This is a genomic window from Sphingobium phenoxybenzoativorans (assembly GCF_001757355.1).
In the GTDB taxonomy this organism is placed as follows: domain Bacteria; phylum Pseudomonadota; class Alphaproteobacteria; order Sphingomonadales; family Sphingomonadaceae; genus Sphingobium; species Sphingobium phenoxybenzoativorans.
The window spans coordinates 57,524-115,101 of record NZ_MINO01000011.1; the positions used below are offsets into that span (position 1 = coordinate 57,524).

General features: G+C 63.2%; 49 protein-coding genes and 1 pseudogene (1 of these 50 cut by a window edge). 18 read left to right on the plus strand and 32 right to left on the minus strand.

Annotated features, from left to right (window positions below; all coding sequences use genetic code 11):
• The 4 genes from BHQ40_RS08250 to BHQ40_RS08265 all read right to left on the minus strand — a co-directional run.
• On the minus strand, nt 1-586 hold the beginning of the coding sequence (locus BHQ40_RS08250; protein WP_070154756.1) for an MFS transporter. Its footprint begins 719 nt before the window's first position; 586 of the gene's 1,305 nt are visible here — the first part of the coding sequence; it begins with the start codon at nt 584-586; the stop codon falls past the left edge of the window.
• 36 nt (nt 587-622) lie between these two features.
• Nucleotides 623-1,363: an SDR family NAD(P)-dependent oxidoreductase gene (locus BHQ40_RS08255; protein WP_253183293.1), complete on the minus strand. Its 741-nt coding sequence runs from the start codon at nt 1,361-1,363 to the stop codon at nt 623-625.
• Nucleotides 1,364-1,399: 36 nt separating this feature from the next.
• Nucleotides 1,400-2,731 carry a histidinol dehydrogenase gene (gene hisD, locus BHQ40_RS08260; protein WP_070154761.1) on the minus strand — a complete coding sequence of 444 codons (1,332 nt, stop codon included), beginning with the start codon at nt 2,729-2,731 and terminating at the stop codon, nt 1,400-1,402.
• Between the two features lie 79 nt (nt 2,732-2,810).
• Nucleotides 2,811-3,416: a VOC family protein gene (locus tag BHQ40_RS08265; RefSeq protein ID WP_070154763.1), complete on the minus strand. Its 606-nt coding sequence runs from the start codon at nt 3,414-3,416 to the stop codon at nt 2,811-2,813.
• 272 nt (nt 3,417-3,688) lie between these two features.
• On the opposite strand from BHQ40_RS08265, the gene BHQ40_RS08270 reads away from it, so the two are divergent.
• Nucleotides 3,689-4,141, plus strand: a complete 453-nt coding sequence (locus BHQ40_RS08270) for an MgtC/SapB family protein (protein ID WP_070154765.1) — start codon at nt 3,689-3,691, stop codon at nt 4,139-4,141.
• 74 nt (nt 4,142-4,215) lie between these two features.
• Here BHQ40_RS08270 and BHQ40_RS08275 read toward each other — a convergent pair whose 3' ends face one another.
• Complete coding sequence (locus BHQ40_RS08275) at nt 4,216-4,449, minus strand: hypothetical protein (RefSeq protein WP_139139235.1); 234 nt, start codon at nt 4,447-4,449, stop codon at nt 4,216-4,218.
• Nucleotides 4,450-4,751: 302 nt separating this feature from the next.
• Between BHQ40_RS08275 and BHQ40_RS08280 the strand changes: the two genes are divergently transcribed.
• The 4 genes from BHQ40_RS08280 to BHQ40_RS08295 are packed head-to-tail and all read left to right on the plus strand — an operon-like array spanning nt 4,752 to nt 9,384.
• Nucleotides 4,752-5,861, plus strand: a complete 1,110-nt coding sequence (locus BHQ40_RS08280; protein WP_070154769.1) for an NAD(P)-dependent alcohol dehydrogenase — start codon at nt 4,752-4,754, stop codon at nt 5,859-5,861.
• A gap of 1 nt (nt 5,862) precedes the next feature.
• Nucleotides 5,863-7,404: a class I adenylate-forming enzyme family protein gene (locus BHQ40_RS08285; protein WP_070154771.1), complete on the plus strand. Its 1,542-nt coding sequence runs from the start codon at nt 5,863-5,865 to the stop codon at nt 7,402-7,404.
• On the plus strand, nt 7,401-8,846 hold the full coding sequence (locus tag BHQ40_RS08290) for an aldehyde dehydrogenase family protein (RefSeq protein WP_070154774.1): 1,446 nt from the start codon (nt 7,401-7,403) through the stop codon (nt 8,844-8,846). The genes BHQ40_RS08285 and BHQ40_RS08290 overlap by 4 nt, the downstream gene beginning before the upstream one ends.
• A gap of 7 nt (nt 8,847-8,853) precedes the next feature.
• The gene (locus BHQ40_RS08295; protein ID WP_070154776.1) at nt 8,854-9,384 is read left to right on the plus strand and encodes a TlpA family protein disulfide reductase; all 531 of its coding nucleotides are present in this window, start codon (nt 8,854-8,856) and stop codon (nt 9,382-9,384) included.
• Between the two features lie 14 nt (nt 9,385-9,398).
• Here the strand turns inward: BHQ40_RS08295 and BHQ40_RS08300 are convergent, their stop codons facing one another.
• The 4 genes from BHQ40_RS08300 to BHQ40_RS08315 all read right to left on the minus strand — a co-directional run bounded on the left by BHQ40_RS08300 (nt 9,399) and on the right by BHQ40_RS08315 (nt 15,657).
• Entirely contained in the window at nt 9,399-9,956 is a 558-nt protein-coding gene (locus tag BHQ40_RS08300; protein WP_083276781.1) for a TetR/AcrR family transcriptional regulator, read from the minus strand.
• A 304-nt stretch (nt 9,957-10,260) separates the two neighbouring features.
• Nucleotides 10,261-11,937: a linalool dehydratase/isomerase domain-containing protein gene (locus BHQ40_RS08305; RefSeq protein WP_070154779.1), complete on the minus strand. Its 1,677-nt coding sequence runs from the start codon at nt 11,935-11,937 to the stop codon at nt 10,261-10,263.
• 10 nt (nt 11,938-11,947) lie between these two features.
• Nucleotides 11,948-12,628, minus strand: a complete 681-nt coding sequence (locus BHQ40_RS08310) for an SCO family protein (RefSeq protein WP_070154781.1) — start codon at nt 12,626-12,628, stop codon at nt 11,948-11,950.
• Between the two features lie 158 nt (nt 12,629-12,786).
• A complete protein-coding gene (locus tag BHQ40_RS08315) occupies nt 12,787-15,657 on the minus strand; it encodes a TonB-dependent receptor domain-containing protein (RefSeq protein ID WP_171905804.1) in 2,871 nt (956 codons plus the stop codon).
• A gap of 357 nt (nt 15,658-16,014) precedes the next feature.
• On the opposite strand from BHQ40_RS08315, the gene BHQ40_RS08320 reads away from it, so the two are divergent.
• The 3 genes from BHQ40_RS08320 to BHQ40_RS08330 all read left to right on the plus strand — a co-directional run bounded on the left by BHQ40_RS08320 (nt 16,015) and on the right by BHQ40_RS08330 (nt 19,108).
• Nucleotides 16,015-16,914: a dioxygenase family protein gene (locus BHQ40_RS08320; protein WP_070154785.1), complete on the plus strand. Its 900-nt coding sequence runs from the start codon at nt 16,015-16,017 to the stop codon at nt 16,912-16,914.
• A 71-nt stretch (nt 16,915-16,985) separates the two neighbouring features.
• Nucleotides 16,986-17,747 (plus strand): response regulator, encoded by a 762-nt coding sequence (locus BHQ40_RS08325; RefSeq protein WP_070154787.1) that lies wholly within the window; start codon nt 16,986-16,988, stop codon nt 17,745-17,747.
• On the plus strand, nt 17,744-19,108 hold the full coding sequence (locus tag BHQ40_RS08330; RefSeq protein ID WP_070154789.1) for a sensor histidine kinase: 1,365 nt from the start codon (nt 17,744-17,746) through the stop codon (nt 19,106-19,108). Before BHQ40_RS08325 ends, BHQ40_RS08330 begins: the two co-directional genes overlap by 4 nt.
• 18 nt (nt 19,109-19,126) lie before the next feature.
• Here the strand turns inward: BHQ40_RS08330 and BHQ40_RS08335 are convergent, their stop codons facing one another.
• The 3 genes from BHQ40_RS08335 to BHQ40_RS08345 form a co-directional block, all read right to left on the minus strand.
• Nucleotides 19,127-21,457: a TonB-dependent receptor gene (locus BHQ40_RS08335; RefSeq protein ID WP_070154791.1), complete on the minus strand. Its 2,331-nt coding sequence runs from the start codon at nt 21,455-21,457 to the stop codon at nt 19,127-19,129.
• A 146-nt stretch (nt 21,458-21,603) separates the two neighbouring features.
• A complete protein-coding gene (locus tag BHQ40_RS08340; RefSeq protein WP_070154793.1) occupies nt 21,604-23,004 on the minus strand; it encodes a hypothetical protein in 1,401 nt (466 codons plus the stop codon).
• 131 nt (nt 23,005-23,135) lie between these two features.
• Nucleotides 23,136-24,104, minus strand: coding sequence for a PQQ-dependent catabolism-associated beta-propeller protein (locus BHQ40_RS08345; RefSeq protein ID WP_070154795.1), 969 nt, complete (start codon nt 24,102-24,104; stop codon nt 23,136-23,138).
• 120 nt (nt 24,105-24,224) lie between these two features.
• Here BHQ40_RS08345 and pedF point away from each other — a divergent pair, with 120 nt between their 5' ends.
• The 4 genes from pedF (at nt 24,225) to BHQ40_RS08365 (ending at nt 28,255) form a co-directional block, all read left to right on the plus strand.
• The gene (gene pedF, locus BHQ40_RS08350; RefSeq protein ID WP_070154797.1) at nt 24,225-24,653 is read left to right on the plus strand and encodes a cytochrome c-550 PedF; all 429 of its coding nucleotides are present in this window, start codon (nt 24,225-24,227) and stop codon (nt 24,651-24,653) included.
• Nucleotides 24,654-24,658: 5 nt separating this feature from the next.
• Nucleotides 24,659-25,528: a substrate-binding periplasmic protein gene (locus BHQ40_RS08355; RefSeq protein WP_070154798.1), complete on the plus strand. Its 870-nt coding sequence runs from the start codon at nt 24,659-24,661 to the stop codon at nt 25,526-25,528.
• A gap of 100 nt (nt 25,529-25,628) precedes the next feature.
• Nucleotides 25,629-27,380, plus strand: coding sequence for a methanol/ethanol family PQQ-dependent dehydrogenase (locus BHQ40_RS08360; protein WP_070154800.1), 1,752 nt, complete (start codon nt 25,629-25,631; stop codon nt 27,378-27,380).
• A 170-nt stretch (nt 27,381-27,550) separates the two neighbouring features.
• Nucleotides 27,551-28,255 carry a response regulator gene (locus tag BHQ40_RS08365; RefSeq protein ID WP_425516696.1) on the plus strand — a complete coding sequence of 235 codons (705 nt, stop codon included), beginning with the start codon at nt 27,551-27,553 and terminating at the stop codon, nt 28,253-28,255.
• A 9-nt stretch (nt 28,256-28,264) separates the two neighbouring features.
• On the opposite strand, the gene BHQ40_RS08370 is transcribed toward BHQ40_RS08365, so the two are convergent.
• The 3 genes and pseudogenes from BHQ40_RS08370 to BHQ40_RS08380 all read right to left on the minus strand — a co-directional run.
• Entirely contained in the window at nt 28,265-29,797 is a 1,533-nt protein-coding gene (locus tag BHQ40_RS08370) for a DHA2 family efflux MFS transporter permease subunit (protein WP_070154803.1), read from the minus strand.
• Nucleotides 29,798-29,799: 2 nt separating this feature from the next.
• Nucleotides 29,800-30,954, minus strand: a complete 1,155-nt coding sequence (locus tag BHQ40_RS08375) for an EmrA/EmrK family multidrug efflux transporter periplasmic adaptor subunit (protein WP_070154804.1) — start codon at nt 30,952-30,954, stop codon at nt 29,800-29,802.
• Nucleotides 30,947-32,344: pseudogene (locus BHQ40_RS08380) on the minus strand (efflux transporter outer membrane subunit); the annotation flags it as partial. The pseudogene BHQ40_RS08380 and the gene BHQ40_RS08375, both read right to left, overlap by 8 nt.
• A gap of 146 nt (nt 32,345-32,490) precedes the next feature.
• On the opposite strand from BHQ40_RS08380, the gene BHQ40_RS08385 reads away from it, so the two are divergent.
• A complete protein-coding gene (locus BHQ40_RS08385; RefSeq protein WP_070154852.1) occupies nt 32,491-33,156 on the plus strand; it encodes a TetR/AcrR family transcriptional regulator in 666 nt (221 codons plus the stop codon).
• Nucleotides 33,157-33,199: 43 nt separating this feature from the next.
• Here the strand turns inward: BHQ40_RS08385 and BHQ40_RS08390 are convergent, their stop codons facing one another.
• From BHQ40_RS08390 to BHQ40_RS08430, 9 genes are all read right to left on the minus strand, one after another.
• On the minus strand, nt 33,200-35,494 hold the full coding sequence (locus BHQ40_RS08390) for a TonB-dependent receptor (protein ID WP_171905805.1): 2,295 nt from the start codon (nt 35,492-35,494) through the stop codon (nt 33,200-33,202).
• Nucleotides 35,495-35,611: 117 nt separating this feature from the next.
• Complete coding sequence (locus tag BHQ40_RS08395; protein ID WP_171905806.1) at nt 35,612-36,373, minus strand: enoyl-CoA hydratase/isomerase family protein; 762 nt, start codon at nt 36,371-36,373, stop codon at nt 35,612-35,614.
• Entirely contained in the window at nt 36,370-38,058 is a 1,689-nt protein-coding gene (locus BHQ40_RS08400; RefSeq protein ID WP_070154809.1) for an AMP-binding protein, read from the minus strand. The genes BHQ40_RS08395 and BHQ40_RS08400 overlap by 4 nt, the downstream gene beginning before the upstream one ends.
• Before the next feature lie 11 nt (nt 38,059-38,069).
• A complete protein-coding gene (locus BHQ40_RS08405; protein ID WP_070154811.1) occupies nt 38,070-39,716 on the minus strand; it encodes a flavin-containing monooxygenase in 1,647 nt (548 codons plus the stop codon).
• A 4-nt stretch (nt 39,717-39,720) separates the two neighbouring features.
• Nucleotides 39,721-40,614 (minus strand): SMP-30/gluconolactonase/LRE family protein, encoded by an 894-nt coding sequence (locus BHQ40_RS08410; protein WP_070154813.1) that lies wholly within the window; start codon nt 40,612-40,614, stop codon nt 39,721-39,723.
• A gap of 13 nt (nt 40,615-40,627) precedes the next feature.
• On the minus strand, nt 40,628-41,785 hold the full coding sequence (locus tag BHQ40_RS08415) for an FAS1-like dehydratase domain-containing protein (protein WP_070154815.1): 1,158 nt from the start codon (nt 41,783-41,785) through the stop codon (nt 40,628-40,630).
• Nucleotides 41,782-42,753, minus strand: coding sequence for a CoA transferase (locus BHQ40_RS08420; RefSeq protein ID WP_083276785.1), 972 nt, complete (start codon nt 42,751-42,753; stop codon nt 41,782-41,784). Before BHQ40_RS08420 ends, BHQ40_RS08415 begins: the two co-directional genes overlap by 4 nt.
• The gene (locus BHQ40_RS08425; protein WP_070154819.1) at nt 42,750-43,892 is read right to left on the minus strand and encodes a CoA transferase; all 1,143 of its coding nucleotides are present in this window, start codon (nt 43,890-43,892) and stop codon (nt 42,750-42,752) included. The genes BHQ40_RS08420 and BHQ40_RS08425 overlap by 4 nt, the downstream gene beginning before the upstream one ends.
• A gap of 187 nt (nt 43,893-44,079) precedes the next feature.
• On the minus strand, nt 44,080-44,850 hold the full coding sequence (locus BHQ40_RS08430; RefSeq protein WP_083276786.1) for an IclR family transcriptional regulator: 771 nt from the start codon (nt 44,848-44,850) through the stop codon (nt 44,080-44,082).
• A 189-nt stretch (nt 44,851-45,039) separates the two neighbouring features.
• Between BHQ40_RS08430 and BHQ40_RS08435 the strand changes: the two genes are divergently transcribed.
• On the plus strand, nt 45,040-45,762 hold the full coding sequence (locus tag BHQ40_RS08435) for a DUF2889 domain-containing protein (RefSeq protein ID WP_070154821.1): 723 nt from the start codon (nt 45,040-45,042) through the stop codon (nt 45,760-45,762).
• 12 nt (nt 45,763-45,774) lie between these two features.
• Here BHQ40_RS08435 and BHQ40_RS08440 read toward each other — a convergent pair whose 3' ends face one another.
• Nucleotides 45,775-46,452 (minus strand): TetR/AcrR family transcriptional regulator, encoded by a 678-nt coding sequence (locus BHQ40_RS08440; protein WP_070154823.1) that lies wholly within the window; start codon nt 46,450-46,452, stop codon nt 45,775-45,777.
• Between the two features lie 89 nt (nt 46,453-46,541).
• Here BHQ40_RS08440 and BHQ40_RS08445 point away from each other — a divergent pair, with 89 nt between their 5' ends.
• Nucleotides 46,542-47,699: an acyl-CoA dehydrogenase family protein gene (locus tag BHQ40_RS08445; RefSeq protein WP_070154825.1), complete on the plus strand. Its 1,158-nt coding sequence runs from the start codon at nt 46,542-46,544 to the stop codon at nt 47,697-47,699.
• A gap of 44 nt (nt 47,700-47,743) precedes the next feature.
• Here BHQ40_RS08445 and BHQ40_RS08450 read toward each other — a convergent pair whose 3' ends face one another.
• The 3 genes from BHQ40_RS08450 to BHQ40_RS08460 are packed head-to-tail and all read right to left on the minus strand — an operon-like array spanning nt 47,744 to nt 50,317.
• A complete protein-coding gene (locus tag BHQ40_RS08450; protein WP_070154827.1) occupies nt 47,744-48,205 on the minus strand; it encodes a VOC family protein in 462 nt (153 codons plus the stop codon).
• 49 nt (nt 48,206-48,254) lie between these two features.
• Nucleotides 48,255-49,361, minus strand: coding sequence for an aldo/keto reductase (locus BHQ40_RS08455; RefSeq protein ID WP_070154829.1), 1,107 nt, complete (start codon nt 49,359-49,361; stop codon nt 48,255-48,257).
• Entirely contained in the window at nt 49,358-50,317 is a 960-nt protein-coding gene (locus BHQ40_RS08460) for an alpha/beta fold hydrolase (protein WP_070154831.1), read from the minus strand. The genes BHQ40_RS08455 and BHQ40_RS08460 overlap by 4 nt, the downstream gene beginning before the upstream one ends.
• A gap of 256 nt (nt 50,318-50,573) precedes the next feature.
• Here BHQ40_RS08460 and BHQ40_RS08465 point away from each other — a divergent pair, with 256 nt between their 5' ends.
• The 3 genes from BHQ40_RS08465 (at nt 50,574) to BHQ40_RS08475 (ending at nt 53,999) form a co-directional block, all read left to right on the plus strand.
• Entirely contained in the window at nt 50,574-51,263 is a 690-nt protein-coding gene (locus tag BHQ40_RS08465) for a DUF2889 domain-containing protein (protein WP_171905807.1), read from the plus strand.
• A 126-nt stretch (nt 51,264-51,389) separates the two neighbouring features.
• Nucleotides 51,390-53,252 (plus strand): NAD(P)-binding domain-containing protein, encoded by a 1,863-nt coding sequence (locus BHQ40_RS08470; RefSeq protein WP_070154835.1) that lies wholly within the window; start codon nt 51,390-51,392, stop codon nt 53,250-53,252.
• Nucleotides 53,253-53,345: 93 nt separating this feature from the next.
• Nucleotides 53,346-53,999: a TetR/AcrR family transcriptional regulator gene (locus BHQ40_RS08475; protein WP_070154837.1), complete on the plus strand. Its 654-nt coding sequence runs from the start codon at nt 53,346-53,348 to the stop codon at nt 53,997-53,999.
• Between the two features lie 40 nt (nt 54,000-54,039).
• On the opposite strand, the gene BHQ40_RS08480 is transcribed toward BHQ40_RS08475, so the two are convergent.
• The 4 genes from BHQ40_RS08480 to BHQ40_RS08495 form a co-directional block, all read right to left on the minus strand.
• Entirely contained in the window at nt 54,040-55,287 is a 1,248-nt protein-coding gene (locus tag BHQ40_RS08480) for an acetyl-CoA hydrolase/transferase family protein (RefSeq protein WP_070154858.1), read from the minus strand.
• 17 nt (nt 55,288-55,304) lie between these two features.
• The gene (locus tag BHQ40_RS08485; protein WP_070154839.1) at nt 55,305-56,105 is read right to left on the minus strand and encodes a crotonase/enoyl-CoA hydratase family protein; all 801 of its coding nucleotides are present in this window, start codon (nt 56,103-56,105) and stop codon (nt 55,305-55,307) included.
• Between the two features lie 27 nt (nt 56,106-56,132).
• Nucleotides 56,133-57,275, minus strand: a complete 1,143-nt coding sequence (locus BHQ40_RS08490; protein ID WP_070154841.1) for an acyl-CoA dehydrogenase family protein — start codon at nt 57,273-57,275, stop codon at nt 56,133-56,135.
• On the minus strand, nt 57,272-57,578 hold a 307-nt coding region (locus BHQ40_RS08495; RefSeq protein WP_139139236.1), incomplete at its 5' end, for an acyl-CoA dehydrogenase family protein. The genes BHQ40_RS08495 and BHQ40_RS08490, both read right to left, overlap by 4 nt.

Genomic DNA, 57,578 nt, shown 5'->3' on the forward strand with positions numbered 1-57,578 from the left:
GCCAGCGTATCGACAGCAGCAGCATGACGGCGCCCAGCACCGTCGCCCAGACGAACAGCGCCCGCCATCCAAATTGCGGCAATATCCATGCAGCGATCATGCCCCCTGCAATCGCGCCGGCCGGAAAACCCAGATTAAGCAGGGTGACGCACAGGTCGCGCCGCCGCGCGTTGGAATATTCCGCCGCAAGCGGATTGATGATGGCAATCATCGCGCCGATGCCAATGCCGGTGGTCAACCGCGACAGCCCCAGATCGAGCGGTCCCGACGCCATGGAGGACCAGGCGGTACCGGCCGTCACCACCGCCAGGCTGGGGATCAGCACCCGGCGGCGGCCCCACAGATCCGCCAGCGGCGCAATGAACAGTGACCCGATCGCCATGCCCAGCAACCCTGCGGACAGCACCATGCCCAGTTCTGTCTTGCCGACCCGCCATTCGCGCTCGATCTCCGGAATGGCGAAGGTGATGGCGAATACGTCAAAGCCGTCGAGCGCGCACAGTGCGATGACCATTGCGACTGCGGTAATCTGAAACCGGCTCATGGGCGACGCCAACAGGCGCTCACGATAGCTTTGGTGGTACATGCAATCCTCTCAGCGCCTTATTATCATGTGGCAGGCTCAATCCGCCGTCCATCCTCCATCCACCACCATGCTGGTGCCGGTCATCATCGCCGACGCATCGGAAGCCAGGAAAAGAACAGCGCCCATCAGGTCCTCGACCGCGCCAAGCCGGCCAAGCTTGATCTTCGCCAGCACGCTGTCGAGGAAAGCCTTGTCCTGAAAAAAGGGCCGCGTCATCGGCGTTTCAATAAAGGTGGGGGCAATGGTGTTTGACCGGATGCGATAGCGGGCGAGGTCAAGCGCAAAGCTCTTGCTCATGCCCTCAAGCGCCCATTTGCTGGCGCAGTAAAGCGACCGGTTGGGTCCGCCGACATGCCCCATCTGCGATCCCATATGGATGATCGACCCGGCAATGCCCTGCGCGATCATCGACGCCACACAGGCCTGGGTAACGAAGAAGGCCGACTTCAGATTGAGGTCCATCACCGCGTCAAAATCGTCCGGGCTGACATCCCACATCGGTTTGGGCCGATTGGTCCCGGCATTGTTGACCAGAATATGGAAAGCGGGCTGCGCGGGGAAGAAGGCGTTGACCGCATCGAGGTCCGCAATGTCCAGCATTTGCGCCGATGCCTCGCCCCCCGCCGCTCTGATCATGTCTGCCCCGGACTCGATCTCGCTGGCGCTGCGCGCGATCAGCGTCACCGCTGCCCCCGCCTCCGCCAGCGCGGCTGCGGCGGCAAGGCCGATGCCCCTGCCCGCGCCCGTGACTATGGCCCGCCTGCCATCCAGTCTCATGCTGGGGGTGCGGGGAAGCGGGCTGCCCATATCCGGTCAGACTGCGGTCAATTCGCTCGGCGCGGCCTGACCCGCATAAGGGACATCGCGTCCGCCATAGCGCCGCACGCGCACATTGGCCTGTTCGCCATGTCCGGCGAAGCCCTCCAGTGCGCACAGGCGCGAACAATATTCGCCAACCAGCGCCGACGCCTGATCGGTCAGAACCTTCTGGTAGGTGCAGGTCTTGAGGAATTTGCCGACCCACAGGCCGCCAGTATAGCGCGCCGCCTTCTTCGTCGGCAGCGTGTGGTTGGTGCCGATCACCTTGTCGCCGAAGCTGACATTGGTGCGCGGGCCAAGGAACAATGCGCCGTAATTCGTCATGTTGTTCAGGAAATAATCCGGGTCGCTGGTCATCACCTGCACATGCTCGCTGGCAATGTCGTCGGCGATTGCGGCCATTTCCTCATAGCTGTCCGCCACGATCACTTCGCCGAATGTTTCCCACGCCCGCCGGGCATGATCGGCGGTCGGCAATATCTGCAGCAGCCGTTCGATCTCGGCCATGGTCTCCCGCGCCAGCTTTTCCGAATTGGTCAGCAATATGCCGGGGCTGTCCGGGCCATGTTCGACCTGACCCAATATGTCCGTCGCCGCCAGTTCGGGGTCGCACGCCGCTTCGTCGGCGATGATCAGCGTCTCTGTGGGGCCGGCGAACAGGTCGATGCCCACGCGCCCGTAAAGCTGGCGTTTCGCTTCCGCGACGAAGGCGTTGCCGGGACCGACAAGGATATCGACGGGATCGATGCTCTGTGTGCCCAGCGCCATCGCGCCCACCGCCTGGATGCCGCCAAGCGCATAGATGGTATCGGCGCCGGCCATCGCCTGCGCGGCGACGATCGCGCGAGCGGGCCGCCCCTTGAAGGGCGGCGCGCAGGTGACGATGCGCGGCACTCCGGCGACCTTGGCGGTGATCACGGACATATGGGCGGACGCCAGCAACGGATATTTGCCGCCGGGCACATAGCAACCGGCCGCATTGACCGGAATATTGCGATGGCCAAGGATCACGCCGGGCAGCGTTTCCACCTCCACATCCTTTATGCTGTCACGCTGGATCTGGGCGAAATTGCGCACCTGCGATTGCGCAAATTCTATGTCCTTGCGCTCCTGCGGCGTCAGGCTGTCGACGCAGGCGTCGATCTCGCCTTGCGTCAGGCGATAATCGTCGCGGTCCCAATCGTCGAACTTGATGGAAAGATCGCGAACGGCCGCATTGCCCCGCGCCTCAATATCGGCCAGCGTTCGTTCGACGGTTTCGCGCACCTGGCGGTCCGCCTCCGCCTTCACTTCGGCAACCGCCCCACGCTTCAGATATCGTGCCATTCGTCTTTCCTGTCTGATTGCAGAAGTGCCGGGCCGCGCTCGCTGCGGCCCGGGCGTCAATATGATTTGGATTGGCGCGTCAGCGCAGCGGGATGCTGTCCACGCCGCGCTGGCCGCTCGCCGGGCGCTGCTTGAGCTGATCCTCATCCTCGCCCGCCTTCAACCGGCGGCGCAGCTCGACCGGATCGAAATCCACGCCGATGGGATTGGTGGCGAAGGCATCCGTGAAGAAGAACTTCCCCGCCTCCTCGACCGTTTCATAATTGTCGACCTGAAATTCCAGGTGATTGCCGTCCGGGTCGGCATAATAGAGCGAGGTGGTGGGTCCGTGGTTCACCGACCAGGCCGGTGCGATGCCCCTCTCGGCCAGCCGCGCATGATTATCCAGCAATTGCTCCAGCGTGGCATATGTGAAGGCGACATGGTGCACGCCGGCAAGCTTCCCCACCTGCTCCCCCAGTCCCGGCACGTTGATAAAGGCGATACGGTGATGCTCGTCGTCATAGGCGAGGAAGGCGATGCCCTCATCCGCAAACGCCATCGTGCCGTTCAGGACGAGCCGATACCAATCGATCATCTCCCTGAAACGGGATGTCTTGAACACGACATGGGCGAGCTTGATCGGCGAGACAGTCACACCGGACTGTTGATCGCTTCCGGTGAACTGAGCCTCTGTGGCAACCATCGCTATCTCCTGTGAACGCCTTGCAAAGCAGGTTCGTTTTCACAGTATGGACGCCTTGAGAGCGTATCTCACGATGTTGCTTTTTCCGGTACGATGCTGGTTTGTTATCATGTGGGATGCGCCCGTCGGCGGGAAATGCGCCATCGCTGATGCGGGGTTTTTCCATATATTTCGCATTCGCCGATCCGGCGTCTGGAACCGGCGGACGGCGCGTGCGCTGACACGGGCGGCGGCTTCCCCGTTTCTGGAAGGAGCGCCAGAGGAACCTTTCCGTGACCGATCCTTTCGCGTTCCTGCCCCACATTCTCGCTCTGGCGGCCGCTTACGCGCTGGCGGTGCCGATCGGCTGGAATCGGGAGAAGGAAGAACGCAGCGCCGGATTGCGGACCTTCCCACTTGTGGCGTTGGCGAGTTCCGGTTTCGTGCAGGCGGTGGAACAATTGACTGCCGACGACCCGGCGGCGATGGCGCGGGTGCTGGAGGGCGTGATTGCGGGCATCGGCTTCCTTGGCGGCGGTGCGATTCTGCAGGGCAGGGAATCGGTGCGGGGCACCGCAACGGCCGCCAGCCTCTGGGTTACCGGCGCCATTGGGGTTGCGACGGGATTGGGCAGCTATGGCGTAGCGGTCATGTTGGCGGCTTTCACCATGGCCACGCTCTGGCTCATGGCGCCACTCAAACCGAGCGCGAACGAGCAGAGCGAGGGACCTGGCCAGCAGTCCTGAACTGTCCTGTGCGGCGGGGATGAGCGCCGCCAGCCATAGGCCCGGCAGCTATGGCCGCGCGATGCGTGACGCCCCTAATGCGCCGCCGCCTTTCCATGCGCGTGGAAATAGGGCGGCATGCGAAGCAGCAGCACGGCGGAGAGGATCAGCAGTGCGACAAAGCCGATGAAGGCATTCGCATAGGAGCCGGTCCAGTCATAGGACAGTCCCGCCAGATAGGTGCCGATGCCGCCGCCCCAGGCCCATGCGACCCACATCGCGCCCACGACCCGGCTGAAAAGGGCGGTGCTGAAATATCGGCTGACCATGAAGGATACAAAGTCCGCCTCCGCGCCCAAGACCGGCCATCGCGTTGGCGCGCCTCCTAGGCGGGCGGCGGCATTCGCACATATCCTTGGCGCGCATATCCCTGGCGCGCACGCTTCCGCAGCCAGCGCTACCCGTATCTCCCCTTTAATAGCGCCGTCCGTTCAGGCGATTATCGCACCTGCCCTGCGCGGGCGGAAGCGCGCTCGACCCGTCGCTTTGCCGCCCGCCCGCAGCATTTTGCGCTTGACGGCAGATAAAAAACGTACGACCGTTCTTTTAATAGAAAATAGGAGGGGCGTTGATGCGCAATATGACCGCCGCCGTCGTGCGGGAACAGTCTGGGCCATTTGTCGTGGAGACGGTCCAACTGGAAGATCCGCGTGAGGACGAGGTGCTGATTCGCATCGCCGGTGTTGGAATGTGCCACACGGATCTCGTTGTCAGGGATCAATATTTCCCAACGCCCCTGCCCGCCATCCTCGGCCATGAAGGCTCCGGCATCGTCGAGAAGGTCGGCAGCAAGGTCAGCAAGGTGGAAGTGGGCGATCATGTCGTACTCACCTTCGCCAGTTGCGGGACATGCGCAAACTGCCAGCAGGGCCTGTTCGGCTATTGCCCGGACCTATATGGCCGCAACTTCACCGGCGCGCGGCCGGATGGCTCCAGCCCGTGCTGCGACGCGCATGGAAACACGCTGAGCGCCTATTTCTTCGCGCAATCCTCCTTCGCCCAATATGCGATCGCGACCCAGCGCAATGTCGTGAAAATATCGCGCGACGTCCCGCTCGAAATCATGGGACCATTGGGATGCGGCATTCAGACCGGGGCTGGCGCAGTGATGAATGCGCTGAAGCCCAAGGCCGGGTCCAGCATCGCCGTCTTTGGCGCGGGATCGGTCGGGCTGGCCGCCGTCATGGCCGCCCGCGTCGTGGGCTGCGCGACTATCATCGCCGTGGACCTCAACGACGACCGGCTTGCCCTCGCCCAGCAATTGGGGGCCACCCATGTCATCAACCCCGGCCGGGAAGATCCGGTCGCCGCCATCCAGGCCGCGGCGGGCGGCGAAGGCGTCCAATTCTCGCTGGAAGCGACGGGGCTGCCAAAGGTTGCGCGGCAGGCCGTCGACTGCCTGCGGCTGACGGGCATTTGCGGCATCATAGGCGTCGCGCCGCTGGGCACGGAATTTTCGCTCGATATGAACGGCATATTGTTCGGCCGCACGGTCCGCGGAATTATCGAAGGCGACAGCGTTCCCGACATTTTCATCCCGCAACTTGTCGAGCTTTGGCGGCAGGGGCGTTTCCCCTTCGACAAGCTGATCAAATTCTTCCCCATGAGCGACATCGAAAAGGCAGTTCACGCCTCGGAGAGCGGTGAGGTCCTCAAGGCCGTGCTGCGTCCGGGAGAATAGGATGATCGGCTCCCTAACCCAGCAGGCCGCCCGAAAATTCGGCGACAGAGTGGCGATCATCGCCGGCAAGGAAAGCCTGACCTTTGCCGAGATCGAACAGCGCGTTTCCTCCTTTGCGGGCGGCCTCCAGATGCTGGGCGTCGGCGTGGACGACCGGGTTGTGCTGCACCTGCCCAACGGATGGCGCTGGATCGTTGCTTATTACGCGATCGTGCGCCTCGGCGCGGTGGTGGTGCCTGCGAATATCCTGCTGAGCATCGATGAAGTAGCCTACATCGCCACCGACTCCCAAGCCGTGATGGTCATATCGACCGGCGAACGCTGCGCTGCGGTTTCCAGCCGCCTGGCGAACGGTGCGCCGATGGGCTTCGTCGCTTCGGACCGGGGTGGCGAGGGCATGGCGAATTATGAGGACCTGCTGTCGGCCGCCCCGGCGCCTGCCGTGACGCGCGACCCCGGCGATCTCTGTTCGATCGGCTATACGTCGGGAACCACCGGCCGTCCCAAGGGAGCGATGCTGTCGCACCGCGCCATTCATACCAGCGCGACGATGACCGCGACCATGCACGCGCGTCAGGAGGGCGAGGTTGTGGTGAGCGCCCTTCCCCTGCCGCATGTCTACGGCAATATCGTCCTTCACTGCACCTTCCTGTGCGGCATGACGCTGGTGGTGATGGAGCGTTTCGCCCCGGCAACAACCATCGTGCTGCTCGGCCGTTACAAGGCCACGCTGTTTGAGGGCGTGCCGACAATGTATCATTATCTTCTGAACGAACCGGCATTGCATTCGGCGGACCTGTCGACGCTGCGCCGCTGCACGGTTGGCGGGCAGACGATGCCCACAAGCACGATTGAAGCGGTCGAAGCCGCCTTCGGATGCCCGCTGCTGGAGCTTTGGGGCATGACGGAGGTTGCCGGACCGGCCATTTCCCATTCCCTGCACTCGCCCAGTCGGCACGGGTCCATCGGCCTTCCCTTCCCCGGCATGGAGGTCCGCGTGGCCGACATGGAGGATGGCGAACGCGATGCGCCCGATGGGGAGGCTGGCGAACTTCTGGTCCGCGGCCCCCTCGTCATGGACGGCTATTATAACAATCCGGACGCCACGAAGGGCGCTCTGTCGGAGGATGGCTGGCTCAAGACCGGCGACGTCGTGCGGCGCGACCGGGACGGATATCTCTATGTCCTGGACCGCAAGAAGGACATGATCATCACCGCCGGATATAATATCTATCCGGCCGAACTCGAACAGGTGATCGCCGCGCATCCCGCCGTCGCCATGGTCGCCGTCGCGGGCATACCGGATCAGGCCAAGGGCGAACTCGCCAAGGCTTTTGTGGTTCTGAAGAAAGGCGCATCCCTCGACGCGCATGAGCTTTTCACCCATTGCCGGGGGGCGCTCGCCAGTTACAAGGTTCCGCGTCATGTGGAGTTTGTTGAGAGCCTTCCCACAACGAGCACTGGAAAGGTGATGCGCCGCGCGCTTCGCGAAGCCTCCTCGCCCTCCCCTCAACCTTCCAAACTGGAGGAAATGCCGCAATGACCGTCGATTTCTTTTCGCACTATACGATGACGATCGACGGCAAGGCCGCTGACGCCGACAAATCCATCGACGCGATCAATCCCGCGACCGAGGAAGTGATCGCCAGCGTGCCGGACGCCAGCCGCGATCAACTGGACAGCGCCGTCGCTGCAGCGAAGCGCGCCTATCCGGCGTGGAGCGCCCGCCCCGTCGAGGAGCGGCAGGCGCTGGTTTCCGCCATTGGCGACCGCATGGCCGAATATGCGGAGGACTTCAAACGCCTGCTCATCCGCGAACAGGGGAAGGCGCGCGCCGGTGCCGAATGGGAAATCGGCGGCTCCATCATCTGGTGCCACGAAATCGCTAAGCAGCGGCTGGACCCGGAAATCGTGGAGCAGAGCGATGGCCGTCAGGTGGAGGTGCGCAAGACTCCCCTGGGTGTCGTGGGCGGCATCACGCCGTGGAATTTTCCGGTCCTTCTGGCGATCTGGAAAATCGCGCCCGCCCTGCTCGCCGGCAATACGATGGTCCTGAAGCCGTCGCCCTATACTCCGCTCTGTACGCTCAAGCTGGGCGAAATCCTGCGCGACGTCCTCCCGGCGGGCGTGTTGAACGTCGTTTCCGGGGGCAACGACCTTGGCGCGTGGATGACGTCGCATCCCGACATCCGCAAAATCTCCTTCACCGGCTCGACCGTCACCGGGCGGAAGATCATGGAAAGCGCGTCCGGCAATCTGAAGCGGATCACCCTTGAGCTGGGCGGAAACGATGCCGCCATCGTCCTGCCCGACGTGGATGTCGAGGCCGTCGCCAAGGAGCTGTTCTGGGCGTCCTTCCAGAACAGCGCGCAATTCTGCGTCGCGGCCAAGCGCCTCTATGTGCATCGCGATATCTATGATCAGCTCAGCAAGGCGCTCGTCGATTACGCCACCACCGTTGTCGTGGGCGACGGGTCGCAGCAGGGAACGGACCTTGGCCCTATCCAGAACAAGATGCAGTTCGAAAAGCTCAAGGACCTGCTCGCCGATGCGCGTTCCAGCGGCCTGCGCTTCCTGCTCGGCGGCGACGTCCCCGATGGAAAGGGCTATTTCGTGCCGATCACCTTGATCGACAATCCGCCGGAGGACTCGCGGGTCGTGGTCGAGGAAGCATTCGGCCCCGTCCTTCCCCTGTTGAAGTTCGACGATGTGGATGATGTCATTCGCCGCGCCAATGACAGCGAATATGGCCTGGCCGGGTCGGTATGGTCAAAGGATGTCGCCGCCGCGCGCAAGATCGCCGAGCGGATGGAAACCGGCACCGTGTGGATCAACGAGATTCACAGCTTTTCCCCGCACATCGCTTTTGGCGGCCACAAGCAATCCGGGATCGGCATCGAAAATGCGCTGGACGGCCTGAGCGAATATACCAATTCCCAGACCATCGTGGTGCGGGACGAACTTAATCGCACGGTTCCTGCCTGATCCCGCGATGACATATGATTGCACCCGGCGCGCCGCCGTCATCGGGGGGCTGGCATATATGCTATATGCCGCACCGTTGGCGGCGGCGTCCGATTATGACTGGCAGCCTGCACAGTTACCGCCCGGCACCGATGCGTCCTTCACTGATAAAAACGGGCGCAAATTGTCGCTCTCCACGCTGCGCGGTAAGCCAATTCTGCTCAACATATGGGCGACCTGGTGCGCGCCGTGCGTTATCGAACTGCCCGCGCTGGACCGCCTCCAGCGCGATCTGAAGAAGCGCCTGAACGTCGTCGCCCTGTCCGTCGACCGGTCAGGCATGCCCATTGTCCGCACCGCCCTCAGGAAGCTGTCGATCAGGCATCTCGACGCTTATGTCGATGTCAGCGGCGAGGTTGTTTCCCGCTTCAAGGTGCCGAGCCTTCCCGCCACGATAGCGATCTCCGCCGAGAGCAAGCCCCTTTTTATCAGGCGGGGCCGTGTCGACTGGGACGATCCGGCCGAACGGGAAAAACTCCGCGCCATCTTCCAGTGGTGATCCTCCGATAGGCGTCAGACGCCCTTCCCGTCGCGAACGCCGTTCAGGATCAGGTCGGTATGCGCAGCCACAATATCGTCCATGCTCAATATGCCGGTATAGCGATACCAGTTGCTGACGCTCGTCAGCACCGCGAGGATGGAGAATGTCACGAGCTTGGTATGAAATACGGAAAAGTCGCCTGCTTCCTTCCCCCGGTCCAATATGCCGGTCAGGATGGCCTCGTATTTTTGCCGGTATTTGATGATCTTCGCCCGGTTCGCTTTGGTCAGGCTCCGCAGCTCCGACGTGACGACATATAATATCTCGCGCTTGTCGAGATGATAGTTCACGTGGAACGCGATAAAATCCTTGAGCTGCTTCAACGGCGCGTCCGCAGGGTCGATCGCATCTTCCGCCGCGGCGATGACGAGCACCATATGCTCCTCGATGATGCTGTAGAGCAGGTCCTGCTTGCTCTTGAAATAATTATACAGCGATCCCGGCTTCCGGTTAATCCCGGCGGCAAGGTCGCGCATGTTCATCGCCTCATACCCGACCGAATAGATCAGGTGCGTGGCGACGCGCCGCATGGCTGCGTTCGTTTCCTGGCCGTTGGATCCGACTTTCCGGGGAATCGCTTAAATCCTTCCACTTCGCATGCGCTGGACATGGCGCTGACATGACGCCGCCGTCCCCGCGCACAGGGGCCGCCCGCCACCGGCGCGTATAACCAACCCGCCCTTTGCCGGAAACGAAAAAAGAATGGTTGGCCGTTTTTAAAAAGTCCGATCCTGTCTCATATCCTTTCAAGCCCGTGAAAAGAAAGGGAGCCGCATCTTTCGATACGGCTCCCCAGTGGCGCAGCATGGGCCTGCATGATGAAGAATGGTCCGCTCAACGCGCGGCGATCCGGTCTCCGCGCAGCTTTTCGATGCGGATGGCCCTGCCCTCATTCAAAGGAAGCGCCAGGTTCAACTCGCCCGATTTCGTCCAGCTTGCCGCAAGCTCCTCTGTGATCGGCTTGATGCGGCGGCCCGCGATCGATGCGGCCGGCTGCCCGTCCAGCAATATGGTGTAGGAGCCTTTCGGCAGGCTGCGCACGTTGAAGGTAACGCTCCCGCGATAGTCGGTTCCCGGAGCTAGCCCGATCGCCAGCACGCCGCGCGACTGATCATAATAAGCCTGGTTCACAAGCACCTTGGGATAATCGACGCCGACAATCTGCGGCCCTTTCACTGCATAGGTCCCCGCCAGATTATTGGTCAGATTCCACAGACCATTGCCCGGATTGAGCCTGGCGAAAGCAAGCAGCGCATTGCCGTTCAGCGGACCGACCAGATAATCGCCAAGCTGATCGTCGGTCAGCGGCGCTGGCGGCGTCTTTGATCCGCTTCCCGGCACCTCGTCACCGGTCAGCCGCTCCGGCGCGCCGGGCACCTTCGGGTCGTTCAGAGGATAGAGATAGCGGCCGTCGCGCCACACCGGTTTGAAATGCGTGTCCGCAAACCCCAGCATCTTCTGGGTCGTGGCCTGATCCCCCACCTCTGCGGAGTAGGCCGCAAGGAAGCCGAAATCGCTAGAAACCGATGTCTGATTCCAGCGGTTCTTGAAGGTTTCGGGGTTCTGATCCAGCAGCGCGGGCAACGCCGCATCACGCTGCATCGGGTAGACCTGATTGACCAGTTCCCTGTTCCAGCCGTGCAGCGTGACGCCGGTCCAGCCGTCATTCCAGCCGGAGGGGAAGGCGACAAGCTGCTCCTCCTTCAACCGGTAGGGACCTGTGAAGCGCTTGGTTTTCTTGGTGTCCAGATAGCCCAGGGACATCGCCTTGTCCCAGAATGCGGTTTTCACGTCCGCCAGCTTCGTCCCGTGAAGCTGGTCATAATTCATCAGCCCCAATACCGGATGCTGGTTGCATTCCGCGAACACCAGATTGGGTTCGCACTCGATGCCCGCAAACGCATTTTCGAAAAACTGCGCGTGGATGATCTTCGCCAGGCTCTCATGATTATAGGTGTGGACGAAGGGATTTTCTCCCGTGATCGCAAAGGTGATCGCGTCCGGCTTATCGTATTTCCCGTCCTGATACAGAAGCTCGTACAGGCCGATCATTTGCAGCAGATGTCCGCTATACATGATGTTCTTGGCGCGCACCGGGTCCCGCCAGTCCTTGGTCTGGTCGAGATATTTCTTGAACTGCGGCGCCTCGATAATCTTGCCCCACAGCGCCCAGACTTCGGGAAGCGTCATCTTGCGGATCAGCTCATCTGACGTCGCCTGATACAGTTCGCGATAGGCCGGGGTCTGCTGGCTCTGCGCCACGGCGAGCGCATAATACATCCAGGCGATCTGGAACTGGCTGTTGTCGAAGGCGCTGCGGTTGCCGACCTTCATGTCGCTCCAGTCATGATCCGGTTGGCGCGCCAGCTCGACGATGTTGCGCACCTGCCCCAATTGCTTGCCGTCAAGCGCCGGATAAGCGGGATCGGCGGCGGCCAGAGCCGCGGGCGCAGCCGCGGTCAGCGTGAGGCAGCTTGTCAGAAGAAGGCCGAGACGGGACAGAAGCTTCATGATTTCTCCCCTAGGGGTTTGCAGCGGATGACATGGAAAGCATTGCGCGGATCGCCGCCTGGAATTCCGGGTCGGCGAGAGAAGGACCTGGCACGCGCGCCAATATTGCTCCGTCGGCAGCGACAAGATCGACCATCGCCGTGTGGCTGTACGACCCGTTGGGCAATTTCTGAAAACGCACGCCGAGCAGGTCGCCAAGCGTCCGGCTTGCGGCGGGCGACGCGGACGCGATCGTCCAGCGCGGCGACATTATGCCATGCGCCTTGCGATATGCGTCCAGAACGGCGGGCGTATCGCGATCGTCGAAGGACACCATCACCACCTGAAGGTCCTGCAGCTCGTCGGCCGGTATCTGGCTTTCCGCCTGCAGGATATTCTCGGTCATCAGCGGACAGACGTCCGGGCAACTGGCGAAGAACATCGTCATGATCGTCGGCCGGCCCTTCAGCGCCGACAGGTCGATGACCATTCCGTCCGATCGCGTCACCTTGACGCCCAGGGTGAAGGGGGTGGGGCTCGCCGCCTGCGCCTTTGGCGCATAATCGGGCGCTGCGGCGGGACCGGCGTCGTGATGATGATGTTCGGTCTGGGCCATGGCGGGCGCTGCGAAAAGGAGAGCCGGGGCCAGCGCGCAACCCATGGCGCGGCCATATCTCGCCAGACCGGAAATCGTCGGAGGATTGGGACGCAAGATGCTATTCCTCACCTGGTCAGGCCGGTTGTCCGGCAGCGCCGCGTTTAATAAAACGGTCAATTGTTCATTTAATGCTAACATCCTGAGACCCTTGATGCAAGCATCGCCTTTGCGCAGTTGAGGAGGGGCAGACCCACATCCGCCCCTCCCCATGATCAGAGCTTCGCCCTGATGCCGGCGGTGAAGTACCGGCCAACCACGTCATAACCGACGGCATAGGATGGCGTCAGGCCGGGCGCCCCGGCCGGCCCGCCAAAGACCGGCGGCTGCTTGTCGAACAGATTCTGCACCGTGAAGAACAGGGTCGTGTCCTCGGAAATCAGCTTCGGCTTATATTCCAGGGTCACGTCCGTATAGGCATAGGCCGATGCGTCGGGGATCTGGAACACGATCGGCGCGGAGAAAGCCTGCTGCTTGGATTTCCAGCGCTGGTTGATCGTCATGCCCCAGCTATCCGCATTATAGGCGAGCATCAGGTTGAGCCGCAGTTTCGACACGCCGTTGACGCCCGCGCCATTGGTGATGATGCCGCCCGCCATCTGCTGCGTCAGCAATTTGGGCTGGTAGGAGCCAAGGAAGCGCAGGTCGAACCGGCCCCCCGCCGATGAGAACAGCTTGTCCGCGCTGAAGCTGTAATTCGCTTCGATATCCAGCCCCTTGGTGGAGAGCGTCGCGACGTTGAGCGACTGGCTGAGGACCGCCGTGGCGGTATTTGCCGGCGACCGGTCGCTGAAGGGGAAGGGACGGATATAGAGCGAGCAATAAGGCGACGTGCCGTTCGAGTCCTCGCACAGCCGCTGGATCGCCGCGGACGTTCCGGCGACGGTGGTGATCGCCTTGCTCAGCTTGATGTCATAATAGTCGAGCGAGATGCTGAAGCCGGAGAACCAGTCAGGCTTGTAGACCGCGCCGACGGTCAGCGTCTTGCCGATTTCCGGCACCAGTGCCGGATTGCCCTGCGACCGCGCCGCCACTGTCTTTGTGACGCCGGTGTGCAGGTCGGCAAAGCCGAACAGGGATTCGCTTCCGGGCCGGTAAAGATCGTAGAGGTTCGGCGCCCGGATGTCCCGCGACCGCGTTGCGCGGAAACGCAGCTCATTGCTGACTTCCCAGGAAAGCCCGATCTTCCAGGTCTTTACGCTGCCGCTGGTGCTGTAATCGGTGTAGCGGGCGGCCCCGTTAAATTCCAGTTTGCGGATGAAGGGCACGTCCGCGAGCAGCGGCACCAGCACCTCGACCGCTGCTTCCTTCACCGTCTGCTGGGCGCTGAACGGTCCGTTGGTATAGCCGAAATAGGCGGGGGTCGTTGGCAGGCAATTAACTCTCAGGCCCGTGCAACTGGCGCGGTTCAAGGGGTTGGTCGTGCTGATCTGCTTGGTGTTGATGTCGCGATATTCGCCGCTCACCGACATGCGCACAGGCCCGGCCCAGGTCGAAAAGACCTCACCGGAAATGCCCGCATTGAATATGGTCTGTTCGTTGATCAGCGTCTGGCTGGTGTCGTCGGTGATATAGTCGGCGACCGTTGGCGTCACCGCTGAAGGACCGAACAGATTGACCGGGACGCAGCCGGGATAGAGCGAGGCGAACGGCGTCAGCGATACCTGGCAGACCACACGCCCGGTTGCTGGATTGACCACGGCGTCCAGCGCGGCGGCGAATTTCGATGCGTTGATATTGTTCGTGTTGATGACATGCTGGCTGGTCCGTCCGTACCGGACGGAGGCGTTCCAGTTGAACCGCTCGAAAATCTTGCCTTCCAGTCCCGCCGTCGCCAGCCAGTTGCGCGTCCGGTTGCGGTTGCCAGCGCCCGGCACTGCGGAATCGCCGCTCTCATATTTCGAAAGGACGAAGGACGGCGCGCCGGATGCGGTCAGCGCCGTCTGCACCGATTCCGGCAGGAAGGCGTTGCCGCTCAGGATCACCGCGCCGCTCAGCCCATTGGCGCCGGGCAGTCCGTTGGTGCCGAACGGCAGGAAGCCGTTATGGCTTTTCGACTGGCTGAAACTGACATCGGCATAGGCGGTAAGCGCGTCGCTGAATTCATAGTCGAACCGGCCATAGGCCTGGTCCGTCACCAGAGGCGCGTAGAGCTGGATCTCGTTGAAGAACAGGCCGTCGCCGCCGCTTTGCAATCCGTTGCTGCCGGTCGGCAGTCCGCTGGCGAAGGGGGTGAGCACGCCATTGCTGGAGAAGGTGCGGCCAACCAGCGACGGCGGGCCGACGGTGATCAGGCCGCCATTGGTGTAGATGGACGCCCGGCCATTGCGGGTCAGCATGAAGGGATTGGCGGGCGTGCCCGAACCGGTCGCCGTCCACACATCCTTGCCGGCCTTGCGATCGAGCAGCGACCCGATGCCCTTTGAATCGAAATGCTCGTAGGAAAATTCGATATGCGCGCGGTCATCGCCGAACAGATAGGTGCCCGCGGCGACGCCGAACTTCCATTGCTCATTGTCGTTGCGCGAGGATATGCCCGCCTGGGCGTTGAACTTGATGCCGGTGAATGTCTTGTCGACGACGAAGTTCACGACGCCGGTCACTGCGTCGGAGCCATAGACGGCCGATGTGCCGCCCGTCACGACATCGACCCGCTGGATCAGCATCTGCGGCAGGACGTTGATGTCCACCTCGCCCGCCGCCGTCGTCGCCGGAACGCGCAGGCCGTTAAACAGGATCAGGTTCCGTTGCGCGCCGAAGTTGCGCAGGTTCAGCGTATTGGCGCCGCTATTGCCGCCTGCGGAGCCGGGACCCGCCTGCCCCGAACGGCCGGGCTGGAATTGCGGCAGCTTGTTGAGCGCGTCAGGAATATTCGACGGCGTTTGGGCCAGAAGCGCCTGGGTGGTCACCACCGTCAGCGGCGTGGGGGAGGCGTTGCCATTGGTTGCGACCCTGGACCCTGTAACCACGATATCGGCGATGTCCGCCTCGTCGGTGGTGGCTGCGGCTTCTCCTGCCGGGACTGACGTCTGGGCGTGAACGGCTCCATGAAAACCCATGACCATCAGGGCGCCAGCCGTGGTCATCAATAGCCGTTGCTTCAATAGCATCGCATCTCTCCCCTAGTTCGACTCATTGGTCGTTTTGCATTTTTTGCGGCTTTGGCCGTCGAACGGATTGCTAGCCGCGCTTTTAAAAACGGTCAACCGTTCTTTTATATGCGCAACAGATTATGCGCCATCAAAATTACGGGTACGCCACGGCCATCCATATTTTAACTATATGAAATATAATGTTTTTCTTGCGGCGGAGGCTGGACCGGTACGACCCCCCGCTTTTGTGACACTCTGACATATAAGCGCTACATGCCCGCATCTTGCGGAAATTCCGGGGATACAGAGCCGTCCTAATTGTCCGGCCCGACCTTATGGGAGAGCCGATTCATGGCCATGGAAAATCACGATGCGCATGACCTGGGCCTGCCGCACGACCTGGGCGTCATGGGGCGCAAGGAAGTGGGGCGCAGGCAGACATTATGGCTGCTCTTGTCCGGCGCGTCGGTCGCGCTGGTCGCGGCATGCGGCGGCGATGACAGCACGGGCAGCAGCAGCGACAGCGGCACAGGAACCACCACGGCGACGCCCACGCCCTCTCCGACGCCGACGCCCACTCCCGCATCCACATCGGGAAGCTGCGCCGTAACCCCGGCGGAAACCAACGGTCCCTATCCGGCGGACGGCTCCAACAGCGCCAATGGCTCCGTGGTCAACGCCCTGATCCAGAGCGGCATTGTGCGCGCCGACATCCGCCCCAGCTTCGGCTCCTACAGCGGCACCGCCGACGGCTTCACGACCCTGCTGACCATCACCCTCGTCAACACCAATGGCAGTTGCGCGCCGCTCGCGGGCTATGCGGTCTATGTCTGGCATTGCACGCGGTCGGGCCAATATTCGCTCTATGACCTGCCGCAGCAAAATTATCTGCGCGGCGTCGGGATGACCGACTCCAATGGCCAGGTGACATTCACCACCATATTCCCCGGCTGCTATTCCGGGCGCTATCCGCATATCCATTTTGAGGTCTATCCCAGTCTCGACAAGGCGACGACTTACGCCAATCGCGTGCTGGTGTCGCAATTCGCCATGCCCGCCGATGCGTGCAACACCGTCTATGCGACGTCCGCCTACGCCACCAGCAAGACGAATTTCGCAAGCATAACCACGGCGAACGACAATGTGTTCGGCGACAACAGCACGGCGCAGATCACGGCGATGACGCCGGTGATGACGGGCGACATCACGAACGGCTATACCGGTTCCGTGACGGTTGGCCTGGCGGTCTGACGCCTTTTCGCGCGAAGGGGGATCGGACTTTGCCGGACAATGCCACCGGGGGTATATCTGCGCAGACGCCCATGCCCGGGGTCGCAAATGCGGAGGATGCGCCAGTGGAGATAGGAACCCGCATCCTGGTCGTCGATGACGATCGGGCCATTCGGGAACTGATCTCCGAATTTCTGGAGCGGCACGGTTTCACCGTGGACACCGCGAGCGACGGCGCGGCCATGGACCGGTTGCTGGCGTCGAAAAGCTTCGACCTTGCCGTGCTGGACGTGATGATGCCGGGGGAGGACGGCCTGTCCATCCTGCGCCGGCTGCAGGGGAACCGCACCATGCCCATCATCATGCTGTCCGCCGTGGGCAGCGATATCGACCGGATCATCGGGCTGGAGATGGGGGCGGAGGACTATCTGTCCAAACCCTGCAATCCACGCGAATTGCTGGCGCGCATCCGCACGGTGCTGCGGCGGGTAAGGCAGGCCGCGCCCTCCGCCGGTCCGGCGCAGCAGGGCGGGCAACGGCTCGGCTTTGCGGGCTGGTCTGTGGACATGGACAGCCGCCTGTTGCTCGACCCGGACAATGCCGTGGTCAGCCTGACGGACGGCGAGTTCCGGCTGCTGCGCGCCTTTATCGAACATCCCCGGCGCGTGCTGAACCGCGACCAGTTGCTCGACTGGTCGGCGGGCCGGGACACGGAAAGCTATGACCGGGCCATCGATGTTCAGGTCAGCCGCCTGCGGCGCAAGCTCGAACGGGGCAAGGGCGTCGATCTTATCCGCACCGTCCGACATGAGGGCTATATGTTCACGCCGTCCGTCGAGGCGCTGCGCGGGTGAGGCGCGGGTTTAATCCGCCTATTCTGGCGGGCATTGTCGGCCTTATAGCGATCGCGCTCATCGCCGCGCTGTGCGCGATGCTCGCGGTCACCTTCCGGGGTCCGCCGCCCCATGCGCGGCCCCTGACCATGGATGAGGTCGCTGCCGCCATCCGCACAGGACAGAGCGAGAATAGCGATTGGAGCCTGGACCGGGGCCAGGGCGTCAAGCAACCGTCCGGCATGCGGCCCGCACCTCTTTTGGCAAAGGCCCTCGCCCTGCGGCTGGGCGTGCCGGAACAGAATGTGCGGCTCTATGTCGCGGGTCCGGCCATGCCCGCAATGGGACCGCGGCCCGGCGAAGGCATGGCCGCATTCCCTTTCCCCGGATCGCCGAAAAACGGCAGCCGACCCGCTTTCCCGATGGCGGGCATGGGGGGGCGCGGCCCGATGCTGCATGACAGCTTTACGGTGTCATGGCGCAATGGCGATCACTGGTCGTGGATGACTGGCGAACGGCACGGATCCTTGCGCTGGTACGCCATCACCATCTCCCTGATGATCCTGATCTTCGCGCTGCTGCTTGGGCCTGCCTATCTCGTCGCGCGCAGGATCACCAATCCGATACACCGGCTCGCCGGGCGGGTGACGGCTGTCAGCATGGAGCGGAAGGAGCCCTTGCCGGTCGAAGGCCCCCCTGAAGTGCGCAAGCTGGGGCAGGCGTTCAACCGCATGCAGGCCCAGTTGGTGGGCCATGTCGCGGAACGCACCGCCATGCTGATCGCCATCGCCCATGATCTGCGCACGCCGATGATGCGCCTCTCCTTCCGTCTGGAGGGCCTGCCGGAAAAGGACCGGGCGAAGGCGCATGCCGATCTGGAGGAAATGCGCGCGATGGTGACGACATTGCTGGATTTCGTCCGCAGCGGTGATGAGTCCCTTGTCATGCTCCGCATCGATCTTGCCGCGCTTGTGGAGGCTTTGGCGGACGACATGACCGCCATGCAGTCCAGCGTCACGATGGCCGATCCCACCAGGACAATCATCCTTGGCGACGCCGCAGCCCTGCGCCGCTGCATCGCCAATGTCGTCGACAACGCCGTCCGCTATGCCGGTAATGCGCAGATATCGCTCAGCCAGGCGGACGGTCATGCTTTGCTGCGGGTGGAGGATGACGGTCCGGGCGTGTCGCCCGATCATCTCTCGCGCCTCTCCGAACCCTTCTACCGGGGCGAGGCGTCGCGCAATCGCGCGACGGGCGGCGTTGGCCTGGGGCTGTCGATCGCCCGGTCCATCATGGAAAAACATGGCGGAACCATGCTGTTCGAAAACCGCGATGGCGGCGGGCTGCGCGTCACGATGCAATTTCCCCTCGCCCCATAGCGCGAGGGGAAAGGCAGGTCAGAACCGCGCCTTCACCCCCGCATACCAGCGCCGCGGCGCGCCGGGGCCATAGGCGCGCGGGTCGCTTGCGCCGGGGACTTCCTCCAGCTCGATCTCATCGACTTCGGAGAAGGTGGCGAAGGTCGCATATTTGCGGTTGAAGGCGTTGCGCAGCTCCCCGAACAGAGTGACGCCCGGCACGATGTCGATACCCGCGCGGAAATTGGCGACCAGATATCCGGGCGCCTTAGCGTTCAGGTTCGCCTCGTCGCCGATCAGATACTGGCCCGACCGCGCGATCAGGTCGCCGCCGACCGACCAGCCCCTGTTTCCGGCAAACCGGCCGGCATAATCCAGCGTCAGCGTGGCGCTATGCCGGGGAATGCCGGAAAGGCGGTTGCCGGGTTCGACCTCTATCGTGCCATCATCGTCGGCTTCCGGGTTGGCGGGGCTGGAGAGGACCAGCGGCGTGCGGTAGGTCGCATCGGTATAGGCGTAGCTGATCCCGGCCGTCAGGCCGCCACGCTGCGCCTTCACCGACGCCTCGACGCCCTGCCGCCTTGTCTTGCCGATATTCTGGAACCAGGCGCGGCCGCGTATCTGCGACGCGATATACTGGATGTCGTCATGATTGACGGTGCGATAGGCCGACAGCAGCCAGTTCAGCGTCCATCCGCCCATCTGTCCATGGCCCGACGCGCCCAGTTCCCAGCTCTTGGCGACCACCTGCTTCAACGGCGGATCGGCGACGAAGAAGTTGGTCAGGCTGCACGGCGCATTTTCGTCCGCGCAGGACAGTTCGGCGGGCGTCGGCGCGCGGTTGCTCTCCGCATAACCGGCGCGCAGGGACAGGCCCTCCGTCACCTCATAGTCCAGCTCGACGCCGGGATTCACCCGGTCGAAACTGTGCCGCCCGTTGAGCGCGGTGCCGATCTGATCCTGCAGCACGATCCGCGCATGATTGTATCGCAGGCCGATCTCCGCCGAGAGGCCGGGGAGGATCGGCAACCGGTCCTGCACGAACGCCCCCCAATAATAGGTGTGGGCAACAAGGCCCACCGGCGCGATCGCGCCATCCTCCTGCACGATGATGCTGCCCAGCCCATCGACGCTGCGATCCTCGGTCAGCGCGCCAAGCTCGGTCGATGTGTCGAAACGGGTGCGGCTGGTGTCGTAGCTCACGCCAATGGCGAAATGATTGTCGCCCGAAAGCAGCGGCCGGTCGTCGATAAGCTGCACCAGCGCGCCCATCGCCTTGGTCCGCGTGCGCCCGCGATTGAGCACGCCATAGCCTTCCCCGCCCAACGTATCGGCGATGGCGTCGCCGTTCGCATCGGTCAGGACACCCTCGCTTTCCCCTTCGCCTTCGTCGTCGCCGCCGACCGTTTCCAGGCACAGCAGGCCCGCCGCATCGTCATCCTCGCAAGCCTCGATATCGGCGGCGTCGCCATTGACGGTGCGCAGCGTCAGCTTCTGCGCATAGAGGCTGCCCTCGATGCGCGTTGTGCCGGACAGCGCGACCCAGGGATGCAGGCTGACCCGGCCATAACGGCTGCGGCTGTTGTCCGGATGCGTGAACACGGCGCGCCGGTCCGCCGCGAGCAATTCCATCGGCGATACGCCATTGCCGGTCAGGTTCGTTTTCGCGCCGACCAGCTTCATGTGAATGCCGCCACCCTCGGTATCGAAGCCCAGATCGGCATAGCCGTTATAGAGGCTGGACGGGCTGAACGCGCGCCAGCCATCGTCATGGCTATATTGGAACGCGCCAAACGCGCTGAACGCGCCCCTGGACAGCCCACCCGCAATGCTCCCCTCGGCATAGCCGAACCGCCCGCCGGTCGCGCTCGCCTCCAGCCCCGGATCGCTGACGCCGGTCTTGGTTTCCAGCAGGATCGCGCCGCCCAGCGCGTTGAGGCCGTAGATCGGGCTTGCGTCCAATATGCTGAGCTTGCGGATCGCCGCTTCCGGGATCAGGTCGAACTGCACCGTGTCGCCGAAGGGCTGGTTGAACCGCGCGCCGTCCATATAGATGGCCAGCCCTTGCGCCTGTCCCTGCAAGGGCGATGCGATGAAGCCGCGATAGACGAGGTTGGGTTGCCACGGATTATTCTGCGCATCCTGCAACGTCACGCCGGCGATGTTGCGGGTGAGGGCGGAGAGCAGGTCGGGCATCCCCGCGCGGCTGATGTCGGCGGCGGAAAGCGTCAGCGCATCGTCGCTGTCGATCGCCCCGCCGGGGGCTGTCACGATGATGGCGGTGCGGTCGTCGGCCGGATCGGTCTGCGCCTGGGCCGAGGTAGCGGTCGCCAATATCAGCGCCAGTCCGCTATATAATTCTGCCCGCACCTATACTCTCCCTGTCTCTTATGGGGTTGGTGCTAGGTCGGCGGTCTGCCTGCCTCCATTATACCTTCGGTCGGTACATGATGGTCAAAAAGTGAGGGCGCGCCCGGCAGGACGCGCCCTCCTTCGGATCGACGATGCTGTAGCGATCAGAAGAACAGGATCGCGCCCAGCGCGACCGTATCCGCCTTCGCCTCATTGCCATTATGCGCTTCGGACTTGGTGCGGATATATTCGCCGATCAGCGTGACCCAGCTTGTCAGGCCATAGCGCGCCTGGCCGACCCAAGAGCTGTTGGTGTCGATCAGCGTCGGATTGGCGAGCGCATCGGCAAGGTTGGCATAGTGGAGATGGCTTTCGCCATAGCTGCCGCCGACCGAGAATTTGCCGAAGGTGGCGAGGCCCTGCAGATAGAAGCCGTCACTGTCGCGCTTATTGCCCAGATCGTCCGTATCGAACAGGTTGAGCGCCGTGGTGCCCAGGCCGGAACCATTATAATAATAGCCGGTCAGGACGATCGGGCCGTAACCGATCTTGGCGCCCGTATCGAAACCGCTGCCGGTATAGCTGACGCCGTCGACGCGGTTATGCTTCTGCGTGATGCCGGACAGCCATGCGCGGGCGCTGAAATCGCCGAACTTGCCGTCATAGACGATCTTGCCTTGGAAGCCGGGCGACTTGCTGGTCTCGCCGGGACCGGTCAGCGACTGCAGCGGTTCGAATATGCCCGCCGACACCTGGAACCCGGCCATGCTGGGGGAGGTGTAGGTGATCTGCGGCTGGAAGTCGGTGTAGATATAGCCGATGCCGATGCGGCCGAGCGACGTGTTTGACGGCGCGACATTGCCGCCGGTCGATCCGACCGAAAGCAGGGTGATGTCGTTCAAAATGCCTTCCGACCCGAACAGGCCGATGTCGCGGCCCAGCTTGAACTCGCCCAGGCCCGCGCGGCCGATGGTCATGTAGGTCTGGCGGAAATCGATGCCCGCCGTCTGCAAAGCGACCGGCCTGCCACCGGCATTCGCGCCGCCGCCGGAGGAATAGTCCGCGCTGTTGATGCCCGGATACATGCCGAAATGCGCCCCCACATCCCAGCCGCCCTGATTGGTGGTGACATCGAATTTCAGATAGCCGGGCAACAGGCCGTTGCGGATCGCGCTGCTGCTGCCCCCCGCGGGCACTACGCCGCCGACAACCGCCGTGTTCGGCCCCGGCGCCTGGCCATTGTCATGCGTGTAGAAGCCATTGACGGAACCGGAAAGCTTCACGGTGACGCCGCCCACTTCCATGCCGATGCCGCTTTCGCTCATCCGCACCAGCCGCTTGTCGTCCAGGCTGGCGGCGGCCGCCTGCGCCGGGGGAGCGGCGGGCGCGGTCGCGACCTGCGCGCTGTCATCGGCCAGCAGCGCCTGATATTCGTCGTCGGTAAGAATGCCCTTTTCGTGAAGCCGCTTCAGCAACTCGGCATTGGTCCCGGCCATCGCCGGCGTTGCGCTGAGTGCGAAAGTCAGCGCCATCGCCGCGCTCGCAAGGAGCACCCGCTTCTTCATAACATCCTCCCGTTTTTGTCGCCGGTCGACCGGCGTCGGGAGAGTGCTTTGCAGTCGGCGGGACCGAAATTGGACTTAGGTTCTCATCCTTTGGGTCAGGCGCCGGACCGGCCGTCTGGCCGGGCCATGCATCAGGGCGCGACGGCGGTGCCCCACGGCCCCTGCCCCGCCGGAACGGTGGCGATGACCTTCGCCGCCGCCAGATCGACCACCGACACGTCGTCGGACAGGCCATTGGCGGTATAGGCTCGCGTCCCGTCGCCGCTGATCGACAAATGCCACACCCGCTTGCCGACCGGCACATAGGCGGTGACCTTGCGCGTTGCGACGTCGACCAGCGCAATCACATTGGCGCGGCCCAACGCGACCACCGCCGTCTTGCCGTCCGGCGTGAAGCGGATGCCGCAGGGCAGCACCAGATAATCCTTCACGCCCGGCGGCGCGAAGCGGATCGTCTCGACAATCTTGCGCGTCGCGACATCCGCGATCTGCACGGTGCCGCCGATCTCCGCCGCTATCCAGAGCTGCCCGCCATCCTGCGTGAACTCCACATGCCGGGGGCGCTGGTCGGTCGGCATGCCCTCAACCATCGCCTTGGTCGAAAGGTCGATCCAGTTGACCTCATTCTCATCCTCGGAGGTGACGACCAGCCATTTGCCGTCGGGACTTTCGGCAACGCCCTCCGGCTCCTTGCCCACATCCACCTGAAAGGCGACGGTGCGGCTGGCGATGTCGATGGCGGTCAGCGCGGCATTGTCCTCATTGGCCACGAACAGCAACTTGCCGTCGCGAGAGGGGAAGAATTGTTCGGGGTCCTCGCCTGACGGCAGGTTGGCCACGACCGTGCCGGTCGCCCGATCGATCATCTGCACCGCATGATCGTTGCTGGCGCATACGAAGACATATTTGCCGTCCCGCGATATGGCTATGCCGCGCGGACGCCCGCCCACGGTCCATGTCGCCACCGGCTTCATGCTGGCCGTGTCGATCACGCTGACGCTGTTGCCGCGTTCGTTCGATACATACAGCGTTTCCGCGCCGGCTTCGCTGACTGCGAAGACGGAAACGGCGGCCATCAGGGCGATCATCCTCTTTCTCATTGCACCGGACCTTATGCCTCCGCCGGGCCGTACGGCATTGTACCAATGGTCAATGGGGCGGGCCTCCCGGCATCCCTACAACACAGACAACAGGGAATGCGATAGACGAGGGTTTCTGGGATGAGGAATATTGGTAGAATGCTGTTGCTGGCCGCCACCGGCGTCGCCGGATTGTCGGTTGCATCCTCCCTGATGGCGCATGGCAATGTCACCCCGCAGGCGGTCGACACGTCGGCCCTGCCGGACATTGGCGAGGAATGGCTGCAACATAATCCCTATCGCGGCAATGCGGAGGCGGTGAAGATCGGCGAATCCGCCTACGGCCAGAACTGCGCCCGATGCCACGGCCTTGACGCGGAATCAGGCGGCATCGCGCCTGATCTGCGCTATCTGGAGGTTGGCGACAGCGGCGACGAGTGGTTTGTCCAGCGTTACCAGCATGGCTCCTCCCACGACGGCAAAGTCTATATGCCGCCCTTTGGCGACGTCCTTGGGCAAAAGACCGGCTGGGCCATCCGCGCCTGGCTGGAAACCAAGCATCAGGAATAAAGGCGATGCAGACAACCGATCTTGGCAGGCGCCGCTTCCTCATGAACGCGCTTGCCATGTCGGCGCTGGGGCTGATGCCCGGCAACGCCTTTGCCGCGCCGATCGCCAAGGTAAAGGCGCTGGGGGTCCTTCGGGTCGCCGTCTATAAGGACAACCGCCCCTGGTCCTGGCGGCAGGACGGGAAGCTTATCGGCATAGACGCCGATCTGGGAGCGGCGCTGGCGAAGGCGTTGGGCGTGCGCGTCGATCTGGCGGAGCTGATCGCCGACGAAAGCGTGGACGACGATCTGCGCAATGGCGTGTGGAAGGGCGGCCTGCTCGGCTTTCAACCCGCCGACATCATGCTCCACATCCCCTTCGACCGGGGCTTCGCCGCCCGGAACGAACAGGTGGCGATCATCGCGCCATATTATCGCGAAACCTTTCAGTTCGCCTGCGTGAAGGGCGAGATCGACTGCAACGCGATCCCCAGCCAGTTCAGGGGACACAAGCTCGCTGCGGAGATCGACTCCATTCCGGACTTTTACCTGATGGGGACGTTCGGCGGCATATTGGCCAAGGATGTTGCCCATTTCCCCAGCGGTGCTGACGCGGTCAACGCCATCATCGACGGCCATGCCGAAGGCGTGCTGGCCAGCCGGGCGCAGATCGAAGCGGTGCTTGCCGACCGTAAGCCCGCCAATATCGCCCGCCGCACCACGCCGCTGCCAGCCTTCCCTTCCCCCGGTTGGGACATCGGCATGGCGGTGAAGGAAAACAGCCGGAACCTGGGCGACTCGGTTGAAGCCATCCTCACCGAGATGGCGGCGTCCGGAGAACTGAAGGCGATATTCGATCGCTACGGCGTGACCTACGCGCCCGCCCTCGCGGCCTGAGCGGAAGCCGGACCGACCAAAGGTCCAATTGTTCGCTTCGTCGCACGGAATAGGCTGTTCATCGAGGCGTTCGCTGCGCCCGTAACCAGGGAGGATGATGATGACGGGACGTTTTATGCGTTCGATGGCTGGCGCTGCTCTATGCGCCCTTTTGGCTGCGGGAGCGCCGCTGCTGGCGGCCGGCGCCGGGCCGACCGACGCGGATCTGATGGCGGACGCCAGCTCGACCGGCGATGTCCTGACCTATGGCATGGGTCCGCAGGCGCAGCGTTTCAGCACGCTCAACGCGATCAACACCGAAACCGTATCAAAACTGGTCCCCGCCTTCGCCGCCTCGCTCGGCGGCGAAAAGCAGCGCGGTCAGGAATCGCAGCCGCTGGTCTATGACGGCACCATCTACGTCACCGGTTCCTATTCGCGCCTGTTCGCCTTCGACGCTAAGACGGGCGAGCAGAAGTGGAAATATGAGGCGCGCCTGCCCGACGGCATCATGCCGTGCTGCGATGTCGTCAATCGCGGCGCCGCCATCTATGGCGACAAGATCATCTTCGCGACGCTTGACGCGCGTCTGGTCGCGCTCAACCGCAACACCGGCAAGGTCGTCTGGAACAAGCAGATCGCCGACTATCAGGCAGGCTACAGCGCCACCGCAGCCCCGCTGATCGTCAAGGGTATGGTCATCACCGGCAACTCCGGCGGCGAGTTCGGCATCGTCGGCGCGGTCGAGGCGCGCGACGTCAACACCGGCGAGCTGATCTGGCACCGCCCCGTTGTCGAAGGCAATATGGGCACGCTGCGCGGCAAGGATAACGGCATCACCGGCAAGCTGAACGCAAGCTGGGAAGGCGACCTCTGGAAGACCGGCGGCGGCGCGACCTGGCTGGGCGGCACCTACGACCCGGAAACCAACCTGCTCTATTTCGGCACCGGCAACCCCGCGCCGTGGAACAGCCATCTGCGCAAGGGCGACAATCTCTACACTGCGTCGACGCTGGCGATCGATCCCGACACGGGCACGATCAAATGGCACTATCAGACGACGCCGCACGACGGCTGGGACTTTGACGGTGTGAACGAGTTCATCCCGTTTGACGCGACGATCAACGGCAAGCCGATGAAGCTGGGCGCCAAGGCCGACCGTAACGGCTATTTCTTCGTGCTCGACCGCACCAACGGCAAGTTCATCAGCGCCAACAAGTTTGTCATGCAGACGACCTGGGCGAAGGGCTATGACAAGAACGGCAAGCCCATCGTGATCCCGACCGGCCGCCCCGGCGCGCCGGAAGGGGCCGCAAAGGGCACCAGCGTATTCTCCTCGCCGTCCTTCCTGGGCGGCAAGAACTGGATGCCGATGGCCTATAGCAAGGATACCGGCCTGTTCTACATCCCGTCGAACGACTGGGGCATGGACATCTGGAACGAACCCATCGCCTACAAGAAGGGCGCTGCATATCTGGGCGCTGGCTTCACCATCAAGCCGATCGCGGAGGACCATATCGGCGCCCTGCGCGCGATGGACCCCAAAACCGGCAAGATCGTGTGGGAATATAAGAACAAGGCCCCGCTCTGGGGCGGCGTCCTGACCACTGCGGGCAACCTTGTTTTCACCGGCACGCCCGAAGGCTATCTCAAGGCGTTCGACGCCAAGAGCGGCAAGGAGCTGTGGAAGTTCCAGACCGGGTCCGGCGTGGTCGGTTCGCCGATCACCTGGGAGCAGGATGGCGAGCAATATGTCGCCGTCATGTCCGGCTGGGGCGGCGCGGTACCGCTGTGGGGCGGCGAGGTCGCCAAGTCGTTCAAGGACATCAACCAGGGCGGATCGCTCTGGGTGTTCAAACTGCCGAAGGGCTGAATGATTGGGCGCCGGATGGAAACATCCGGCGCCTTTGGCTCAACGGCAAAAATGATTGGGAGCAATCGGAGATGATTGTCATGGGGCGTGGCAGCTACGGGTATGGGGCCGGGCGAAACGGCATGACGCCGCCGGGCATTCCCGCGGCAATGGTTGCCATGCCTCGCAATATGTCCGATCATCGCGCCGGGGGAAAAGGCATGAAGGCGGACGGCATCAGCGACGAACCGGTAATGGAACGGGTGCTGATCATCGACGATCATCCGCTTGTGCGCGACGGCCTGCGCAGCGTGATCGCCGTGACCTTCGACGGGTGCGACATTTTCGAAGCGGCCGGGCTGGATGAGGCGCTGGCGACGCTGGCCGATCAGAGCAATTTCGACCTGATCCTGCTGGACCTCAACATTCCCGACGTAAAGCGGCTCGATGGCCTGAAACTGCTGCGGGAGCGCTATCCGATCCTGCCGGTGGTGATGGTCTCCGGCGCGTTCGACCGGACGGTCGTGCGGGAAGCGCTCGCCGCGGGCGCTGCCGGTTTCATCCCCAAATCCATGAAGCGCAGCGCGATAGTCGATGCCCTACATCGCGTCGTTTCCGGCGAAATCTATATGCCCGACGCGATTGGTGAGACCGACCCGGAGAGCGAGGAGAATGAAAGCATCCGCGCCCGGATCGACAGCCTGACGCCGCAACAGCGCATCGTGCTGACTCATCTCGTCCACGGCCGCCTCAACAAGCAGATCGCCCATGACCTGTCCGTATCGATGACCACCGTGAAGGCGCATGTCTCGGCGATCCTGCTGAAGCTCAATGTGTTCAGCCGGACCCAGGCGGTGATCCTCGCGAACCGGGTGCAGTTCGACGGCGAGGACTGAAAAAGGAACTCAGTGCCCGCCTGCGCCCGGTCCGACGATGTGGCTGGGCTTGGGCAGCAGCCAGACCGTCGCGAAGCTGACGACCAGAGCGGCGGCTGCGATCAGGAAGGTGTAGTTGAGCGCCACCACCATCGTCTGTTGATCTACCAGATTGGCGATGAAGGCCCGGCTTTGATCGGCCGTCATGCCAAGTTGCGAGAGTTGCGACAAAGCATCGTCCGGGTGCAGCGCGCCGGAAATTTCGTTGCGCGACACGCGCTGCGCATCGCCCCATGCGGTAAGCACCAGCGAAGTTGACACGGCCACGGCCAATGTGCGCACGAAATTCTGCAGGCCCGCCGCCGACGCTATTTCATCGGGATCGACCGCGCTCAGCATCAGCGTCGTCATGGGGATCATGAAGAACGGCATGCCGAAGCCCTGAATGAATTGTGGCAGGGCCAGCGACCAGAAATCCGCCGAGCTGGTCCAGCCCGCCCGCGCAACCGACATGACGCCGACCAGCGCGATGCCGACCGACACCATCAGGCGCATGTCCACCTTGCCCATCAGCCGGGCGGCGAACGGCGCGACGAGGATGGCGGACATGGCGGTAAAGGCCGTGATCAGACCCGCCGAGCTTGCGGTATATCCCATGGAGAGCTGCAGCCATTGCGGTATCGCGACAATGCTCGCGAAATAGGCCCCGAAGCATAGACAGAATGCGATTAGGCCCAGGGAAAACCCGCGATGGCGGAACACCCGCAGGTTCACGATCGGATGTTCCTCGGTCAATTCCCAGATCAGGAAGGCGCAGAAACCGATCGCCGCGAGCACGGCGAGCATCACGATCATCGGATCGCCAAACCAGTCATGGTCGCGGCCGATGTCGAGCATGATCTGCAGGCAGCCGATCCAGAACACCAGCAGCGCAAGACCCACAAGGTCGATGGGGTTCTTCTGCGTCGGCGTGTCCACGGGCCGGAGCAATGCGTAAGCGCCGATCAGGCAGACCACCGCCACCGGCGCATTGATGAAGAAGATCCAGTGCCAGCTCCAGTTATCGCTGATATATCCGCCCAGGATCGGTCCGAGCGCCGGGCCAAGCAATATCGTCATCGTCCACAGACCCATTGCCCTGCCCCGCTGTTCGGGCGGGTAGACGCGGGTCAGCAGCATCTGCGACATCGGCATCAGCGGCCCGCCGCACAGGCCCTGCCCGATCCGGGAAAAGACGATCATGCCCAGCGTCATCGACAGGCCGCACAGCACCGAAAACAGGCCGAAGCCGACCATCCCGCCGATATAAAGCCGCACCGCGCCGAAACGCTGCGCCAGCCATCCGGTCAGGGGCACCGAGATCGCCTCCGCCACGGCGTATGAGGTGATCACCCATGTACCCTGATCCGCCGAAATGCCCAGATTGCCGGCAATGTGCGGCACCGACACATTGGCGACCGTCAGATCGAGCACGACCATGAAATTGGTGAGCGCCAGGACAAGGCCGCCAAGCAGCCGCTGGCGTGGCGTCAACCGGTCCCAGGGTGTGGCGCTGTCATTCACCGTCAATCGCCCGACAGGTCGATTTCGACTTCGGTGGAAAGACCGACGCGCAGGGGATGTTCGGCAAGCTCCTTCGGGTCGAGCGCGATGCGCACCGGCAGGCGCTGCACCACCTTGATCCAGTTGCCGGTCGCGTTCTGCGCCGGGATCAGCGCCAGCGACGATCCGGTCCCGCCGGAAAAGCCCGCAACCTTTCCATGATAGACGACATCGCCGCCATAGATGTCCGCCGTGACGGTGGCGGGCATGCCCACCTTCACCCGGCGAAGCTGCCGCTCCTTGAAATTGGCGTCGATATAGACCTGCGACAGCGGAATGATCGTCATGATCGGACTGCCCTGCGCCACGCGCTGGCCGACCTGCACCTGCCGCCGCGTCACCACGCCGTCGATCGGCGCGCGGATGACGGTGCGGTCAAGATCGAGGCGGGCATTGTCCAGCCGCGCCTTCGCGGCCAGCACGCCGGGGTCGGTGTCCACGGTGGACCCGCGCACCAGAGCGTCATTGGCCTCCAGTTCGCCATTGGCGGCCTGCAGGTTGGCCTGCGCCTGCGCCACGCCAGCCCGCGCTAGGTCGAGCGCAGCCTTCGCCGCGGCATAAGCCTTGCTGGCGCTGGTGAGTTCGTCGCCAGACACCGCGCCCGCCGGTGCCAGCGCCTTGCGCCGTTCGAAATCGATCTTCGCCTTGTCGAAATCGGCCTGCGCGCTGGCCAGGCTCGCACGGGCCTGCACGATATCCGCGCCGCGCGCGTCCACCTGCGACGAGAGCGCGCCGCTGGTCGCCGCCGTCTGGCGGAACTTGCGCCGGGCCTCGGCCAGATCGGCCTCCGCCTGCGCGATCGCGATACGGGGATTGGTGGGGTCCAGCTTGACCAATATGTCGCCGCGCTTGACCGCCTGCGTGTCGCTGACCGCGACTTCAGTCACCTGGGCGGAAATGAGCGGCGTCACCTGCGCCATCTCCGCATTCACATAGGCATTGTCGGTCGACACATGGTTGCGGCCGATCAACAGATACCACAGCGCGACAATGACGCCGATGGTGAGCACGGCGAGAGCCAGCCGGACCAGCCATTTCCTCCGGGCTTCCTGGTGCTCGGTTTTCGCCGTTTCCTCCTGGGACGTTTCGGGGAAGGCTTCGGAGGGGGCATCAGCCATTGGGCACATCCTTGGCAAGAGCGTCGCCAGCGGCAAAGCCGCCGCCCAGCGCGCGGATCAGGGCGATATCGAGCGCGAAGGCCCGTGAATCGAGTTGCGCGACGGCTTGCCGCGTGCTGAGCAGCCGTTCCTCGACAGTCAGCACATCGAGATAGGTGGACAGTCCGCCCTCGTAGCGCAACCTCGCGACCTTGTAGCTGTCCTCGGAGGCCGCCAGCGCCGCGCGGGCGTCCGTCAGGCGGCTGCCGAGCGCGCGCTGGCTGGTTACGACATCGGCGACCTCGCGATAGGCGTCGACGACCGTCCGGTCATAATTGGCCACCGCCTCGTCATATGTCCCGCGTGCGCCCCGATATTGTCCGGCAAGCGCGCCGCCGTGGAAAAGCGGCAGGCTGATCGCCGGTCCGGCGCTGCCGTAAATCGAATCCTTCTTGGCCAGCAGGTCCAGGCCAAGCGACTGCACGCCGACCAGCGCCGACAGGTTGATCGCCGGAAAGAAATCGGCTTTCGCCACCTTGATCCGCTTCGCGGCCGCCTCGGCGCGTGCGAGAGCGGCGGCAACGTCCGGCCGGCGGGCGACGAGATTTGTCGTGATGCCCGCAGGCAAGCCCCGCGCGCCGACGGTCACGGCGGACGGCCGCTGGATTTCCAGACCCCGGTCAGGCCCGGCGCCAAGCAGCGCGGCGATCTGGTTCCGCCGCAGGGCGATCGACTCATCGGCCGCCGCAAGATCGGCGCGCGCCAGCGAAAGACCGGATTCCGCCTGACGCAAGTCGCCGCGCGTATCCAGCCCGCTGTCCAGCCTGTCGCTCACCAGCTTTAGGGTCGCGACGCGGATGTCGAGCGCGCCCTGCGCGATATCGCGTTCCGCATGCAGCCGGGAAAGGTCGGCATAAGCGTCTGCGATCGCCGTCGCCAGCATCAGCCGCGCCTGTGCAACATCGATCCGCGCCGCATTCGCCTCGGATGTCGCAGCCGCCAGCGCCGCGCGGTTACGGCCCCACAGATCGACATCCAGACCCAGGGAAAGATTGGCCATTCCATGATCGTTCCACCCTCTGGGCAGGAACGCCTTGAACTCATCGGGATAGCCCATGTTGAGGCTTTGGCGGTCGGCAGTGATGCTGCCCCTGGCGTCCAGGCTCGGCAACAGCGCCGCGCCTGCCTGCTGCGCCAACCCTTCCGCCCGGCGCAGTCTGGCGACGGCAGCCGCAACGTCGGGAGCGCCATTCAGCCCTTCCTCGATCAGCCTGTCGAGCTGAGAATCGCCATAGGCCCGCCACCAGCCATCACCTGGCCAGGCGGCGTCGCTCGCCTGCAGACTGCGCGCAGCGGCGACGCTTTCCGCCGTGCGCATGGTGGGAAGCGGCCCCAGATCGGGCGTCGCCGCGATCCGCCCAGCACGATCAATGGAAGGATGACAACGGAATGTAAGAGCCTTTGCCGCATAGATAACCGTACCATCTAGTATGGATTCCGCCTTTGAGCCTGGGTCAGCGGCTTGTCAACCAGAATATCGTACTTTATGGTACGGTTATGGGTCCGCAACCGGAAATTTCCTCTCTCAGCCGTCGTGAGGCGCGCCGCCAGGACCGGCGCGACATCATCATGGACGTGGCGCAGACGTCCTTTATGAACCATGGCTATGCTGGCACAACCATGTCCGGCATTGCTGCGGCGCTGGGCGGATCGAAGGGGACGCTCTGGAATCACTTCTCGTCCAAGGAGGAATTGTTCGAGGCCGTGGTTGATCGCGCGACGAAGGCGTATCGCGCGCAGCTTGCGGAGATTCTGGCCGGTCCGGGCGACGATCTCCGCACCACCCTCATCCGCGCGATGCAGAGCATTTTGAACAAGGTTCTCTCACCGGGCGCGATCGCCCTGCATCGGCTGATCGCTGCAGAAGCGGAACGCTTCCCGGAAATTGGCCGCATCTTCTACGAACGGGCGCCGAAACAGACACGTTTGATCCTGGCCCGCTTCATTGAGGAGGCGATGGCGAGCGGTCAGTTGCTGCGCGACGACCCGGAGGCTGCCGCTGGAGCATTATTGTCGCTGGGCATCGGCAAGTCGCAGCAGAAGCGGCTGGTGGGACTGATGGACTTGCCTGCGCCGGAGCTGATCAATGCGGATGCGGACTTTGCGGTCAGCCTATTCCTGCGCGCCTATATGGTCCCCGCAGAGGATCATCCGCGACAATAGCAGGGATGCGTCCGCACCGCTTTTCGTTACCCTTCCCCCGCAATCAAAAGCGGATCGTCGCCTCCACGCCATAAGTGCGCGGCGAGCCGCCGAAGCCGAAAATGCCCCATGTCGGTGTCTGCGTTGCGTCGAAATAATTGGTGTTGGACAGGTTGCGGCCATAGGCGCGAATGGTGAGCTGTTCCGTCGGCATATAGGACAGGCTGGCGTCCACCAGATCATAGCCCGGCTGCACCGCCTGCGGCGTGTTGATCAGGTCGGTGTAGATCTTGCTGAAGTAGGAATAGGACACGCGCGCCGACCAGTCGCCCGGAACAACCGGAATGCTGAAGTCATATGTCGCGGCCGCGGTCGCCGTATATTTCGGCACGCGCTCGAAACTAAGCTGCTTGGCCAGCGCCGGGTCGGGAATGCGGTCGCCGGTAAGGTCAAGGCCATCGAACCGGTCATAGGACGCATCGGTAAGGCCAAAGGCGCCGTCGAACGTCAGCCCGTCGATCGGCTGCAGGCTCGCCTCAACCTCTATGCCCTTGATTGTCGCGCTGGCGGCGTTGAGGATCGTCTGGGTCGATTGGGTCGATGTCAGCACCTTCTGAATGTCATCATATTTGGTGACGAAAACTGCGACATTCAGGCGCGCCCGGCGGTCGAGGAAGGTGGCCTTGAAGCCAGCCTCGAACGATGTTGCCTTCTCCGGATCGGAAGGACCGATGCCCGCGCCGGGGTCCGCCGGAGCAGGCGCGGGCGTGGCGCGGCCGTTGAAATTGCCGCTGCGAAAACCGCGGGTCCAGGAGCCATAGAGCAGCAGGTCCCGATTGGCCTGCCAACTGATCGCGGCGCGCGGCGACACGTCGTTCCACGATCCCTTCCGCCGCTGGCGGTCGGTCAGGCAAGCGTCAAAGCCAACGCCCGGACAGGTCCGCAGCAAAGCGATGGCGATCGCCTTGCGTTCCGACGTGTAGCGCGCGCCGCCCGACAGGGTGAGGCCATCCAGCACGGTCCAGTCGACATTCGCGAACACCGATTTGTTGCTGGACGTCTGCCGGTACGTCCCCTCCTGATATTGGATGGTGAACGGCCCGGCGGCGCTGACGATCAGCGTGTTGCGGATGCGCCGCTCGACGGCGGTCATGGTGAGATGCTGATAATAAGCGCCAGCGAGAATCTTGATGCGGTCGGAGAAGGAGGAAGCGAAGCGCAACTCGCTGCTGAACTGGTCCGAATCATTTTTGTTGTCGGGGAAGTGGAGGAGGGTGAAGGGCGTCGCGTCGATGTCGATCGTCGCATCATGATTCACTTTCCGCCAGCCGGTGCTGGACGTGATCGTGCCGGCGCCGACATTCCAGTTCGCCTCCAGCGTCGCGCGGTCCGTGACGATCTTCGTGCGGCCGATAATGTCGTGATCAATCTCATAGCTGAACGGCGGCGGCGTATAGCCCAGCACTGACAGCAATGGTCCCCTTGGCACGATGATGCGCGCATCATTGCCGCCATAGGTGGCGTCGACATGTTCGGCGATCAGGGAGATATCGACCTGATCGGTCGGCTCCCAGACGATAGTGGGCCGTATCAGCACCACATCGTCGCGCACCTCATGTCCCGTCGCATTGCCATAAAGCTGCGCCGCCGTGCCCGTGGGCGTCGGGACGATTGTGCCGCCGTTCCGGTCTTCCGAAAGGCCGCGGGACTTGCGATGCAGAACCGCGATCTTTGCTCGCAGGCGGTCGTTCAACGGCCCTTCGACGATCAGCGACTGATCGAAGCGGCCGCCATTGCCGACGCGCACGGAAGCTTCGACACCGAAGCTGTCAGCGGGCAGGCGGCTCTTGAGCACTACAGCGCCGCCGGTGGCGTTGCGACCCAGAAGGACGCCCTGCGGACCGCGCAAAATTTCGACAGAACCCAGATCGAACGTGTCGACAAGCGTGCCATAGGGATCGCCAAAGGCAATGCCGTCGGCCACCACGACGACCGTAGGATCAAGCGTGCGCAGGCTGTTGTTCACGCTCAGCCCGCGAATGGTGAAGTTCGCGAAACCGGGGAAGGACGCCGCCGTCTGAAGCTGCACATTGGGCGCCAACCGGCCCACATCGACGATGCTGGTGATCTGCGCCTTGTCCAGCGTATCGGTGGAGATCGCGGTGATCGCAGCTGGCACACGCTGAAGGGACTCCGCACCCTGCTTGCGGGCGGTGACCACAATATCGGTAAGCCCGTGGGACTCGCTTCCGGTTTCCGCAGACTGGTCTGATGACTGCGCCTCGGCCTTGCCGGTGGCTATTATACTAGCGGATGCAAGCAACATCACCCATTTCAGGTGTCGATTGAAAATAGACACAAGCATCTCTCCTCTAAATGCCAGAGTATATTATCATTTTGTTCTATTTTTTATTTTCAACATCTATGTTGATAGCGAGATAAATTGATATGGCAACCCAAAATTTCGAATTACTGATCACTTATGTCGGTTAAGGAATGCGTTTACGCCGGCTTCTGCCTCCGGCCCGGAAAAAACCGCACGGACATAGCGGTCCTCGACATCCAGGCCCGAATCGCTGACGGCGGAACCGGCAGCGGCAATGCATTGACGGATCGCGTCCACGGCCGGGGCGCTGTAACAGGTCGCCTCGCGGCCGAACGCGATGGCCGCTTCCTCGACTCCCGCCGATGGCGGACAGGCCCGATGCACCAGGCCGATGGCAAGCGCTTCCTCCAACGAGAATGTGCGGCCGGTCAGTATCAACTCCTCCGCCCTCGCGCGGCCGATCAGCGCGGGCAGGAACTGCGTCCCCGCATAGGCGGGCAAAAGGCCAAGCTTCACTTCGGGCAGGCCGAAGCTCGCATGCTGCGCAGCAATGCGGAAGGTGCAGGCCATCGCCAGCTCCAGCCCGCCGCCAAGAGCGAGGCCGTTGACCGCCGCCACCGACAGCACCGGAGAACGCGACAGCCGCACGAACAGCGACCGCGCCATCGCGCTTTTCGACAGGCGATCTTCCATCGCCATATCCTGCATTTCGGTAAGGTCCGTTCCGGCGCAGAACGCCTTCTCCCCCCGGCCAGTGATGACGAGCAGACGGGCGCCCTCGCGTTCAAGCCGGTCGAGGCATTCCGCCAGCCCCATCAACACCGGCTTGGTCAGCGCATTCAGTTTGGCCGGGCGGTCTATCGTAAAGACCGCGCCATCTTCCAATGGCCGGATGTCATATTCCGTGCTCACCGGGATGCCCGCCCGGCAAGCTCCAATGCAGCCTCTGCGGGCCGCCAATAATCGCCCGCCTCATGATCCCAGGTCTCCGGCGTCAGGCCCCGCTCACCCATCTGGCGCAGCGCGACGCGCTTCACCTTTTCGGTATGCGTCTTGGGCAGCTCGTCCAGCAGTTCATAATAACGCACGGTCAGCGAGCGGGGCAGCGTCTCAAGCAATTCCTCCGCCAGCGTCGCATGGACGACTTCCACGGAGGGCATCAGCTTGATGCACAGCTTGATGTCGTCCTCGCCCAATGCGGATGGCACCGCGATCGCCGCGCATTCCAGCACCGCGGGATGCGAGGACGCAATCTTCTCGATCTGCTCGCAGGAGATGTTGACGCCCCGGCGGCGAATGCGGTCCCCGGCACGGCCCAGGAAATAGAAATAGCCTTCCTCGTCCCGCCGGGCGCGATCGCCGGTCTTGAACCAGAGGTCGCGCCACGCGGCGACGGTCTGCTCGGCATCGTTGTAATAGCCCAGGAACATCACATTGGGATAACGGGGGCGCACATAGATTTCGCCTTCCGCGCCATCGGGCAAGGCGAAGCCATCTTCGTCGGCGATCTTGATTTCGAACAGGCCCGACTCCTTGCCGCAACTGCCCGGACGCCGTTCTTCGCCATCGGGGAAATGCATGACGACCGTCAGTTCGCTCATATCGTAAATCGCGACGATCCCGACGCCGAACCGCTGCTCAAACTCCGGATAATATCCAGCCGCCGTATACATGCGCACGACATTATGCTGGCGGTCCAGCGGCGATTCCGGCTGCTTCATGAGCAGCGGGATCAGCGGATCGAGAATATGGGCGCGCGTGACGCCGTGCTGGCGCAGGTCGTTCCAATATCCGCTCGCGCTGAACTTGCGGGCGACGATCATCGTCGCGCCGCCGCACAGCGTCATCAGCACGCCCATCACGGTGGAAAACACATGATGGAAAGGGAAACAGGTATACATCGTCTCCCCTTCCCCGACGTCCAGCAATTCCCCCACCTTGCGCGCATTGGACAGCATATGGCCATGGTCCATCATCACGCCCTTGGGCAGCCCCGTGGTGCCGGAACTGAACCGGATAGACGCAAGCACGCGCGGATCGATGTCGGGCAGCGCGACGCTGCTTGCGCTTCCGGCCGCCTCAACCTCGCGCAAGGGAACGACGCGCCCAATACCCTGCGGCAAATTCCCCGCCGCAGACAGGCTGTCGAAAAGCGCGTCGGGAAGCACCATCAGTTGGATCTGCGCCCGCGCTTCGGGGCTTGCGGTGCTGAGCGCTTCCAGGCCCACCGCGTCGGCCAGGATCGCGCTGACCTCAATTTTCTGAATGGCGTGATTGAGCACTTCACCCTGAAAATCGGGGTTGATGGGCACATCTACCATTCCCGCCTGGAGAGACGCAAACCAGCCGAGAACATGCATCACGGACCCGGCGAGAACAAAGCCAAGCCGGGCGCCGGTGGGAATGCCCATCGCGATAAAGCCGCGCGCAATATTGACGGAGCGGTCCGCCGCCATCCGATAGGTGAGAAGCTCGCCATCCGTGATGAACTTCAAATATGGCTTGTCCCCATATTCCTCCGCACGCGCATGCAGGATCGCGCAAATGGAATCCGGCCGTGCACTAAGGTCTGCCTCCCGCAGGGTCCTCGCGAACATATATCCTCTCCTTACGCTTGCTTCAGCTTGAAACCGGGATATCCCTGTTCCGTCTGTTCGCCGATCGCCCGGCGATATCGCTGCGCGCCGCCTGCATAGACGATCGCCTTTGGTTCATAGTCCCGGTCGATGTTGGAATTATAGCCGGTGAACCATGACTGCTGCTGCGCGAACAGGATTTTCTTCGCCATCTGCTGGACATGCTCGCCCCAGTCCGCCTCGACCTGGTGATGCGGCTCGAACCGGTCAATGCCGCGCTCGCGCAGGAATGCGATAAAGTCGGCGCACCAGTCGACCGCTTCCTCGATACCGCGCGGAAAGTTTGTCGCGACCGATCCGCTCAAGGGACCCGCCACCGTCAGGAGATTTGGGAAGTCCGCGACGGCGAGACCGAAAGCGGCCACTGGCCCTTCCCGCCATTTTTCCTTCAGCGTGACGCCGCCGACGCCCGCGAAGTCGATCCGCTCGAACGCGCCCGTCACCGCATCGAAGCCGGTGGCGTAGATGATGATGTCGAACGGAATTTCCTCGGCGCTGGTGCGGATACCCGTTGGCGTGATGCTTTCGATCGGCGTTTCGCTCAGGTCGACGAGGCGGACATTGTCGCGATTGTAGACCTCATAATAGCGGGTCTCCATCGGCACGCGGCGGGTGCCGAAGCCATGGTCGCGCGGGACGAGCTTGTCAGCAACGGCCGGGTCCTTCACCCGTTCGCGGATCTTGCGCTCTACGAACTTCGAAAATTCGACATTGGCTTCATTGTCGACAAGGACGTCCTTGAAATTGCCGAGCCAGATGCCGAAGCCCGATCCGGCGTAGAGATCCTCCCAGAACGCCTCCCGCTCCTCCGCCGGCACTTCGAACATCTTGCGCGGATCGGCATCGTGCAGGAAGCCGCTGGGCGTCGCATGGCACCGCGCGAAAATCTCGTCATAGCGGGTCTTGATGTCCGCCATATCCTCGGATGAAATCGGCCCGTTGTTGAGCGGCGCGCACCAGTTGGGCCGCCGCTGGAATACGGTCAGGGTGCCCACCTGATCAGCGATTGCGGAGATGAGCTGAACGCCGGTCGCGCCAGTGCCGATCACGGCGACCCGCTTGCCCGTATAGTCGACCCCTTCGGCCGGATAATTATAGGTGTGGAACGACTGCCCCTTGAAGCTGTCGACACCCGCATAGCGCGGCGGCGTCGGCGCGGACAAAAGCCCGATCGCGGTCAGCAGGAAGCGGGTCGTAATCTGGCGGCCATCCGCCAGTCCGACATGCCAGCACAAAGCGCCCTCATCCCAGCGGGTGGAGACGACCGAGGCATTGAACTGCATGTTCTCACGAAGGCCGAACTTGTCGACCACATGATGCAGATAGCGTTCGGTTTCGTGGCGCGGCGCGAATTTCTCGGTCCAGCTCCATTCGCTCAGCAGTTCCTTGGAGAAGGAATAGCCGTAGGTCTCGCTTTCCGAATCGAACCGGCAACCGGGATAGCGGTTCCAGTGCCAGGTGCCGCCCACGTCGCTGGCCCGCTCCAGGACAGTGAAGCGCGCGCCCATCTGCTTCAGCCTGTAGGCCAGATAGATGCCGCAAACGCCCGCGCCGATCACGATGACCTCATAATCGGGGTCGCCGTGCGGGGCCGCTGGAAGATTGCCTTGGTCTGTCATATTTTTATCCCGCAAAGAAATAGCTCGGCAATCCCGACACGCCGGGACGGCAACGGAAAAGTGCGCCTGCATGCGGCTGGCCCGCGAGTTCCTCCTCGCTCAGGCCATGGCGCGCCGTGGTGATGTAGAGGTCCTTCAGCCCTTCACCGCCGAAGTTGCAGCTCGTGACGCAGGTCACTGGCAACGTCACCTGGCCAACCAGCCTTCCGGCGGGGTCGTAGCGGTTCACCTTCCCGCCCTTGTATAAGGCGAGCCAGACATGGCCTTCCGCATCAACGGTGATGCCGTCGGGGAAACCGTCCGCCCGGTCGACGTCGACAAACCGCCGCCGCCCGGAAATTTCGCCCGTTTCGATGTCATAGTCGAAACAGTCGATCCCGCGTGTCGACGTGTCGACATAATAGAGCCGGGTCTCGTCCGGGCTCCAGGCAATGCCGTTGGACACGGTCACGCCGGGCAGCACATGGTGCAGAGACAGATCGGGATCGACGCGATACAGGGCGGAAGCGCCGCGCTCGAAAGGCATGGACAAGGTGCCAGACAGCAACCGGCCGCGGGAATCGCACTTGGCGTCGTTCATGCGATGGTTGGGCTTGTCCTGCTCGATCGGCACCAGCAGGCGCGTGCCCCCGGCAGGCGTCACCGCCAGCAAACCGTCGATCGAGGACGCAACCATGCCGCCGCTGCGCCGCGGGATCGCCGCGCCGATCACCGGGCCGACATCGACATGCGACACACCACCCGTCGCCGGATCGAAACGATGGACCCGGCCGATATTGGAATCGACAAAGACCAGCGTGCCGGTCACATCGTCCCAGATCGGTCCCTCGCCCAGATCATTGCCGATATCCGCTACCACCTCCAGCGAGGCGTTCAGTTCGACGGTTTGGAGGAGCATGCCGTCCTCCCCCTCAGGCCGTCAGGTGAACCGGCCAGCGCACCGGCCCTTTGTCGCGCGAGGGAAGGATGACGGTCGCCGTGCCATTGGCCGACTCCGCGCCCTCCTGATTGGTGGCGATCAGGGAAAGCTCGACAACAGCATGGTCGCCATTGACCGTCTTGCCCGTCACGCAGCCGCGCCACCAGATGGTGTCGCCGACCAGATTGGGCCGGCGGACCGCGATGTCCAGCTTGTGCAGGAAGCCGTGATCGCCCATCCAGTTGCTCAGCATATGCTGCGCCCAGGAAATGCGCTGAGGCCCGATGTCATAGGCTCCACCCATGCCGACATCGCCGCCGGTTTTCGCCTCCAGATGGCCGCGTCCGGCGGACTCGCGCGCGCCTGTCGTCTTGTTCACATGATAGTCCGCGTGGCGCTGGCGATAGCGCAGCGCGTCGCCGTGCACGCCGCCATAGGGCTGCGCGCCCTGCTGCGCGGAATACCACGCCATAATGTCCACGATGCTGAGCGGCCCGCGCACCACCTGCGGAATGGCGATGCCGACCTCGACATCCTCCCAATAGAGCGGCCGGTCGCCGGTGCGCGGCTCCGCCAGCACCTCGCTCTCTATCCTCTCGATTTCCTCGGCGGTGTAGCTGTGCGGCTCCTTGGCGGCGACATGCTCCTTGCCCTTCGCCTCCACCAGCTTGTCCCCGCGCGGCGTGCGCGCGCAGCGGCCGAGCGCGGTTGCGACAAGACGGTCATGCTGGTTGAAGAAGCGCACCTCGCCGGTCTGCAGAACCCAGGTCGGGAAACGGCGGCCGCTCTTTTCCTCCTGCTTCACCAGGCGTGCCTCCACCCGGAAGCTGTCGTCGATGAAGATCGGCTCATGCCAGGTCCAGGCCGTGCCGGCGTAAATCCACTGCACGCCGGGCAGCTTGGGCGCGACGACGGTATTGTCGACCGCATAGAGCAGGCACGGCGGCGCGATAATCTTCCCCCAGGGCGATTGCGCCGCATAGTCGCGATCCTGCCACAGCGGATTATTGTCCCCGATGCCCCAGGCGAAATGGCGGATTGCGTCGCGCGTCGCCGCCTCGATCCACTGCATCCGGTCGCGCCGCAGGGGCACGTCGATCAGGGTCGCCGCCTCTGCGATCTTTTCAGGCGTTATCGTGCCCCAGCTCATGACGTCTGTGTCTCCAATATCTTGGCGCGCCGCACCGTGAAGGGCGGGCGCGGCTGGCCATCGGGCGCAAAGAAGGCCGGGCGGAACACGTCCCACGCCTTTGCTTCGTCCAGCGACAGCACCGGCGCGATCGGCGCGCCCGTAACCATCGCGCGTTCCAGAAGATGGCGGCGATCCCGCTTCATCAGCTCGGCATCGAGCAGCGGCAGAACCTTGGAGTCATCCTCCGACAGGCGGAAAGGATTCTGGAAAGCCGGGTCCTTCCCCCACTCCGGATCGTCCAGCGCGGCGAGAACGGCGTGCCAGTCTGGCCGCGACCGCGCCTGCACCGCCATGAAGCCGTCGCGGCAGCGGAAAAAGCCCTGCGGAAAGACGCCGCCATGCTCGATCGCGGTGCGCCCGTTGCGACGCCAGCCATAGGGCACGCCAGCATGGTTGCCCGAATTTTGCTCGGCAAAGGCGCGCAGCAAATCGGCCGCGGACACGTCTATCCTGCGCGGGCTGGTTTTCGCGTCGGTGTCGCGCGCGACCTTCAGGCTGAGCGCCAGGCTCGCGCCGAACAGGCCCGCCCATTTTTCCGGGATCTTCGCGGGCATCACGCCCGGCGCGCCGTCGGGCGCGCCGATCACGGTGGAGACGCCGGAGACGGCCGATGCGAAATCGCCAAGGCCGGGACGATCCACCTCATAGTCCCACAGATAGATTTCAACGGCACCTTCGTCCGGCACGGCATCGGCCGGAATCGCGTCCCCGGCGATGAGCAGGGCGAGAGGCGCAGGGCTGATGGCGCGCGCCTCCTGAAGCGAACGCGCGCCCGTCACGCGGCAACCAAATTGCTGCAGCCACCGCGCGGCGTGCAGAACCGCGCGATTGGTGCCGACGATGACGAAATGGCTGTCGCCCACGCACAGCTCGCGCTCGGCCATGCCGGACCCAGCCTCGTCCCTATCCGTCCCGATCATAGTCATGCTGCGTCACTCCGCGGGTTGGACAGCGAGGCGTAGCGATCATGGGACCAGCCCAGCAGGCGGCCGAGCACATAGGCATTGCCTTCGCCCAGGGTCGGCGCCGTTTTGCGAAGGGGCGCGCGATTGCCGTCGATCCACCAGGGCGCGGCGACGATATTCTCCACGCCGCTCACCGGATGGATCGTCGAAAGCAGTGTCCCCTCATTGGCCGCCCCAGCGCCGAACGCCGCCGCTTCCTCGATGATCTTCACGGCCCTGGCGCCCGCCGCCTCGATGATATGCAGCGCCTGGGCGATCGGCAGGATCGATGCCGCCTCGGTCAGCTCCTCCAGATCGGCGGCGCTGATGCGGCCCTCCCAGTCGACGCAGAGATGCTGGCCATCGCTCGTCTGCACGATGGCCGTCGACGCGCCGGGCAGAACCGGGTCCAGTCCCAGTTCCTGCGCGACCTTCACCAGCTCCGCATCGTCATCCGCGCCGACATGGCCGGCCGCCTCAAGCTGCGACATCTCCACATGTCCGCCGCGACCCGTGCGGCGCGCGTCGAGCACCGCGGCAATGGCGGTAATCAACCCGTAGCTCGCGGCATTGGGATCGGACGAAACGAAGGTGGGGGAGCCGAGAAAGCTGCCGTCGCGCGGGTCCACCACGCCGGTTTCCAGACCGGACAGCGAGCTGAGCGCAAGGCCGTAAGCGCGCATATCTGCAAGCCTAGAGGCCGATCCGAAACCCGCGAGCGAGAGCAGCACGATCGCCGGATTCGCTTCCGCCAGCACATCATATCCGACCTTCAGGCGATCCATGGTGCCGGAGGTGAAGTTTTCCAGGACGAGATCGGACTGCGCGACCAGTTCCAGAAACGCCTCGCGATGATCCGCATCCTTGAGGTCCAGCGTGACGCCGATCTTGTTGCGGTTGAGACCGTGGAAAGACTGCGACATTTCGCGCCGCACTTCTTCCGGCATCTTGCCCGCAAGACGCTCGACGCCGCGCGTCCGGTATACGTCGAACCGCTTATACCATTCGACCTTGATCACCTCCGCGCCAAGATCGGCGAGAAGCTGGCCAAGCAAGGGACCGGACCACACCCAGCATAATTCAAGGACGCGGACGCCGCGCAGGGGAAGTGCGGCCGTCATGAATTTGGCGCCTGCGCGATCATGGGCGTTCCGCCCATCGACAATATGTTTGCCATGAAAGCCTCTCCAACGGCGCTGCAGAATAGCCTGTCAACGTCAGTGTTTACAAGAGGAGCGTTGTCATGTCTGGAGGATAATTGTCAACAGAAAAAAATATTGTCTTGGCGCAAAATACCGGCGCGCGCGGCTAATCCGCCATCTGGCGCGATATAATATCCGCGGAAGTTTTCAGGGCGTCCGCAATGGCCTCCCGCCGATCCATTTCGAGAGCGGCGGAAATGGAGGCGATTCCCACCGCCTTGGTCACGGTTCCATCGGGATTGAATACCGGCGCGGCGAGAGTGGTTACGCCGCGGGCGAACAGGCCGTCATCTTCGGCATAGCCAAATTGCCTGACCTGTTCGACCTGACCAAGCCAGGTTTCGAAATCAAAGGGCGTCTGCCACCGGATCCGGGAGAATCGCTTCCGCAACTCCGGCAGGGGCGTGGGGCTGAACGCCGCGACGCAGCGTCCGGCCGCCCCGGACAATGTCGGTACCCGGCCGCCGACGGTGACGTTCAGCGACATGGAATGGGACGGGCTTACCGAAGCGACGCAGGCGCTGTGATCCGGGTCGAGCGCCGCCGTCGCCATCGCCGTCACGTCAAAGCGCCGGGCTATGTCCTGAAGCAGGGGGCGGGCGATATCCGCAAACTCGGTCCGCCGGACAACGGCCTGCGCCAACTCCAGCAGGCCGGTTCCCAGTCGATAGGTTTTCTGGTTGCTCTCGGTCGTGATGAGCCGCGCCGCCGCAAGTTCGCGCAATATGTGAAGCGCCGTACTGGGCACGATATCGGCCCCGCGCGCGATCTGGGATAGATTCAGCGGCCCGCCCGCATCCGCCAGCAGCCGCAGGATCGCGATCGCGCGGCGCACCGCCGGTACGATTTTCCCGGACGCGTCAGAGGATTCGGTCATCCGGCCCGCTTATCGCTCAAGGGCGATATGGCGCAGGTCAATCAAGGCAGCCGACAATTCATCCGCATATATTGCTGGCATGCCGCCGCTCCCGACTTGACAATTCTGCTATGTTTGCAATGGCGACAATGCACAATTATTTTGTTTATGTAAAAATAATTTTCGTCCAGAAAATTTTTGAGGGCTGCGATGCATAAGAATGCTGGCGATATCAGCGCGTATAAGCCGCTTCACCGCAAGATTCATATCGAGTCCCGGCCCAATCTCGTGACCGCGCGCATCATGGACTGCGTTCATGATTTTTCTATCGTCATGACCCATGACGGCAACGTCATCACGGCGCTGGAGCCAAGCGCGAACCGGACGCCCTGGTCCACCTGCAGCGGCGCGCTTGAACAGTTTCAGGCGCTTCTGGGTGCACCGTTGGAAGGCGAGTCCGGCAAGTCCATCGACAAGGGCATGCAGTGCACCCATTTGTTCGACCTTGCGCGCCTGGCCATGGCCAACGCCAAGACCATCGGCACGCTGATATTCGACGTCCATGTCGGCAACGGGACCAAAAGCGGAGAGATTGAGGCCTATGTGCTGCGCAATGGCGCGGAAATCCTGCGGTGGACCATTGCCAATCAGAAGGTGATCTCGCCCGGCCCCTTCGAAGGGCACGTCCTGCAGGGCGCGACCATCTGGCCGCCGGAGGTCAACGACCCTGAAATCCGGACCGCGGCCCTGCTGATCCGCCGCGCGCTTTTGGTGTTCCTGGGAACCAACAGTTCGCGCGACGCCCGGTTCGCCGCCGACCTGCCATTCATGGCGGGCGCCTGCTTCACCTTTCAGCCGGCGAATATGGCGGAGTCGGAGCGGCCCGCCAATTTCAGGATTCTGGAGCCAGGAGATTTTGGCCCCAACGCCTGAGGTGACGCGGCTTCATGAACCCGCCGTCTCCGCCGATGGACGTTGCACGGCGCGCCAGACGATATCCGCAATCTGCAGAGCACGGGAATCCAGCTCCTGATCATCGCCGGTCTCAAGCAGCCCCAGCTTGAGCGCCAGCGGCTTCAGGCCGAACAGCACGCCGCCGCCATGTGCGACCATCACGGTGATGAGTTGCGCCGGGGTCTCCTGCAAAATGCCCGCCTGCGCGCCCTCGGCGATCACTTCCTCCAGCCGGGAATAGCGGTCCGCCAGAATCGTTTCCGCGATATGGTCCAGCCGCGCGCTCTGCACCGTTCCTTCCTGATTGAGAATCCGCAACATCTCCGGCACGGCGCGGATCGCCTCCAGAACCTGAACGACCGCCGCCTTGAAACGCCCTTCGAGCGTACCCTCCCTGGGCAGATCGATCATGCGCTTGCGGAATTTCTCCAGGCCATATTCGATACTGGCCTCCCAAAGCTGCTGCTTCGTGCCGAAACGCAGATTGAGCAGTCCATGGCTGATGCCGAGCTGCTCCGCCAGGCTCCGCATCGACATGCCCTCATAGCCCGCTTCCGCGAAGGCGCGCAGTGCGGCCTGCAGCAAATGGTCGCGGGGAATCTCCGCCGCGCCACCCACTGGCGGCCGTCCCCGCCTGCGGTTTTTGGGCGCGCTTTTCTCATCAGACATAAATAGGCACTTGACTATTTATACTCCAGGGGATCAGATTGTGTCCGAACCGGATGATCGATCATTCGCAAGCGACGGAGAGGATAGCAATGGACATCGCAGAAGAACTGATCGGCCGCGCGCGGGAATTGCAGCCCGTCATCGCCGCCCGCGCCGCCGCCACGGAACAGAATCGCGCGCCTCTCGACGAAACCATTCGCGACCTTTCCGACGCGGGCCTGTTCAAGATGCTCTCGCCCAAGCGTTTCGGCGGATATGAGCTGCACGTCGACACAATGACCGAGGTTTGCCGCCTGATCGCCGCGGCATGCCCGTCCACCGGCTGGGTTACGTCCTTCTATATCGGGCATAATTGGCTCCATGCCGTCTTCCCGGAAAAGTCGCAGGAGGAGGCGTTCGCCGCCGGTCCCTTCGTGCTCAGTTCCGGGCAGGTCGCGCCCACCGCCAAGGGCAAGCGCGTCGCCGGAGGGTTTGAGATCAGCGGGCGGCAGGGGTGGAGTTCTGGCGTGGCGCATGCCGACTGGGTGTTCTTCACCGGCATTGTGACGGCGGAGGGTGAGGCGCCGCACCCCTATATGTTCTGCGTCCCGCGCGCGCAGGTGGAGGTGATCGACACCTGGCATATCGCGGGCATGCAGGGCACGGGCAGCCGCGACGTGGCGGTGGACGGGCTGTTCGTGCCCGATCATCAGGCGGTGTCGTTCATCCAGCTCATGGACGGCTCCCACCCCGGAGCGCAAATCCACGCCAACCCCCTCTACAAGCTGCCCGTGACGACCGCGCTAAGCTTTGAAGTCATGCCGGTCATCGCGGGCGCGCTGCGGGGCGCGGCCGATACCTTCTCCACGATCATCAGCAGCCGGGTGCAAAGCTATACCGGCCAATCCTATGCCGAGAAGCCGGCCGCGCAGATGCGGGCCGGCCGCGCTTATGCGCTGGCCGATGCGCTGGATTCGCTGGCGCGCGACGCAGCGCGAAACGTGGTATCGATCGACCGTCATCTGGAGCCGATCGAGCGCGCCCAGTTGCGCATGCTGTCATCCTATATGACGAAGTTGGCCTGTGACGGGGTGAACGACATCATGCACGGCGCAGGGGGCGATTCCTTCCGCAACGGATGTTCGCTGCAACGCTATTTCCGCGATCTGAACGTGCTGCGGACCCATGGCGGCCTGGATATCGAGCCGACGTCGGAGCTTTACGGCAAGGTGAAGATGGGCGTGGACATCGGCCAGATCATGCTGTGACCAACATGGGGGCGGCGGACCGGACGGGCCGCCGCCCTTCGTAATTACTCGACCTCTCCACGCGCGAAGGCCGGGCTTGGCGGGGAATAGGATTCGCCCTGCACCAGTTCCACGAAATTCCGGTCGGGATCGAAAACGCCGCAATGCTGGTAGACCACGCCGCGGGTCGTGGTCGCGGTTTCCAGTTCCAGCCACGGCTCAAACCCCGCCGCGATCAAAGAGGCATAGGCTTCGCCGATATTGGACACCCGCAATGTCAGGTAGCGCATGCCCGGCGCAAACCCTTCCACCTGCGGCGCGTCGACCGGCTCATAGAAATAGGTGAGTTTCAGGATCGTGTTGCCCAGCCGGAAACCCCGGACATGGACGAAATCCAGCTTCGTCTCGCCATAGGGTTCAAAGCCGAGCATATCGATATAGAAGCGCACCATCGCCTCTATGTTGCGCACAATAATGCCTGTTTCGACCGACGATACGGCGGTTTCGTCAATTACCGGCTTCGCCATGCCATGTCCTCCTCTCTAGATTTGCGGTTTTTCCCTGTGCCTCGCATGTTCATCGCGCTGGCTCCCGGCCCAGATAGAAGCGGGGGTAGGCGTCCATGCCGACGGGCGTCGTAGCGGGGTCGTATCGGCCTTCCAGGGCATGCGCGGCGGCGTCATCCGCCATCATCGCATTATACCATTCCGGATAGGCGGCGGGGATCGCGGATGCCTGTTCCAGCGCAGCCATATCCCGGTCGTCCAGGACGGGCGCAGGTTCGGGCAGGTTGGATTGTAGCTGCGCCAGATCGCTAACCCCGATCAACACGGACGCGACCGCGCGTTGCCGCGCGACCCAGGCCAGCGCGATCTGGGCGGGCGTCGCGCCACGCCGTTCCGCAATCTCCCGCAATACGCCGACGACCCGGTCGCCCTTGACGCGATCCAGCGGGCCAAGCGTGAAATGCGCCAGCCGGCCATTGCCGCCGGTCGGATCGCCGCCCGTATATTTCCCGGTCAGGAACCCGTTGGCGAGCGGACTCCACGCCATGATGCCGATGCCCGCGTCCTCGGCCAGCGCTATGCTGTCATGCTCGATCTCGCGGCCCAGCAGCGAATAATATAGTTGCGCGGCGATAAAGCGCGCCCATCCATGGTGCCGCTGCAGCATGACGGCCTTCGATGCGAGCCAGGCGGGCCAATTGGAATAGCCGATATAGCGCACCTTCCCCTGGCGGACGACATCATCGAGCGCCTGAAGCGTTTCTTCGAGCGGCGTGTACGGGTCCACGCGATGCACGATGAACAGGTCGATCCAGTCAGTGCCGAGCCTTTGCAGACTGCCCTCGACACTCGCGATCAGATGGCGGCGGGACAACCCCGCATCGTTAAGCCCGCGCCCCACCCGCAGCCCGGCTTTCGTGGCGATCACCACATCCCGGCGGCGCGCGCCCAATATCCGTCCGATCATGTCTTCGGACTGGCCCATGCCGTAATAGTCGGCGGTGTCGATGAAATTGACGCCGCGATCCAGCGCCGCGTTCAGGATCGCGCGCGACCGCTCCTCCGATCCGACGGTCTCCAGACTGACTCCATCGGGTCCGCCGGACACGAACCCCGGCGTGCCAAGGCAATATTCCGATACGAACAGGCCGGATTGCCCCAGGCGGTTATATTTCACGGCCGCCCGCCTTTCAAAAGGTCGCGGCAGAGGCTGATCAGCGCGCCGTTCACAATGCCCGGCCGCTCCCAACTCAGAAAATGCCCGCCGCCTTCGACAATGAACGGGCCGACGATCCGGTCGTACGCAACCTCAGCCCGGCGCGTCACGATGCGGCCGATAATCTGGTCCGCCTCGCCATAAAGGAACATCGTTTCCGTGCCGACCCGCTGCGCAATCAAAGGCGGCGCATACAGAAGCTCCGGCTGGAGCAGCGCGGCATAATAGTTGATCGACGCGCGAAAGGACTCCGCATCTCCGAAGGGCTCGGCGTGAAAATCGGCGGCTTCATCGTCAAACACCCCTTCGGCCGCCAGCCGCAACACAGGGCCGCCATCGCGCCAGACGCGGCCTTGGTAGAAACCGCGCACATAGGCTTTGCGCGCTTCATCGTCCGCAAAGCGCCCCGCAAAGCCGTCGGGATCGGCGCCATGGTCGGTAATATGGCTGGAAAGCGACTGGTTTTCCTTCATCAGATCGCCGCCGCATCCGGCCTGCTCATAGGCATCCGGCAGAAAGGGCACCATCGGATTCCAGATCAGTTGGCGGATCACGCGCTCCGGGAATCGGTTGACCATGTCGAGCGCGGAAAAAGACCCGAAATCATAGGCCGCCAGCACCCAGCGCTCATGTCCCAGCAAGGCCATCAGGTCGATGAACTGATGCACCGAACGCACCGGATCGGGATAGCCGTGCGGCGATGGCGGGGAATCTCCCCAGCCGCTGGCGTCCGGCGCAATGACATCGAAACCGGCTTGCGCCAGCGGCCCGATATTGCGGTAGAATATCCGCTTCGTGCTTGGCCAGCCGTGCAGCATCAGCAGCGGAACGCCGCCCGCCCCTTCCCGCACGAACGCCAGTTCGGTCCCGTCCGGCAATGTGCGCCGGTTTATCGCAAAATCGGGGATGTCATGCATAGCGGCTACTCACCAATCGCTGCGCCGCCTCCATGGCGCGCGCCGGCCAATGGCCAGTGATGCGGGCGAAGGCTTTCAGTATGTCGCCAATCGGAAGGGGCATGCAGGTTCCTCTCGCCGATCGCCCCGCCCGCCGGGCGACGCACCAGCCTGTAATTTTGAAAAGAGGACTAAACGGCGACAGGCTGCCAGTCAACGTATGTGTTGACTCTCCTTTCCGCCGGGGCTTAGACTTCCCGTCCAAAAGAGAATGATCATGATATTAAGTGACGACTCCATGCCCTTCTGGCGAAATATCTCGCTGCGCGCGACGGCGCACCGGGTTGAAGGGGAGCTGGTCGATAACGTCCATCACTTCCTCGTCGCCGTGGACCATGATGGCCGTGCCGTTACGGCAGTTACCGGCGATTCCGTTCGCGTGCCCTGGGTCACCTGTCCCAGCGCCGCGGGACAACTGACGGCGCTCGTCGCTACGCCCATTTCGATCAGCGCGAAAGCGTCCATAGATCAGACCCGGCAATGCACGCACATGCTTGATCTGGCGCGCCTCGCCATTGCTCAGGCCGCGCGCGGCGGCCAGCGCGACTACAGGGTGCGGGTCCAATATGACCCCGTGCGCCAGGGCGTCGCCGCCCGGCTGGAGCGGGATGGCGCGCCCTTTCTGGACTGGCTGGTCAGGGACGGCGTGGTTGTTTCCGATGGCCCATTCCATGGCCACGACACCCATGGGCGGTCGGTCTGGTCCGATGCGGTCATGGCCGATCCCGATCTTCGCGAAGCGGGCCTTGTGCTGCGGCGATGCATATTCGTCTATCGCAGCCGCGACTATTCCGCCGCGCGCCGCCGCGCATCCGACACGGCGAACATGGAGGGCGTGTGTTACTCCTTCCAACCCGAAAGAGCGTCGCTCGCCTTCCGGCCGCCAGGATTCCGCGAACTGCCGTAAATCCAACTGCTCACAATTTCTATCAACACATGTGTTGACTAAATCAGACTGTCAACATATGCGTGGAAAGAACGAACCAGCGCATGGCAAGACACCAATTGCTCAGCGCCCTGTAGAGGAATTGAAGTGGCTCAGAATAAGTCCAACGGTCTGGATGGCGTGTCGGCGCAGGACGTGGCCGAACTCTGGATTGAGCGGATATCGGCGGCGATCGCCGCCAGGGACGGCCAGGCTTTTGCCGATATGTTTATCGCCGACGGCTATTGGCGCGATATTCTGTCCCTTACTTGGGCGCGGCCGACTTTTGCAGGCAGGGCGGCGATTGCGGAGGCGTTTGATACAACGGCGGCCGCCGCCGGTTTTTCGAATATCCGCCTGGCCGCGAACCGCACGGCGCCCCGCCTCTCCCGCCGTTCGGGACGCGATATGGTGGAGGCATGGTTCGATTTCGACCTGAATGTCGGCACCGGCACGGGTTTCGCCCGGCTCGTGCTGGAGCCATGCGCCAATGGCGCGGACACCGCCCCCAATCCTCGCACATGGCTGCTGTTGACGGCTTTGCACGAGCTGCATGGATTTAAAGAGAAAGCGGGCCTGAACCGCCCTTCGGGATCGCATTTTTCAAAAATCGAAAGCCCGCTCAGTTGGCGGCAGTTGCGCGACCATGAAATCGCGTTCGAAGACCGCGACCCCCAGGTGCTGGTCGTCGGCGCTGGTCAGGGCGGCCTGATCCTGGGCGCCCGGTTGCGCCAGATGGGCATCGACGCGCTGATCATCGACAAATCGGAGCGCGTGGGGGACGTCTGGCGCGGACGCTATAATAATCTGACGCTGCACAATAAGCTGAACGCCAACCATTTCCCCTATCTGCCCTTCCCGGAGACATGGCCGGTCTGGCTGCCCAAGGATATGCTCGGCGACTGGCTGGAATCCTACGCCCGGTTCATGGAGCTGAACGTCTGGAACTCCACCGAACTGGTCGAGGCGCATTTTGACGAGGCGGCCGGCATCTGGACGGTCACGCTCCGCTGCGCCGATATGAGCATAAGGACGATGCGGGTTCCCCACCTGGTCATCGCCACGGGCGTTTCGGGCGGACTTCCCAAAAAGCCGGACATGCCGGGCCTTTCCGACTTCAAGGGCGATGTCGTGCATTCGGGCGAATTCCGCACCGGCATGGATTATGTCGGCCGCAACGCCATGGTCGTCGGCACTGGAAATTCGGGGCATGACATTGCGCAGGACCTGTATGTCAGCGGCGCCAAGACGGTATCGATCATGCAGCGCGGGGCGACCTGCGTCCTCAGCCTCGAACCGAGCGCGATCATCAGCTACTCCATCTATTCGGAAGATACGCCGGTGGAGGACACCGACCTGATGGTCGCGGCCCTGCCGAATGCGATGCTGCTCGATTCCTACAAATGGATCACCAAGAAAACCGAACAATATGACGCCGAGTTGATCCAGAAGCTCAACAAGGTCGGATTCAAGACCCATAATGGCGACGACAAGACGGGGTTTCAGTTGCTCTACCTGCGCGGCGCAGGCGGCTATTATATTGATGTCGGGTGCAGCGAACTGCTGATCGATGGGCAGGTCGGCCTCGTGCAATATGAGGATATCGCCCATTTCGTCGCTGACGGCCTGCTGCTCAAGGACGGCAGGAAAATTCCGCTCGACCTGCTCGTCCAGGCGACGGGGTTCGAAAGCATGGCGGAGATGGTCCGGCGTTTGCTCGGCGACGAAGTGGCTGACAGGCTCGGCCCCGTCTGGGGCTTTGATGAGGATGACAATATCCGTAACATGTGGACGCGGACGCCGCAGCAAGGTCTATGGCTGATGGGCGGCGCAATATTGGAAGCGCGGCTCAACTCGCGTTTTCTCGCGCTGGAGATCAAGGCGTCGCTGGAGGGGCTGATGCCGGATCGCAACGCCATGCCATTGAGAAAACTGGCGACTGCCCGCAGCCAGGAGAAGATTACCGCGTAAGCGCCATCGGCCCTGCGCCGATGGAAGAAGCTGGCACTTGCGCAAATACATCCGCCCTCGCATAGGACTATTTCTTGTTCAGGCAGAGTGTAGATGGCGGAAGAAAGCGATATCGCGCAAAGGCGCGCCCTGGCGCGTTCAATCGGTGATCCCGAATACCGGTTGCGGCGGGAAGAAATAATCAGCGCCGCTGCACGCGTGTTCCGGCGTAAAGGATTCCGCGCCGCGAAGCTGCAGGATATTGCCAAGGAGATCGGCAAGGACCGCGCTTCACTTTATTATTACACATCGGGCAAGGACGAACTGTTCCAGGACGTGGTTGCGGAGGCTGTCCGCAAGAACGTCGAAATGGTGGAACAACTCTACAAGGAAAAGATCTCGTCGATTGAGAAGTTGCGCGCCCTCGTCGTGCAACTGATGGAATCCTACGAGGCGCACTACCCCTATCTGTTCGTCTATGTGCAGGAGCCAATGACGCATCTGGACGATAGCACGGAGTGGAGTCGCATGATGATCGCCCTGCAACGCCGCTTCGACGAAGGGATCAGGGGAATCATCCGGCAGGGTCTGGAGGATGGTTCGCTCAACGTGCCCCAGGAAAATGTCCGCCTCATCGCCAATGCGATCATCGGCATGTGTTCCTGGAGCCATCGCTGGTATCACCCCACCGACACATCATCGGGCAAGCAGATCGGCACCGTTTTCGCCGACGCCATATTGAACGGCCTCGCCAAGAAGGCGGATTAGGATCCGGCAAGCCCGCCGGGCCGGTCTTTTGCCAGTCCCGTCAGAATCCCCGGCGCGACCGGGCATGGCTTTCGCGCTCAAGCGCTTCGCGAAAGGCGGGCGCGCTGATGCCGATCATATCGCGCATCCGGTCGCGCAGGCACCGGCCGCGCAAATCCGCGACGCCATATTCCGTGACCACAAAGTCAACATCGGCGCGCGCGCATGTCACCATATCTACGCTGCCCCGGATTCTGCTCGCCGCGCCGCCCGCAGCGGTGGAGGGCAGGGCGATGATGGAGCATCCACGCTCCGCGGCATTCGCCGCATGCATGAAATCGATCTGACCGCCGACCGCGCCGATATAGCGGCCATTGGCCGCTTCGGCATTGACCTGGCCGGTGATATCGACCTCCACCGCCGAATTGATAGCAAACAGGTTGGGGATCTGCGCCAGGACCCCGGCGGCGTGCGTATATTCGAACGGCTCCACCCGGAATGCGGGATTCTCGCGCGCCGCGTCCATCAGCCTTGATGTGCCGAACAGGGAGCCTGTCACGGTAACGCCCGCATCTATCGGCTTTTGCGCATTGGTGATGACCCCGGCCTCGATCAGGTCGAGCACTGAATCGCCAATGGTGCCAGAATGGATGCCAAGATCGCGGCGATCCTTGAGGCAGCCGAGCAGCGCATCGATCGTGCCGCCAATACCAACCTGCAGGGTAGCGCCATCGGGCACGATCGCGGCAATGTTCGCTGCGATGGCGGACTCCAGCGCCGTCGCGGGCCGCGAAGCCAGTTCCGCTGGCGGACGATCCGTTTCAATGGTCAGCGCAAGCGTGTCGAGCGCGGGCAGTTCGGCCCCATAGGTCCACGGGATCGCCGCATTGACCTCCGCAATGACCACCCGCGCCTTGGCGATGGCCGCCCGCATATAATCGTTGATCGGGCCAAGGCTGTGCTTCCCGTTCGGTCCCTTGGGACTGAGCTGCACAAGCGCGACATCACAAGCGATGGCGCCCGAGATAATGGATTGCGCGATGCGCGCGATGTGGATCGGGTAAATGTCGAGCGCGCCGGCGGCGGCGAGCGCCCGCGTGGTGCCCAGCGTTCCATAGCTCCCGGCCCGCAGCACGTCAGCATGCTCTGGACGCAAGATGTCCGTGAAACATGCGCCCATAAAAATCGAAAGCGGACCCAGAATCTGGCGCTGCGCGACCAGCGCTTCGAACAGGGTCTGCGGTTCGCCCGTCCCCTGGCCCAGAAAGACCGTGTCGCCGGGACGGATGAAGGGCGAAAGGTCGATCATGGATGATGTACCGCCGCTCATTGTCCGGTGAACACGGGTTTCCGCTTTTCCCGGAAGGCGCTGATGGCCTCGCGATGATCCGCCGTGGTATGCGCGAGCGCCTGATAGGCGGAGGCCGCCTCAAGATGCTCATCCAGCCGCTGGTTGCGCGCCTGCCGTAGCAGGCGTTTCGCCATGCGGAGGGCATGCGGCGGGTTGGCTGCGATGCGGCTGGCCAGGTCCCTCGCGGCGTCGTTCAGTTGATCATCCGGCACGACGCGCGAGACCAGGCCACAGGCCAGCGCCTCCTGCGCGTTGATCGACTCACCGGTGAAGGCCATCTCGCACGCTTTCGAAAAGCCCACGGCGCGCGGCAGCAGCCACGCCCCGCCGTCGCCCGGTATGAGGCCGAGCTTGACGAAACTTTCCGCGAAGGAGGCGCTCTCCCCCGCGATGCGGATGTCGCACATGCAGGCGAGATCGCAGCCCGCGCCGATGGCCGCGCCATGGACAGCGGCGATGATCGGGATTTCCATGGCGTCGAACGCCAGCGGGATGCGCTGGATGCCCGCCTTATAGCCGGAGGGCGTTTCCACCGGCGCACCGCCGCCCAATTCGCCCGGATTGCCGATCTTCGAAAGATTGCCGCCAGCGCTGAACCCCCTGCCCGCGCCCATCAGGATGGCGCACCGGATGTCGCGATTGCTTTCAATCTGCACCAGCGCGGCGATCAGCGCATCCACCATCTCCTGATCGGAAATCGGATTGTAGAATTTGGGATTGTTCAAGGTCAGCGTCGCCACCGGCCCGTCGATTTCGATCAGGACAAGCTGTTCCATATGTCTTTCACCCGATGCGTTTGAGGCTCAGCGCAGGCCAAGCCCACGCGCGATAATGCCGCGCAGGATTTCACGAGCGCCGCCGCGCAAGGAGAAGGCGACGCTGTTCAGCGTGAGGTAGGAGAGCACGGCGCGAAAATCGGGATCGGCCCACAGCGCCGGATCGGTGAGGCTCCGCGCCACCTCCGGTATCTCCTGTTCCAGCACGGCCCCCAGATCCTTGACGATCACCGCCTGAAGCGAGGGATCGCCGCCCTGCTCCAACTGACCGGCGACGGAGCGGGACATGGCGCGCAACACTGCCACATGCGCGGCAAGCCGCCCCAACGCCTCTGCCGCGCGATCGGACAGACCCGGCCCCGCCGCCCGCGCCATCTCGGCCATCAGGATGAACGAGGACAGGAACCGTTCCGGTCCGCTACGCTCATGCGCGAGTTCGCTCATCACCTGCTTCCAGCCCTCGCCTTCCTGTCCCAGCAAGGCATCTTCAGGCACAAGCGCATCCTCGAAATGCACCTCGTTAAATTCATGCTCGCCCGACAAGGCGTAGATCGGCCTGACGGTGACGCCGGGCGCCTTCATATCGACCAGGAACTGGCTCAGCCCGTCATGCCGCCCTTCCGCATTGCTGTCCGTCCGGGCCAGCAGGATCATATAATGGGCAAGATGGCCGTTGGTGGTCCACAGCTTGGTGCCGTTGATCCGCCACCCGCCGCTTTCCCGCACCGCGCGGGTGCGCACCGCCGCCAGATCCGAACCGGCGTCGGGTTCGCTCATCCCAATGCAGAAGAAACATTCGCCGCGCGCGATGGCGGGAAGGATTTTGCTGCGCTGCGCCTCCGTGCCGAAGCGCAGCAAAGTCGGCCCGCTCTGACGGTCCGCGATCCAGTGCGCCGCGACCGGCGCGCCGGCGGCCAGCAATTCCTCGATCACCACATAACGCTCAAGCGCGCTGCGCTCATGCCCGCCATATCGCTTGGGCCAGGTCATGCCGAGCCAGCCGCGCGCACCCAGCTTGGCGCTGAAGGACGGGTCCGCGCCAGTCCAGGTTTCGGCCCGCTTGACGGGCGGACGGTCCGCAATCTCGACTGCGAGAAATTCGCGGACATCCTTCCGCAGAGCCGCAGCCTCCGCCGATTCCGCGACAAGGGGAAAACGGCGCGCCGTCATGCTCCGATATCCGTAATGGAGGCCCACAATGCGCGGCCATCCGCCGCCAGCGACCGGCCGAGCGCGATCGACCATTCCGCCTCGCCGCCATATTCGTCGCGCCAGCTCCACAGCCGCCGCGTCAGCAGTTGCAGGGGCAGTTCGCGGGTATAGCCGATGGCCCCATGTATCTGATGCACGGTCCGCGCGATCTTGCCCGCGGCTTCTCCCGCGCGGATCTTGGCGACCGCGACCGTGCGGGCGTCCATGCCCCGCGCCAGCGACGCCGCAGCCATATCGCTCGCCATGCGCGCCGCGGCGGCT

What these genes read in the sequence shown, in the direction of transcription:
- BHQ40_RS08255 (WP_253183293.1), bottom strand. Translation starts at nt 1,363, where the DNA reads ATGAGACTGGATGGCAGGCGGGCCATAGTCACGGGCGCGGGCAGGGGC.
- hisD (WP_070154761.1), bottom strand. Translation starts at nt 2,731, where the DNA reads ATGGCACGATATCTGAAGCGTGGGGCGGTTGCCGAAGTGAAGGCGGAG.
- BHQ40_RS08265 (WP_070154763.1), bottom strand. Translation starts at nt 3,416, where the DNA reads ATGGTTGCCACAGAGGCTCAGTTCACCGGAAGCGATCAACAGTCCGGT.
- BHQ40_RS08275 (WP_139139235.1), bottom strand. Translation starts at nt 4,449, where the DNA reads ATGGTCAGCCGATATTTCAGCACCGCCCTTTTCAGCCGGGTCGTGGGC.
- BHQ40_RS08280 (WP_070154769.1), top strand. Translation starts at nt 4,752, where the DNA reads ATGCGCAATATGACCGCCGCCGTCGTGCGGGAACAGTCTGGGCCATTT.
- BHQ40_RS08285 (WP_070154771.1), top strand. Translation starts at nt 5,863, where the DNA reads ATGATCGGCTCCCTAACCCAGCAGGCCGCCCGAAAATTCGGCGACAGA.
- BHQ40_RS08290 (WP_070154774.1), top strand. Translation starts at nt 7,401, where the DNA reads ATGACCGTCGATTTCTTTTCGCACTATACGATGACGATCGACGGCAAG.
- BHQ40_RS08295 (WP_070154776.1), top strand. Translation starts at nt 8,854, where the DNA reads ATGACATATGATTGCACCCGGCGCGCCGCCGTCATCGGGGGGCTGGCA.
- BHQ40_RS08300 (WP_083276781.1), bottom strand. Translation starts at nt 9,956, where the DNA reads ATGCGGCGCGTCGCCACGCACCTGATCTATTCGGTCGGGTATGAGGCG.
- BHQ40_RS08305 (WP_070154779.1), bottom strand. Translation starts at nt 11,937, where the DNA reads ATGAAGCTTCTGTCCCGTCTCGGCCTTCTTCTGACAAGCTGCCTCACG.
- BHQ40_RS08315 (WP_171905804.1), bottom strand. Translation starts at nt 15,657, where the DNA reads ATGACCACGGCTGGCGCCCTGATGGTCATGGGTTTTCATGGAGCCGTT.
- BHQ40_RS08320 (WP_070154785.1), top strand. Translation starts at nt 16,015, where the DNA reads ATGGCCATGGAAAATCACGATGCGCATGACCTGGGCCTGCCGCACGAC.
- BHQ40_RS08325 (WP_070154787.1), top strand. Translation starts at nt 16,986, where the DNA reads ATGCCCGGGGTCGCAAATGCGGAGGATGCGCCAGTGGAGATAGGAACC.
- BHQ40_RS08340 (WP_070154793.1), bottom strand. Translation starts at nt 23,004, where the DNA reads ATGAAGAAGCGGGTGCTCCTTGCGAGCGCGGCGATGGCGCTGACTTTC.
- BHQ40_RS08345 (WP_070154795.1), bottom strand. Translation starts at nt 24,104, where the DNA reads ATGAGAAAGAGGATGATCGCCCTGATGGCCGCCGTTTCCGTCTTCGCA.
- pedF (WP_070154797.1), top strand. Translation starts at nt 24,225, where the DNA reads ATGAGGAATATTGGTAGAATGCTGTTGCTGGCCGCCACCGGCGTCGCC.
- BHQ40_RS08355 (WP_070154798.1), top strand. Translation starts at nt 24,659, where the DNA reads ATGCAGACAACCGATCTTGGCAGGCGCCGCTTCCTCATGAACGCGCTT.
- BHQ40_RS08360 (WP_070154800.1), top strand. Translation starts at nt 25,629, where the DNA reads ATGACGGGACGTTTTATGCGTTCGATGGCTGGCGCTGCTCTATGCGCC.
- BHQ40_RS08365 (WP_425516696.1), top strand. Translation starts at nt 27,551, where the DNA reads ATGTCCGATCATCGCGCCGGGGGAAAAGGCATGAAGGCGGACGGCATC.
- BHQ40_RS08375 (WP_070154804.1), bottom strand. Translation starts at nt 30,954, where the DNA reads ATGGCTGATGCCCCCTCCGAAGCCTTCCCCGAAACGTCCCAGGAGGAA.
- BHQ40_RS08385 (WP_070154852.1), top strand. Translation starts at nt 32,491, where the DNA reads ATGGGTCCGCAACCGGAAATTTCCTCTCTCAGCCGTCGTGAGGCGCGC.
- BHQ40_RS08400 (WP_070154809.1), bottom strand. Translation starts at nt 38,058, where the DNA reads ATGTTCGCGAGGACCCTGCGGGAGGCAGACCTTAGTGCACGGCCGGAT.
- BHQ40_RS08405 (WP_070154811.1), bottom strand. Translation starts at nt 39,716, where the DNA reads ATGACAGACCAAGGCAATCTTCCAGCGGCCCCGCACGGCGACCCCGAT.
- BHQ40_RS08410 (WP_070154813.1), bottom strand. Translation starts at nt 40,614, where the DNA reads ATGCTCCTCCAAACCGTCGAACTGAACGCCTCGCTGGAGGTGGTAGCG.
- BHQ40_RS08415 (WP_070154815.1), bottom strand. Translation starts at nt 41,785, where the DNA reads ATGAGCTGGGGCACGATAACGCCTGAAAAGATCGCAGAGGCGGCGACC.
- BHQ40_RS08420 (WP_083276785.1), bottom strand. Translation starts at nt 42,753, where the DNA reads ATGACTATGATCGGGACGGATAGGGACGAGGCTGGGTCCGGCATGGCC.
- BHQ40_RS08425 (WP_070154819.1), bottom strand. Translation starts at nt 43,892, where the DNA reads ATGACGGCCGCACTTCCCCTGCGCGGCGTCCGCGTCCTTGAATTATGC.
- BHQ40_RS08430 (WP_083276786.1), bottom strand. Translation starts at nt 44,850, where the DNA reads ATGACCGAATCCTCTGACGCGTCCGGGAAAATCGTACCGGCGGTGCGC.
- BHQ40_RS08435 (WP_070154821.1), top strand. Translation starts at nt 45,040, where the DNA reads ATGCATAAGAATGCTGGCGATATCAGCGCGTATAAGCCGCTTCACCGC.
- BHQ40_RS08440 (WP_070154823.1), bottom strand. Translation starts at nt 46,452, where the DNA reads ATGTCTGATGAGAAAAGCGCGCCCAAAAACCGCAGGCGGGGACGGCCG.
- BHQ40_RS08445 (WP_070154825.1), top strand. Translation starts at nt 46,542, where the DNA reads ATGGACATCGCAGAAGAACTGATCGGCCGCGCGCGGGAATTGCAGCCC.
- BHQ40_RS08450 (WP_070154827.1), bottom strand. Translation starts at nt 48,205, where the DNA reads ATGGCGAAGCCGGTAATTGACGAAACCGCCGTATCGTCGGTCGAAACA.
- BHQ40_RS08460 (WP_070154831.1), bottom strand. Translation starts at nt 50,317, where the DNA reads ATGCATGACATCCCCGATTTTGCGATAAACCGGCGCACATTGCCGGAC.
- BHQ40_RS08465 (WP_171905807.1), top strand. Translation starts at nt 50,574, where the DNA reads ATGATATTAAGTGACGACTCCATGCCCTTCTGGCGAAATATCTCGCTG.
- BHQ40_RS08475 (WP_070154837.1), top strand. Translation starts at nt 53,346, where the DNA reads ATGGCGGAAGAAAGCGATATCGCGCAAAGGCGCGCCCTGGCGCGTTCA.
- BHQ40_RS08480 (WP_070154858.1), bottom strand. Translation starts at nt 55,287, where the DNA reads ATGATCGACCTTTCGCCCTTCATCCGTCCCGGCGACACGGTCTTTCTG.
- BHQ40_RS08485 (WP_070154839.1), bottom strand. Translation starts at nt 56,105, where the DNA reads ATGGAACAGCTTGTCCTGATCGAAATCGACGGGCCGGTGGCGACGCTG.
- BHQ40_RS08490 (WP_070154841.1), bottom strand. Translation starts at nt 57,275, where the DNA reads ATGACGGCGCGCCGTTTTCCCCTTGTCGCGGAATCGGCGGAGGCTGCG.